General features: G+C 63.3%; 47 protein-coding genes (1 of these 47 running past the window's edge). 23 read left to right on the top strand and 24 right to left on the bottom strand.

Going from position 1 to position 57,671, the window contains the following annotated elements:
* A protein-coding gene (locus ACK5L9_RS06215; RefSeq protein ID WP_416910596.1) for a hypothetical protein crosses the window boundary here: on the bottom strand, positions 1-1,453 show its 5' portion. It extends 1,016 nt beyond the left edge of the window; 1,453 of the gene's 2,469 nt are visible here — the first part of the coding sequence; it begins with the start codon at positions 1,451-1,453; its stop codon lies beyond the left edge, outside the window.
* Positions 1,453-2,289 (bottom strand): 5-dehydro-4-deoxy-D-glucuronate isomerase, encoded by an 837-nt coding sequence (gene kduI, locus ACK5L9_RS06210; RefSeq protein WP_416910595.1) that lies wholly within the window; start codon positions 2,287-2,289, stop codon positions 1,453-1,455. Before kduI ends, ACK5L9_RS06215 begins: the two co-directional genes overlap by 1 nt.
* Positions 2,290-2,399: 110 nt before the next feature.
* Between kduI and ACK5L9_RS06205 the strand changes: the two genes are divergently transcribed.
* Positions 2,400-3,455, top strand: coding sequence for a LacI family DNA-binding transcriptional regulator (locus ACK5L9_RS06205; RefSeq protein WP_416910594.1), 1,056 nt, complete (start codon positions 2,400-2,402; stop codon positions 3,453-3,455).
* Here the strand turns inward: ACK5L9_RS06205 and ACK5L9_RS06200 are convergent.
* The gene (locus ACK5L9_RS06200; protein ID WP_416910593.1) at positions 3,420-4,742 is read right to left on the bottom strand and encodes a TRAP transporter large permease; all 1,323 of its coding nucleotides are present in this window, start codon (positions 4,740-4,742) and stop codon (positions 3,420-3,422) included. The two genes, ACK5L9_RS06205 and ACK5L9_RS06200, sit on opposite strands and share 36 nt — an antisense overlap.
* Positions 4,743-5,246, bottom strand: coding sequence for a TRAP transporter small permease (locus ACK5L9_RS06195; protein ID WP_416910592.1), 504 nt, complete (start codon positions 5,244-5,246; stop codon positions 4,743-4,745).
* Positions 5,247-5,539: 293 nt separating this feature from the next.
* Between ACK5L9_RS06195 and ACK5L9_RS06190 the strand changes: the two genes are divergently transcribed.
* The gene (locus ACK5L9_RS06190) at positions 5,540-6,514 is read left to right on the top strand and encodes a TRAP transporter substrate-binding protein (RefSeq protein ID WP_416910591.1); all 975 of its coding nucleotides are present in this window, start codon (positions 5,540-5,542) and stop codon (positions 6,512-6,514) included.
* A 59-nt stretch (positions 6,515-6,573) separates the two neighbouring features.
* Positions 6,574-7,662 carry a glycoside hydrolase family 88/105 protein gene (locus ACK5L9_RS06185; protein ID WP_416910590.1) on the top strand — a complete coding sequence of 363 codons (1,089 nt, stop codon included), beginning with the start codon at positions 6,574-6,576 and terminating at the stop codon, positions 7,660-7,662.
* A gap of 8 nt (positions 7,663-7,670) precedes the next feature.
* Here ACK5L9_RS06185 and ACK5L9_RS06180 read toward each other — a convergent pair whose 3' ends face one another.
* From ACK5L9_RS06180 to ACK5L9_RS06165, 4 genes are all read right to left on the bottom strand, one after another.
* A complete protein-coding gene (locus ACK5L9_RS06180; RefSeq protein ID WP_416910589.1) occupies positions 7,671-8,057 on the bottom strand; it encodes a ribbon-helix-helix domain-containing protein in 387 nt (128 codons plus the stop codon).
* A gap of 105 nt (positions 8,058-8,162) precedes the next feature.
* Entirely contained in the window at positions 8,163-9,734 is a 1,572-nt protein-coding gene (locus ACK5L9_RS06175; RefSeq protein ID WP_416910588.1) for a GMC family oxidoreductase, read from the bottom strand.
* A gap of 12 nt (positions 9,735-9,746) precedes the next feature.
* Positions 9,747-10,271 carry a Twin-arginine translocation pathway signal gene (locus ACK5L9_RS06170; RefSeq protein WP_416910587.1) on the bottom strand — a complete coding sequence of 175 codons (525 nt, stop codon included), beginning with the start codon at positions 10,269-10,271 and terminating at the stop codon, positions 9,747-9,749.
* A gap of 52 nt (positions 10,272-10,323) precedes the next feature.
* On the bottom strand, positions 10,324-10,719 hold the full coding sequence (locus tag ACK5L9_RS06165; protein WP_416910586.1) for a VOC family protein: 396 nt from the start codon (positions 10,717-10,719) through the stop codon (positions 10,324-10,326).
* A 257-nt stretch (positions 10,720-10,976) separates the two neighbouring features.
* Here ACK5L9_RS06165 and ACK5L9_RS06160 point away from each other — a divergent pair, with 257 nt between their 5' ends.
* Both ACK5L9_RS06160 and ACK5L9_RS06155 read left to right on the top strand, forming a co-directional pair.
* On the top strand, positions 10,977-12,347 hold the full coding sequence (locus ACK5L9_RS06160) for a leucyl aminopeptidase family protein (RefSeq protein WP_416910585.1): 1,371 nt from the start codon (positions 10,977-10,979) through the stop codon (positions 12,345-12,347).
* A complete protein-coding gene (locus ACK5L9_RS06155; protein WP_416910584.1) occupies positions 12,344-13,165 on the top strand; it encodes an NlpC/P60 family protein in 822 nt (273 codons plus the stop codon). Before ACK5L9_RS06160 ends, ACK5L9_RS06155 begins: the two co-directional genes overlap by 4 nt.
* A 166-nt stretch (positions 13,166-13,331) precedes the next feature.
* Here ACK5L9_RS06155 and ACK5L9_RS06150 read toward each other — a convergent pair whose 3' ends face one another.
* The 8 genes from ACK5L9_RS06150 to ACK5L9_RS06115 form a co-directional block, all read right to left on the bottom strand.
* Positions 13,332-14,252, bottom strand: a complete 921-nt coding sequence (locus tag ACK5L9_RS06150) for an alpha/beta hydrolase (protein WP_416910583.1) — start codon at positions 14,250-14,252, stop codon at positions 13,332-13,334.
* A gap of 4 nt (positions 14,253-14,256) precedes the next feature.
* Positions 14,257-15,879, bottom strand: coding sequence for an ABC transporter ATP-binding protein (locus ACK5L9_RS06145; RefSeq protein WP_416910582.1), 1,623 nt, complete (start codon positions 15,877-15,879; stop codon positions 14,257-14,259).
* Between the two features lie 10 nt (positions 15,880-15,889).
* On the bottom strand, positions 15,890-16,711 hold the full coding sequence (locus ACK5L9_RS06140) for an ABC transporter permease (protein ID WP_416910581.1): 822 nt from the start codon (positions 16,709-16,711) through the stop codon (positions 15,890-15,892).
* Positions 16,712-16,714: 3 nt separating this feature from the next.
* Positions 16,715-17,677: an ABC transporter permease gene (locus ACK5L9_RS06135; RefSeq protein WP_416910580.1), complete on the bottom strand. Its 963-nt coding sequence runs from the start codon at positions 17,675-17,677 to the stop codon at positions 16,715-16,717.
* Positions 17,674-19,185 (bottom strand): carnitine 3-dehydrogenase, encoded by a 1,512-nt coding sequence (locus tag ACK5L9_RS06130; protein WP_416910579.1) that lies wholly within the window; start codon positions 19,183-19,185, stop codon positions 17,674-17,676. The genes ACK5L9_RS06135 and ACK5L9_RS06130 overlap by 4 nt, the downstream gene beginning before the upstream one ends.
* 46 nt (positions 19,186-19,231) lie before the next feature.
* Complete coding sequence (locus tag ACK5L9_RS06125) at positions 19,232-20,782, bottom strand: ABC transporter substrate-binding protein (RefSeq protein ID WP_416910578.1); 1,551 nt, start codon at positions 20,780-20,782, stop codon at positions 19,232-19,234.
* A 53-nt stretch (positions 20,783-20,835) separates the two neighbouring features.
* Entirely contained in the window at positions 20,836-21,735 is a 900-nt protein-coding gene (locus tag ACK5L9_RS06120) for a 3-keto-5-aminohexanoate cleavage protein (RefSeq protein WP_416910577.1), read from the bottom strand.
* Positions 21,736-21,943: 208 nt separating this feature from the next.
* Entirely contained in the window at positions 21,944-23,167 is a 1,224-nt protein-coding gene (locus ACK5L9_RS06115; protein WP_416910576.1) for a UbiH/UbiF/VisC/COQ6 family ubiquinone biosynthesis hydroxylase, read from the bottom strand.
* A gap of 363 nt (positions 23,168-23,530) precedes the next feature.
* Here ACK5L9_RS06115 and ACK5L9_RS06110 point away from each other — a divergent pair, with 363 nt between their 5' ends.
* The gene (locus ACK5L9_RS06110) at positions 23,531-24,010 is read left to right on the top strand and encodes a metal-dependent hydrolase (protein ID WP_416910575.1); all 480 of its coding nucleotides are present in this window, start codon (positions 23,531-23,533) and stop codon (positions 24,008-24,010) included.
* A gap of 36 nt (positions 24,011-24,046) precedes the next feature.
* Here the strand turns inward: ACK5L9_RS06110 and ACK5L9_RS06105 are convergent, their stop codons facing one another.
* Positions 24,047-24,895 (bottom strand): SDR family oxidoreductase, encoded by an 849-nt coding sequence (locus ACK5L9_RS06105; RefSeq protein WP_416910574.1) that lies wholly within the window; start codon positions 24,893-24,895, stop codon positions 24,047-24,049.
* 93 nt (positions 24,896-24,988) lie between these two features.
* On the opposite strand from ACK5L9_RS06105, the gene ACK5L9_RS06100 reads away from it, so the two are divergent.
* Both ACK5L9_RS06100 and ACK5L9_RS06095 read left to right on the top strand, forming a co-directional pair.
* Positions 24,989-26,473 carry an AMP nucleosidase gene (locus ACK5L9_RS06100; RefSeq protein ID WP_416910606.1) on the top strand — a complete coding sequence of 495 codons (1,485 nt, stop codon included), beginning with the start codon at positions 24,989-24,991 and terminating at the stop codon, positions 26,471-26,473.
* A gap of 148 nt (positions 26,474-26,621) precedes the next feature.
* The gene (locus ACK5L9_RS06095) at positions 26,622-26,921 is read left to right on the top strand and encodes an HU family DNA-binding protein (RefSeq protein ID WP_416910573.1); all 300 of its coding nucleotides are present in this window, start codon (positions 26,622-26,624) and stop codon (positions 26,919-26,921) included.
* 162 nt (positions 26,922-27,083) lie between these two features.
* Here ACK5L9_RS06095 and ACK5L9_RS06090 read toward each other — a convergent pair whose 3' ends face one another.
* The 3 genes from ACK5L9_RS06090 to ACK5L9_RS06080 form a co-directional block, all read right to left on the bottom strand.
* Positions 27,084-29,717: a PAS domain S-box protein gene (locus tag ACK5L9_RS06090; protein WP_416910572.1), complete on the bottom strand. Its 2,634-nt coding sequence runs from the start codon at positions 29,715-29,717 to the stop codon at positions 27,084-27,086.
* Positions 29,714-30,919 carry an extracellular solute-binding protein gene (locus tag ACK5L9_RS06085; protein WP_416910571.1) on the bottom strand — a complete coding sequence of 402 codons (1,206 nt, stop codon included), beginning with the start codon at positions 30,917-30,919 and terminating at the stop codon, positions 29,714-29,716. Before ACK5L9_RS06085 ends, ACK5L9_RS06090 begins: the two co-directional genes overlap by 4 nt.
* Before the next feature lie 293 nt (positions 30,920-31,212).
* Complete coding sequence (locus tag ACK5L9_RS06080) at positions 31,213-31,851, bottom strand: ribonuclease T2 family protein (RefSeq protein WP_416910570.1); 639 nt, start codon at positions 31,849-31,851, stop codon at positions 31,213-31,215.
* A 185-nt stretch (positions 31,852-32,036) separates the two neighbouring features.
* Here ACK5L9_RS06080 and ACK5L9_RS06075 point away from each other — a divergent pair, with 185 nt between their 5' ends.
* From ACK5L9_RS06075 to ACK5L9_RS06060, 4 genes are all read left to right on the top strand, one after another.
* Entirely contained in the window at positions 32,037-32,783 is a 747-nt protein-coding gene (locus ACK5L9_RS06075; RefSeq protein ID WP_416910569.1) for a DUF1013 domain-containing protein, read from the top strand.
* Between the two features lie 122 nt (positions 32,784-32,905).
* A complete protein-coding gene (locus ACK5L9_RS06070; protein ID WP_416910568.1) occupies positions 32,906-33,085 on the top strand; it encodes a hypothetical protein in 180 nt (59 codons plus the stop codon).
* A gap of 389 nt (positions 33,086-33,474) precedes the next feature.
* A complete protein-coding gene (locus ACK5L9_RS06065) occupies positions 33,475-34,722 on the top strand; it encodes a glycoside hydrolase family 19 protein (RefSeq protein WP_416910567.1) in 1,248 nt (415 codons plus the stop codon).
* A gap of 41 nt (positions 34,723-34,763) precedes the next feature.
* Positions 34,764-35,318: a hypothetical protein gene (locus tag ACK5L9_RS06060; protein WP_416910566.1), complete on the top strand. Its 555-nt coding sequence runs from the start codon at positions 34,764-34,766 to the stop codon at positions 35,316-35,318.
* A gap of 47 nt (positions 35,319-35,365) precedes the next feature.
* Here ACK5L9_RS06060 and ACK5L9_RS06055 read toward each other — a convergent pair whose 3' ends face one another.
* A complete protein-coding gene (locus ACK5L9_RS06055; RefSeq protein ID WP_416910565.1) occupies positions 35,366-36,052 on the bottom strand; it encodes a response regulator transcription factor in 687 nt (228 codons plus the stop codon).
* Between the two features lie 142 nt (positions 36,053-36,194).
* Between ACK5L9_RS06055 and ribA the strand changes: the two genes are divergently transcribed.
* Positions 36,195-37,253 carry a GTP cyclohydrolase II gene (gene ribA / locus ACK5L9_RS06050; protein WP_416910564.1) on the top strand — a complete coding sequence of 353 codons (1,059 nt, stop codon included), beginning with the start codon at positions 36,195-36,197 and terminating at the stop codon, positions 37,251-37,253.
* A complete protein-coding gene (locus ACK5L9_RS06045) occupies positions 37,250-37,753 on the top strand; it encodes a L,D-transpeptidase family protein (RefSeq protein WP_416910563.1) in 504 nt (167 codons plus the stop codon). Before ribA ends, ACK5L9_RS06045 begins: the two co-directional genes overlap by 4 nt.
* On the opposite strand, the gene ACK5L9_RS06040 is transcribed toward ACK5L9_RS06045, so the two are convergent.
* Together ACK5L9_RS06040 and ACK5L9_RS06035 are read right to left on the bottom strand one after the other, a co-directional pair.
* Positions 37,744-38,397 carry a YggS family pyridoxal phosphate-dependent enzyme gene (locus ACK5L9_RS06040; protein WP_416910562.1) on the bottom strand — a complete coding sequence of 218 codons (654 nt, stop codon included), beginning with the start codon at positions 38,395-38,397 and terminating at the stop codon, positions 37,744-37,746. The two genes, ACK5L9_RS06045 and ACK5L9_RS06040, sit on opposite strands and share 10 nt — an antisense overlap.
* A 69-nt stretch (positions 38,398-38,466) precedes the next feature.
* Positions 38,467-39,507, bottom strand: coding sequence for a porin (locus ACK5L9_RS06035; RefSeq protein ID WP_416910561.1), 1,041 nt, complete (start codon positions 39,505-39,507; stop codon positions 38,467-38,469).
* A 269-nt stretch (positions 39,508-39,776) separates the two neighbouring features.
* Here ACK5L9_RS06035 and ACK5L9_RS06030 point away from each other — a divergent pair, with 269 nt between their 5' ends.
* The 7 genes from ACK5L9_RS06030 to pdeM all read left to right on the top strand — a co-directional run bounded on the left by ACK5L9_RS06030 (position 39,777) and on the right by pdeM (position 48,677).
* On the top strand, positions 39,777-40,259 hold the full coding sequence (locus ACK5L9_RS06030) for a DUF3576 domain-containing protein (protein WP_416910560.1): 483 nt from the start codon (positions 39,777-39,779) through the stop codon (positions 40,257-40,259).
* A gap of 74 nt (positions 40,260-40,333) precedes the next feature.
* Positions 40,334-42,868 (top strand): leucine--tRNA ligase, encoded by a 2,535-nt coding sequence (gene leuS / locus ACK5L9_RS06025; RefSeq protein WP_416910559.1) that lies wholly within the window; start codon positions 40,334-40,336, stop codon positions 42,866-42,868.
* Complete coding sequence (gene lptE / locus ACK5L9_RS06020; protein ID WP_416910557.1) at positions 42,855-43,352, top strand: LPS assembly lipoprotein LptE; 498 nt, start codon at positions 42,855-42,857, stop codon at positions 43,350-43,352. The genes leuS and lptE overlap by 14 nt, the downstream gene beginning before the upstream one ends.
* Positions 43,349-44,377, top strand: a complete 1,029-nt coding sequence (holA, locus tag ACK5L9_RS06015; protein WP_416910556.1) for a DNA polymerase III subunit delta — start codon at positions 43,349-43,351, stop codon at positions 44,375-44,377. The genes lptE and holA overlap by 4 nt, the downstream gene beginning before the upstream one ends.
* A complete protein-coding gene (locus tag ACK5L9_RS06010; protein WP_416910555.1) occupies positions 44,374-45,543 on the top strand; it encodes an NAD(P)/FAD-dependent oxidoreductase in 1,170 nt (389 codons plus the stop codon). Before holA ends, ACK5L9_RS06010 begins: the two co-directional genes overlap by 4 nt.
* A 63-nt stretch (positions 45,544-45,606) precedes the next feature.
* Positions 45,607-47,982: a ligase-associated DNA damage response DEXH box helicase gene (locus ACK5L9_RS06005; RefSeq protein WP_416910605.1), complete on the top strand. Its 2,376-nt coding sequence runs from the start codon at positions 45,607-45,609 to the stop codon at positions 47,980-47,982.
* The gene (gene pdeM, locus ACK5L9_RS06000; RefSeq protein WP_416910554.1) at positions 47,979-48,677 is read left to right on the top strand and encodes a ligase-associated DNA damage response endonuclease PdeM; all 699 of its coding nucleotides are present in this window, start codon (positions 47,979-47,981) and stop codon (positions 48,675-48,677) included. The genes ACK5L9_RS06005 and pdeM overlap by 4 nt, the downstream gene beginning before the upstream one ends.
* Here pdeM and ACK5L9_RS05995 read toward each other — a convergent pair.
* Positions 48,674-49,453 carry an outer membrane protein gene (locus ACK5L9_RS05995; RefSeq protein WP_416910553.1) on the bottom strand — a complete coding sequence of 260 codons (780 nt, stop codon included), beginning with the start codon at positions 49,451-49,453 and terminating at the stop codon, positions 48,674-48,676. The two genes, pdeM and ACK5L9_RS05995, sit on opposite strands and share 4 nt — an antisense overlap.
* Positions 49,454-50,070: 617 nt before the next feature.
* On the opposite strand from ACK5L9_RS05995, the gene ACK5L9_RS05990 reads away from it, so the two are divergent.
* Together ACK5L9_RS05990 and ACK5L9_RS05985 are read left to right on the top strand one after the other, a co-directional pair.
* A complete protein-coding gene (locus ACK5L9_RS05990) occupies positions 50,071-50,640 on the top strand; it encodes a VPLPA-CTERM sorting domain-containing protein (RefSeq protein WP_416910552.1) in 570 nt (189 codons plus the stop codon).
* A 75-nt stretch (positions 50,641-50,715) separates the two neighbouring features.
* Positions 50,716-57,671: Ig-like domain-containing protein (locus ACK5L9_RS05985; RefSeq protein ID WP_416910551.1), on the top strand; the 6,956-nt coding region annotated here is incomplete at its 3' end.

Below are 57,671 nucleotides of genomic sequence, written 5' to 3'. Positions count from 1 at the left end.
CCAGTAAGCCCTTGAGGTCAATCGGGAAATATGTGGCCGAGTTGAATTCGGCCATCTCGGCGGCCTCGAAGTGATCGAACCAGCCCATCAGCCGGTCATGGCCGGTCCGCGACTGGTCCCTCCCCGTGCGCCCCGAGCGGCGGAACCGCGCATCCGGCAGAAGATGACCGGCCAGATAGGCCGAACTGTGAAACAGCAGCGCATGGTTTTCCGAGAAATACCACTGCACGTCATTGCCCGGCTCGTCCATCCAGTAGCGGAAATTCAGGATCGCCGCGTCGATCCGCGCGACCAGAGGCGCGGGCAGGCGGTCGGCATGGGCCATTCGGATCCACAGCAGCGGCACCAGCGCGAAATCGGCGCAGTCAAAGCAATCCTCGATCCCCGACAATGCGTGCAGGATGATCGCCTGCGCCCGCGCCAGCCCCGCCTCGTCACCAATTGCGGCGCAGGCCAGCGCTGTCTCGGTGTCTGCTTCCGCGTGCCGGGCGATCCATGTCAGGGTCTCGGCGATGCGGTCGGGCAAGGCCGAGGGTGCCGGACCGATCTTGTCGCGCCAGCTTGCTTCGGCCCCCAGACGTGCCTCGACGGTCAGATCGCCGCCGGTGAAGGCAAAGTCGAAATAGCGGTAATCTGCGGGCAGATCGTCTGAATGCGCGATCCGCAGCCGGTCCTGCCCCTTCGCGATCAGGAACGGCAACTCCACATGGCCGTGAGACATGAAATGCCCCGCGATCCGCACCACGCCAGAGACGTCGCAGGGAAACGGGACCGGCAGGATCAGCGCAATCTCGTGGTTGTCATAGCTTTTGGCGTCAAGATGCAGCGCCGCGACCGTATCGCGAAACCGGTCGGTCAGGCTGGCATCGCCCGGAAAGCTGTGCCCGGCGCGCGCCTCTGGTCCTGACAGCCAGATCAGCGCCAGCCGGATCGCCGCGTCGCGTTCGCACAGATCCTCGAACCAGATCGCGATCTCGTTCGGGCCGGCGCGCAGATCGGCGTCAAACTCGGCCCAGTCCATCGCATTGCGTGTGGCGGGTGAAAGCCAGCCCGCAACCTGCCCGTTCACATGCGCCATGGCCGCCCCGCAAATTCCCAGCCGCAGCCGTGCCCGCCCCGCCGTCTTGGCGTGGATTACCGTGCGCGCCCAACCGTTCACCCGCGTCGGGCGGAACCAGAAGCCGGACAGATCCAGAAACGGTGCGCCGGTCGGCAGGACATTCCGCGCCCCGGCCCAGTCGGGGGGCGGCGGGTGCGGTGGCCGGATGCCCCGCACCCTGGCGATATAGTCGGTACGGCAGGGATAGGTATGGGGGATCCAGTTCCTGTCCTTTGTCAGGAAAAAGGTCGAATCCATCTGGCCCTGCATGGGCGCGTCGGCCACGTCAAAGCGCGCCCCGGTCAGCGCCGTGACCTGCCACCAGTCAAGGGCATCGCCCGTATTCAGGTTCATCAGCGCAGCTCCGCGATGGCGACGGGGGCGACGTCGTTATAGGCCTGATTTTCGCCGGTCATCCCCCAGACAAAGGCATAGGGGCCGGTGCCCGCGCCCATATGGATAGACCACGCGGGCGACAGAACCACATCGCCATCGGCCACGACCAGATGGCGGGTATTCTCGGGGCGGCCCATGAAGTGCATCACCCGGTCGCCCTGATCCAGATCGAAATAGCAATAGGCCTCCATCCTGCGTTCGTGCAGATGCGGCGGCATGGTGTTCCAGACCGAACCGGCAGCCGGATCGGTAATGCCCATCAGCAGCAGGCAAGAGGGCGCGACCTCGGGGTGAATATACATCGCCAATGAACGCCTGTTCGAACGCGCGGCCTCGCCCAGATCCAGTATCCTGGCCTCGGCGCGGGTGATCAGCCGGTGCGGAATATCCGCCCCTGCCGGGACCGAGTTCATATAGAATCGCGCCGGCGCATCGGCCCGGTCGCTACCCAGAACCACCCGCCGCGCGCCGCGCCCGATATACAGCACATCACGGCTGGCCAGCGCGAAACGCTGGCCGTCAAGCTCGATCCAGCCCGCCGCGCCCAGATTGGCGACGCCCATTTCGCGCGCATCAAGGAAAAACGGTGTGCCGACCCCGGCACCGTCGCCAAATTCAAGCGGCTGACCGGCAGGCACCGCGCCGCCGACGATCATCCGGTCGAAATGCGTATAGGCAAAGCGGATCTGACCGCGCTGAAGCAGCCCCTCGACCATGAAATTTGCGCGCAGATCGGCGGTGATCATCCGGTCTATCTGATCGGGTCCGACCCCGTAACGTTGCTGCATCGGCATGATTTCTCCTCTGTCGTGGCAAAGCTGATCATGAAAACCGATCACATCAGGAAATCACTTGTGCAATATGTAATTAAATTTCATAACTGACCGCAAAACCGGAGAAGCGCATGGCACAAAACGGACGCACGCGGATCAGCGATATTGCCTCGCGGCTGGGGGTGTCCACGGCCACGGTGTCGCGCGCGCTCAGCGGCAAGAGCTATGTCCGCGACGGGCTGGCCTCGCAGATCCGCGCCGCTGCGGTCGAAATGAACTATGCCCTGCCGGGGGGCGTCACCGGGCAGCGGGTGCTGCTGGTGTCGTCACAAGAGGCGATGATCGACTTTCAGCGCAGCCAGTTCACCATGCATGTGCTGGCCGGGGTGCAGGAACGCGCCGATGCGCAGGATATCCGCGTCGAAGCCTTCACCTATCGCAACAGCGCCGACCTTCTGGCCCTGCACGAGGCGGCGGCTGCGCCGGATGTGATCGGCGTGCTGCTGGTGACGGTGGATGATGCGGTGCTGCGGGCGGCATGCGATCTGCCTTGCCCGGCGGTGATCGTGAATGGCGACGACCCGCAGATGCAGCTTAGTTCCGTGACGCCTTGCAACCGCTCGGCTGCGGCGCTGGCGACGCGGCATCTGATGGGGTTGGGACATCGGCGCATTGCCTTTCTGAACCGCCCCGGCAGGCGCACCATCCTGCGCCGGTTCGAGGGCTGGAGGGACGCGCTGGCCGATGCCTTTGATCCCGCGCTGGCCATCGAAGTGGATGACTGGACCGCCGAGGCCGCGCAGCGCAGTGTGACCGGGGCGCTGCAAGGCAGGCTGGATTTCACTGCCATTGTCGCGGCGGGCGACATTCTGGCCGCCGGAGCCATTGCAGCGCTGCAATGTTGCGGCAGGCACGTGCCGGGCGACGTCTCGGTTCTGGGGATCGACGGTCTGCCTCAGGGGCAATACCTGTCGCCCGCGCTTAGCACGATCAGCATTCCCATGCATGCCGTGGGTGCGCTGTCGCTGGAACTGCTGTGCGAGACATTGCGCCTGCGCCGGGCCGGGGTGCCGCTGCCCGCGCGGCGGATCGAACTGGCCTGCGAATTGATCCAGCGCGCCAGTTGCGGCACCGCATGCGACCCGGCTCCCTTACATCAGGCCGAACAACCGGGGCAGGCCGGTTGACAGGAAGGGCACGTAAGTGACCAGCATCAGCGCGGCGACCAGCGCCGCCAGAAAGGGCAGCAGCGGTTTTGCCACCTGCTCGATGCGCAGATCGGCCACCGCGCAGCCCACGAACAGCACACTGCCCACCGGCGGCGTCATTGATCCCACCCCCAGATTAAAGATCATCATGATGCCCAGTTGCACCGGATCCATGCCGACCTCGCGCGCGATGGGCAGGAAGATCGGCGTAAAGATCAGCACTGCCGGGGTCAGGTCCATGAAGAACCCGATCACCAGCAGACAGATATTCATGATCAGCAACACCACGAAAGGGTTGTCAAAGCCAAGGATCGCCTCGGCGATCACGTCGGGAATCGCGGCGATGGTCATTACATAGGACATGATTCCCGATGTTGCTATCAGGAACAGGATTGCGCAGGTCATCACCGCCGAAGAACACAGCACCTCGAAATATTCTCGCCAGGTGGCCAGCCGATAGATCAGCGACAGCACAAAGCTGTACAGAACGGCGACAGCCGCGCCTTCGGTCGCGGTAAAGGCACCGATAACGATACCGCCGATCACCACGATCACCATCATCAGCGCGGGCAATGCCGCGATCACGATGCGCAGCGCCTCGGCGCGGTCTGGTCGCCCCTCGCTGTGATAACCGCGTCTGTGCGCGATCAGGCCTGCCACCAGCATCACCGCCAGCCCCATCAGGATGCCGGGAAGATAGCCGCCGACGAACAGCGCCGAAATCGACGTTCCCCCGGCGACCAGCGAAAACAGGATCAGCGGCCCGCTTGGCGGGATCAGAATCCCGGTCGGGGCCGAGGCGATATTGACCGCTGCGGAAAAGGCCGGGTCATAGTTTTCCTTTTTCTGCAACGGCCCCATCGTGCCGCCCACCGCCGCCGCCGCTGCGATGGCGGAACCCGAGATGGAACCGAACAGCATGTTGGCAATGATATTCGTATGCGCCAGCGCCCCTGGCAGCCGCCCCCCCAGCAGCTTGGCCAGATTGATCAGCCGGATCGCAATCCCGCCCTTGTTCATGATGTTTCCGGCAAGGATGAAAAAGGGGATGGCCAGCAGGGTAAAGCTGTCGATCCCGGCAAACATCTTTTGCGCGGCGACGAAATAGATGACATCGGGCGGCATATAGGCCAGCCCCACGATGATCGACGACACGCCGATCGCCACGGAAATCGGCGTTCCCAGCGTCAGCAGCCCAAAAAACACCGCAAACAGCACCAGCGCGGCAAAGGCCGGTTCCATCATCAGATCCAGAAAGGTGGCCATCTACTGCGTCTCCTGCGGGTCGGCGGGGGTTTCCCGGTGGCCGGTGATCTGGCCAAGAACCTCGATCCCGACCAGAAAGACGATCAGCACAGCCGACAGGGGCAGCACCAGATAGATCAGGCCGATAGGCAGTTGCATGATCGGCGAAAGCTGCGCCATGGCCGAGCCGCTGGCCTTGAGGCCGCCCAGAAACATCGTGATCACCGCAAAGGCGATGGTTACAAACCCGTTGAAAACCATCAGGATTTTCCGCCCCCGTGGTCCGGCGCGATGGGGCACCAGCTCAAGCGCAAGGTGCTTGCGCGTGCCAAAGCAATAGGCGGTGCCCAGCAGTGCCATCCAGATCATCGTAAAGCGCAGCGTTTCCTCGGTGAACAGCGCCGGGGTGGCCAGTACATAGCGTGTAAACACCTGCCACAGCATCAGTGCGACCATGACCGCAAGGGTCACGCCCATCAGCACAAGCAGGGTCCGCTCGACCACGGATTTGATGCGGAACAGCACGATGATCCCTCCATGATCACGGGTATGTCGAAGATTGGCCCGTCTCTCCTGCCGGGTCAGATGGCGAAATCATGCATATGTGAAAATTTTGGACAATATGTAAGATTTTTCCATATCTGGCCAAGCCTGATCGGTGACGCTGTGGGCAATCGGCGCCATTGGCCATGCGAGATATGAAAAATATTTACATATAGAGAAAAATATTCACATCCGTCATCTTTTGCCGCGTTACGCCGGGCAGCTCCGGGCTGCCGGGTCGGCGCCCTGTCCCGGCCATATCAGGAGGAGTTTGCATGAACATTCGTCACACCGCCCTTGCGCTGGTTTCGGCGCTGGCACTGATGGCCGGCACCGCCGAAGCGCGGGTCAACCTGAAACTTGCCAACGCCCTGTCAGACGACCACCCCACCAGCATCGCGTTGCAGAAATTTGCTGATGAGGTTGAGGAAAAGACCGGCGGCGAGGTCAAGATCCGGCTGTTCCTGAACGGCGTTCTGGGATCAGAGCGCGAGGTGCTGGAACAGTTGCAGAATGGTGCGGTCGATATTACCCGCGTCAGTGCGGCGAATCTGGAAAACTTCAACCCGATCTATCGGGCCTTCAACCTGCCCTATATCTTCAACGATGAGGATCATTTCTATCAGGTGATGACCGGACCCATCGCCGAAGAGGTCTATCAGGCCACCGCCAGCAGCGGCTTTACCGGACTGACCTTTTTCGACAGCGGCGCGCGGTCCTTTTATACCAAATCCAAGGCGATCAATACGCCCGATGATCTGGTCGGGCAAAAGATCCGGGTGATCAACTCGAACGTGTCGATCCGCATGGTCGAACTGATGGGGGGCACGCCAACGCCGCTGCCCTATGGCGAGATTTACACGGCATTGCAGCAGGGCGTGATCGACGGGGCCGAAAACAACCCCACCGCGCTGACCATCGGCCGCCATGGCGAGGTCGCCAGATTCTATTCGCAGGACGAACACCAGCGCATCCCGGATTTCCTTGTCATCTCGAACGCGGCCAGCGACAAGCTGAGCGACGAACAGAAGGCCGTCGTCAAGGAGGCCGCCGTCAACGCCACGCTGGCCTTTCGCGATCTGTGGAACACCGCCATGGCCGATGCCGTGACCGAGGCCGAGGCCGAAGGCGTGACCTTCAGCAAGCCCGACATCGCACCGTTCCGTGCCAAGGTCGCCCCGCTGGTCGAAGAGTTTCGCGCCGATCCGCAGGTTGGCCCGCTGCTGAACCGGATCATCGAAAGCCAGTAAACCATTCGGCCCCGCCGCCTGCTGCGGGGCCGGATATTTTCAAGTGGAATCCCATCACCATGACTTTCCCCGCCTCCCGCGCCCGGCTGGATGACATAATCGCGAAGCTGGTTCACGGCTTGCGCGCGCTGCGTCACGAAGGCCAGTTCGACGAGCCGAATCTGGACGGTACAGCCGGCGATTACATCAGTTTTGACTCGTGGGAATGGCCGCAGGGGGTCGGGCTGTACGGCCTTGCCCGGTTGTGGCAGCAAACCGGCGACGAGGCGCTGCGGCACCTGCTGGAAAGCTGGTATGCCCGGCATCTGGACAAGGGTCTGCCGCCGCAGAATGTCAACACCACGGCGCCGATGCTGGCGCTGTCGCTGCTGTGGCGCGAAACCCGCGATCCGCGATGGGACGGGGCGCTGTGTGACTGGGCCGATGGCGTCATGACCGCCATGCCGCGAACGGCCTCGGGCGGGTTTCAGCACGACGTGTCCGACAAGATCAACACAGGCGAGCTGTGGGACGATACGCTGTTCATGACCGCGCTGTTCCTGGCCGCCTATGGCGACGCCGCCGGGCGGCCCGAGCTTGTCGAAGAGGCCGCGTATCAGTTCCTGATCCACACTCATTACCTGTGTGAACATGAAACCGGGCTGTGGTTCCATGGCTGGACTTTCGATGGCAACCACAACTTTGCCCGTGCCCGTTGGGCGCGCGGTAATTCATGGATCTCGGCGGGCATTCTGGACCTGCTGGAGATGGCGCCTCTGGCGGCCTCGACGCGGAAATACCTGACCTGGGTTGTCACCACCCAGTTAGAGGCGCTGCTGGATCTTCAGGCCGACAGCGGCGCGTGGCACACGCTGGTGGACGATCCCGGTTCTTACCCCGAAATCTCGGCCACTGCCGCGATCGGTTATGCCCTGTTGAAGGGGCACAGGCTGGGTCATGGCGGTCCGCGCTGGAAAACCGGGGGCCAGCGCGCGCTGAAGGCTGTGCTGGACCATATCGGCGATGACGGGACGGTGGCGCAGGTGTCCTATGGCACGCGCATGGGTCACGATCTGCAATTCTATCGCGACATTCCCATTCAGCCGACCGGCTATGGTCAGTCGATGGCACTGCTGTGCCTGGTCGAGGCCCTGAACCACACCGGTTAGCGGCAGGGTCAGTGCGGATGCTTGGCCTGTGCGGGTGGCGGCATGGTGCGGCGATGCGTGTTTCGCGCCTCGATCCGCAGGATTTGCTCTGTCGTGTAACCCACGCCCGAGCCGTCCGGCATCAGCAGGCCGCGCAATTGCAGGTCGAAATAGCGCAGGCAGCAGACCCGCAGAAATGACGTGAAATTGCCGATGTCATGCCCTTCATCCAGGGATTCGTTGTAAAGCTGATGTAAAAGCTGCGGCACGTTCAGGTCATCGCGGGCGGCGATTTCCTCTAGCACCGCCCAGAACATCGTTTCCAGCCTGACACTTGTAACCATCCCGTCCATCCGGATAGAGCGGGTCTGACTTTTCCAAAGCTGCGGGTCGGCACCGATAAATAACTGACACATGTACTCCTCCTTCTCGCGTGGCGTTCCGGTGGCATGCGGGCGGCACGCCACCACGGACGGGCGCGCAGCAATGCCGCGCGCCCGCCCTGTCAGGCATGATCGTTCTCAGATATTACCCGCATTCATCTGGGATGCCAGAAATTCCGCCTGCCGCAGGGCCAGCGCAACGATGGTCAGGGTCGGGTTTTCGGCCGCCCCGGTCGTGAACTGTGACCCGTCAGAAACGAAAAGATTGGCGATGTCATGGCTTTGGCCGTTCTTGTTGACCACCCCGTCACGCGGATTTTCCGACATGCGATTGGTGCCCAGATTGTGGGTCGAGGGATAGGGCGGCGTCGGCAGGATGCGGGTCGCGCCCACCGCATCATAGATTGCCCGGCCGCGATCATAGGCATAATCGCGCATCGCCCGGTCATTCGGGTGATCGTCGTAATGCACATTCGCCGCAGGCAGGCCGTGCTGATCCAGCAGCTCGGTGTTCAGTGTGATGCGATTGGTTTCCTGCGGCATGTCCTCGCCTACGATCCACATTCCGGCCATGTTTTCATAGCTGTCAATCGCGGTGGTGAATTCGCGCCCCCATGAACCGGGGTCAAGGAAGGCCGCCGCGAAGGGAATCCCGACGGAAACCGTTTCAAGTTCGAACCCTCCGACAAAGCCCCGTGACGGATCGTGCCGCGATTCGTCCTGGATGATCCCGGCCATGGTGGTGCCGCGCCACATCCGCACCGGCTTGTCAAAGATGCCATAGACCGAGCCGGTAGTGTGGCGCATATAGTTGCGCCCGACCTGACCCGAGCTGTTGGCAAGCCCGTCCGGGAACATCGACGAAGCCGAGTTCAGCAGCAGGCGCGGGCTTTCGATCGAGTTGCCCGCCACGCAGACCACCCGCGCGGCCTGCATCTGCAAATTTCCGTCGGCATCGAAATACTCGACGCCCGTGACCTTGCCGGTATCGTCATGCAGGATGCGCGCCGCATGGGATTGGGGGCGCACCTCCAGATTGCCGGTCGCTTCGCCCTGTTCGATATCGGTATAGGCCGAGGACCATTTCGCGCCCCATTTGCAGCCCTGAAAACAGAACCCCGTCTGCTGGCACATCGGCCGGTCCAGACCCTCGGTCGAGTTGATCGCCATCCGCCCGGTATGAACCTCGGTATAACCCAGGGCCTTGGCCCCGGCCTCAAGGATCTTGTAGTTGTTGTTCCCCGGCAGCCCCGGCAGGCCGTTTGTCCGGGTGACGTTCAGCTTTTTCTCGGCCTTGTCGTACCACGGTGCCATTTCGGCGCTGTCGATCGGCCAGTCCAGAAGATTGGCGCCCCGGATATTTCCATAGGTCGTCGCCGTCTTCCATTCGTGATCCTGAAACCGCAGGCTTGCGCCCGCCCAGTGCACGGTCGAGCCGCCGACGGCCTTGACGATCCAGGTCGGCAGGCCCGGAAAATCCCGTGCCACGCGCCAGTCGCCGCTGGTGCTGCGCGCGTCGGTCCAGGCAAGCTGGCCGAAGCTGTCCCATTCGTCATTGATATAATCCTCGGGCAGGTAACGTCCGCCCGCCTCAAGCGCGACCACGCTGATGCCGCGCTGTGCAAGTTCGTTGGCAAGAACGCCACCGCCCGCGCCGGTGCCGACGATGACGACCACGCTGTCGTCGCCCAGATCAAAAGGTGCAGCCATGGTTCCTCTCCTTCAAAGCCAGTTGATGTCGTCGAAACCGCGGGCGAGATAACCGCCGTGGCTGAAGCTTTCGCCCTCATAGCCGAAGGCGGGCCAGATCGCTTTCTGGTTATACAGGCTGGTGACAAGCCCGCCCCGGATCTGCTGAAAGAACGCGCCGTCCTCGATGGCGCGCAGCAGATCGACCCGGTCGCGTTCCCAGCCAACCGCAAGATAGCGCCCGTAACCGCGCCCCTGTGCGACGGCATCCAGCCCGGCGATCCCGGCCTCGATGCCCGGCGCGGCCTCGGCGGTGTCATAGCCCTTGACGGCGATCACATAATATTCGTCGGCAACGCGGTCATGCGGATAGATGTCGCGCGCCATCTGCACCAGCGTGGCAAAGCTTTCCGCGCTGATATGCTGGGTTTCGGCGGCCCAGGCCGCATCGGGGGCGGCGATAAAGCCCGCTCCGATCACAAAACTGGTCCCGACCGCGCTGGCATGTGACAAAAGCTGGCGTCGGGTAAGGCCCCGGTGGCTGACATTCTGTTTCATTGTTATCCTCCCTTGAAATACGGAGGCGGGTTCCCTGGCCCCGCCATTTCGGTCATTTGTACCGGCCGCGTCTCTCCAGCACCTCGATCTGGTATCCATCGGGATCCGCGACAAAGAAAAACCGGCCGACGAATTTTCCGTCAGGCGCAAATTCGACCAGCTTGCGCGGTGCAAGGCCCTCGGCCTCGAAGCGCGCATGCTCGGCGTCAAGATCAGCGACCGACACGGCCAGATGCCCGTATCCGTCGCCCAGATCATAGGGCTTCGTCCGGCCCTTGTTCACCGTCAGTTCGACCTCGAACCCGGTTTCCGGGTTGCTGAGATAGATCAGGGTGAAGTCGCTGAAGTCGAGACGTTCCGCAACGTTCAGCCCGAATGCCTGCCGATAGAATGCAAGCGAGCGCTTTTCGTCCAGAACCCGCAACATCATGTGAATGGCCTTGCCCATGATTTCCTCTGGCTTTCAAAAGGTTACAGGTACTATAGCCAGCAATCGGCGGCAGCGGGTATTAAAGGCTTACTACATCACGGCTTTGTCGGACCGCAGGCTGGCTTATCGTTTTAGAACAATGCCCTGAACTGTCGGCATGACGAAGGGGCATGATCTGTACCGGCGATCCGGATCGGAGGGGCGGCGCAGACATCGCCCTTGCGGGGGCGGGGCCAGCATGTAACCTGTCGCCCATATCACCGAAAGGAACGCCCATGTCCCCGGAATTTGCCCCCGCATCGGATCACGCCCTGCCGCTTTGGCTGATCGAAAAAGGGGGCGAGAGCCCGGTCGAGGCGGGCGATTGGCCCAAGGCTTGCGGTTTTACCGGCAGGACGGGCGAAATCTGCCTGCTGCCGGGCGCGGATGGCAAGGTGGCCGGGGCGCTGTTCGGGCTGGGCGATCCGGGCAAGGCTGCGCGAGAGCGGTTCACTCTGGCCCGCGCGGGTGCCCTGCCCAAGGGAGACTGGTATCTTGCGAACCGGCCTGCGGGTGTGGACCCGGACGAGGCCGCACTTGGCTGGCTGCTGGGGCAGTATCGCTTCACCCGATACAAGGGCGGCCCGGCTGGCGAGGCGCCGCGTCTGGTCTGCCCCGAGGGTGTGGATGCCGCGCGTCTGTTGGCCATCGCGGCTGGCGAGTTTCTGACCCGCGACCTGATCAACACCCCTGCGGGCGATATGGGTCCGGCGCAGCTTGAACAGGCGGCGCGCGATCTCGCCGGGGAAATCGGCGCGCGGATCGAGGTCACGACGGGCACCGCGCTGCTGGAATCGAACCTGCCGATGGTCCATGCGGTCGGGCGTGCCGCCGAACAGGCCCCCCGGCTGATCGACATCCGGCTGGGCGATACCGGGCCGATGCTGACGCTGGTTGGCAAGGGCGTGTGTTTCGACACTGGCGGGCTGGACATCAAGCCTGCCTCGTCCATGGCCTTGATGAAAAAGGACATGGGCGGCGCGGCGACGGTGCTGGGCCTGCTGAAGATGCTGGCCGGTACCGGCGCGACGCCGGGGCTGCGGCTGCGCGTGCTGATCCCGGCGGTGGAAAACAGTATTGCGGGTAACGCCTTTCGCCCCGGCGACGTGCTGACCAGCCGCAAGGGCCTGACCGTCGAGGTGAACAACACCGATGCCGAGGGGCGGCTGGTGCTGGCCGACGCGCTGGCCCTCGGGGCTGAGGAAAGCCCCGATCTGATGGTTTCTTTCGCGACGCTGACGGGGGCGGCGCGGGTGGCGCTGGGGCCGGATATTCCGCCCTTCTATTGCGATGACGACGCCACCGCGCGGGCCTTGCAGGACAGCGCGATGGCCGTCGCGGACCCGCTGTGGCGCATGCCGTTCTGGGCACCCTATGACACGATGATCGAGCCGCAGATTGCCGATCTGGACAATGCCCCCTCGGGCGGGATGGCCGGGTCGATCACCGCCGCCCTGTTCCTGCGCCGCTTTGCCGAAGGGGCGGGGCGCTATGTTCATCTGGACATTTACGGCTGGCAGCCCTCGGCGGCGCCGGGGCGGCCCAAGGGCGGCGTCGGGCAGGGCGCGCGCGCGCTGCTGGCGGCGCTGCCGGACCTGCTGGCGTGACCTTTGACCGGCGGCTGACGCCCGCGACCGACCGCGTGGCGCTGGACAGTCTGCGTGGCGTGCTGGACCGGCCCGCCTGGACGCCGGGCCAGCCCGCGCGGCTGACCGTTCCGCTGGCCGATCTGCTGGACGCGCCGGGAGGGCGCCGTGACCGGCAGGTGATTTTCGGCGCCGACCTGACGGTGATCGAGGAACGTGGCGACCGGGTCTTTGTGCAGGCGGCGCTGGATGGCTATTGCGGCTGGCTGAGGGCCGAGGCGCTGACCCGCGAGCTGCCGCCGATCACCCATCGCGTTACCGCGCCCGCCACGCATCTTTACCCTGCGCCCGATATGAAACAGCCTGAAATCCTTGGGCTTTCCATTGGCGCGCGACTGTCGGTTTCGGGGATCGAGGGCCGCTTTGCACGCCTTGCCACGGGCGGCTTTGTCCCCGTTCAGCATATCGGCGATCAGCCCGTCACCGATCCGGTCACTGTGGCCGAAAACCTGCTGGGCACGCCCTATCTGTGGGGCGGAAACAGCCGTGCGGGCATTGATTGCTCGGGGCTGGCGCAGATTGCGCTGACCGAATGCGGCATCCCCTGCCCCGGCGACAGCGACCTGCAACGGGACGCCTTTCCCCGCGCTGCGGACATCGCGCGCGGGGATCTGCTGTTCTGGCCGGGACATGTGGCGCTGGCGGCCTCGGGCGATCTGATGATCCACGCGACAGCCTGGAAAATGGCGGTGATATGGGAACCCATCGCCGATGCCATGGCCCGGATCGAGGCGGCGGATGGGGGGTCATTCCTTGGCGCGCGGCGACCGGTCAGGTAAGCGGCGTCGAAGATGCCCATTCGCGGAACGCCCCCCCCACGCGGGACGAAGCGGTCATTCCGTCCGATGACCCGGCCCGGTGGCGGGAGCGGATGGAAAGTCGGCAGCGGGTATGGGGCAATCCTCGGGTGTCGCCCATCTGCCCGTCAAGCGCGCCTTTGGCCCGTCATGGTTCACCCCCGGCCAGAAACCGGTTGATCCAGTCGCAGATCGCAGCAAAGCTTTCGCCTGCGCGCTTGCTGCCATGCCGGGCGCGCAGATAGCCGTGGACAAGCTGCGCTTCGTTGCGCCAGTCGGCGCGGATGCCGACAGCTCGCAGTTTTTCCTGATAGGCGGGGCCATCGTCGCGGATCGGGTCCACATCGGCGGTGACGATCAGGGCAGGGGGCAGGCCCTCGAAGCTGCTGGCGCGCAGCGGCGAGGCCTCGGGGTTGTTGCGCCGCAGGTCGGGATTGCCTCCGGTGATCAGGTCGGCATAGCTTTTCAGATCCTGGGTTCGCAGCAGCGGTGCCTCGGCGTTGTCGGTATAGGATGGCGCGGTCATGTCGCCGCCGAGGCCCGGATAGATCAGCACCTGCGCCAACGGCATGGCCCCTCCGATGCGCCGCATTCGTAAACACAGCGCGGCGGAAAGGTTGCCGCCCGCGCTGTCGCCGATGGCGATGCCGCCCCGTCCCGTCGCGGTTTCGGCCTGCCAGACGGCGGCGACATCGTCGATCTGGGCGGGGAACAGATGTTCTGGCGCAAGGCGGTAATCGACCGACACCACCTCGCAGCCGGTCGCAACGGCCAGTTCCGCGCAGACATCGTCATGGCTGTCCAGCCCGCCGACGACAAAGCCGCCGCCATGCGAATACAGCAGAAAGGCCCTTCCCGCCGCGCCTTCGGGGATATAGCGGCGCACCGGAACGCCGGCGACCGTTTCGTCGCGGACCGGCAGCCCGGCGGGGTGCGGGGCGCGGAACACGGCGCACATGGCGTCATACATGCGGCGGTTGTCGTCAGCGGTCGCGCCATTCGCATCGGCGGGATAGGCGGCCTCGGTATCGGCGATAAAGCGCAGCACTTCGGGATCGGTGATCTGCATTGGGTCAGCCTTTCTTGCGGTCCGCGATGGTGGCATCCAGCCAGTCCGGGTCCATTTCGGGGACCGAACTCAGCAGCAGCCTTGTATAGGGGTGGTGCGGGGGGGTGAACATCCGGCCCTTTGGCCCCTGTTCGACCACACGCCCCTTTTGCATGACGACGACATGATCGGCGATGGCCCGGACCGTCGCAAGGTCATGGGTGATGAACATATAGGCCAGCCCGCGTTCGTCCTGAAGGCGCTTCAGCAGACGCAGGATCCCTTCGGCCACCAGTTGATCCAGCGCCGATGTCACCTCGTCGCAGATGATCACGCGAGGTTCCGCCGCCAGCGCACGGGCGATGCCGATCCGCTGTTTCTGCCCGCCCGACAGAGTCGAGGGATAGCGGTTGATGAACTGATCCGGCTCCATCTCGATGGCGGTCAGCAATTCGCGGATCCTGTCCTCTTGCGCCTTGCCGCGCAGCCCCAGATAAAAGCGGATCGGCCGTCCGATGATGTCCCGGACGGTCTGCTTCGGGTTCAGCGCGGTATCTGCCGACTGATAGATCATCTGGATCTGCCGCAACTGGTCCTTGCTGCGCGCCGCAAGCCGGGCGGGCAGGGCCGTGCCGTCCAATTCGACCGATCCGGCAAGCGGCGGCAGCAGCCCGGTGATCACCCGCGCCACCGTGGATTTTCCTGACCCGCTTTCGCCCACCACGGCGACCGTGCGACCGGCATGGATGTCAAAGCTGACATCCTCAAGCACCGGCACCCCGCGCGCATATTCGGCGCTGATGCCCTGCACCCGCATCACCGGAACGTCATCCGCCGCCAAAGCGGGCTTTTCCGGCGAGGTAAAGCTGCGCACCGCCCAAAGCGACCGGGAATAATCCTCTTGCGGATTGGCCAGCATGTCGCGGGTCGGCTGTTCCTCGACCTCTTCGCCCCGCAGCAGGATCTTGATGCGGTCAGCCCTCTGCGCCACCCCGGCAAGATCGTGGGTGATATAAATCGCGGCGGTGCCCAGGTCCCTGACGGCGTTGCGGATTGCGCCCAGAACCTCGATCTGGGTGGTCACGTCCAGCGCCGTGGTGGGTTCGTCAAAGATGATCAGGTCGGGTTTGCAGGCCATGGCCATGGCGGTCATCGCCCGCTGCAACTGTCCGCCAGAAACCTGATGCGGATAGCGAAAGCCGATCTCGTCCGGGTTCGGCAGGCGCAGGCGGGCATACAGTTCGCGCCCTTCGCGTTCGGCATCCTCGCGCGGCGTCAGGCGGTGAATGCTGGTCGGTGCCTCGGTATACTGGTCGATCAGCCGGTGCGCGGGGTTGAAATATGCGGCGGCGGATTGCGCCACATAGGCGATGCGGCGGCCCCGCAACGCCCGGCGGCGGCGTTCGGACAGGGCCAACAGGTCCATGCCGTCAAAGCTGATGCTGCCGCCCGAAATCCGCGTGCCGTCGCGCGAATAGCCCATCGCAGCAAGGCCCAGTGTCGATTTCCCCGCGCCGGATTCGCCGATCAGGCCCAGAACCTCGCCGCGTCGCAGGTCAAGATCTACGCCCCTGATGATCGGCTGCCAGCTTTCGCCTTGCTGGCCCTCGATCCGAAGTCCGCGAATGGTCAGCAGTATATCGCTCATCGGTTCGCCCTCAGTCCTTAAGGCCGGATGCGCGATGCAGCATCCAGTCCACAACGAAATTGATGCTGACTGTCAGCAGCGCAATGCAACCGGCGGGTAGCAGAGGGGTGATGTCGCCAAAGGTGATCAGCGCGGCATTGTCCCGCACCATCGACCCCCAGTCCGCCGTGGGCGGCTGAATCCCCAGCCCCAGAAAGGACAAGGCCGAAACCGCCAGAAAGACAAAGCAGAAGCGCAGGCCGAATTCGGCCACAAGCGGGGCCATGATATTGGGCAGGATTTCCCGCCGGACCAGCCAGCCGGTGCCCTCGCCCCGCAGGCGCGCGGCCTCGACATAGTCCATGACGACCACATTCATCGCAACGGCGCGGGACAGGCGAAAGACGCGCGTCAGCTCCAGCACCGCGATGATCAGGATCAGCATCGGAATAGAAGTGCCAAAGATCGACAGCAGCAGCAGCGCAAAGACCAGAGAGGGGATCGCCATCAGCATGTCCACAAGCCGCGACAGCGCCTGATCGGTCAGCCCGCCCAGAACGGCAGCCAGCAGCCCAAGCGCGGTGCCCAGGCCAAAGGCGATGGCCGTCGTCGCCAGCGCAATCCCGATAGAGTTGCGCGCGCCAAAGATCAGCCGCGACAGCATGTCCCGGCCCAGATTGTCGGTGCCCAGCAGATAGGCACCACCCCAGGGTTCGAACTCGGCCCCGACGATCTCGGTTTCGCCATAAGGGGCCAGCAGGTCGGCGAACAGGCCGGTCAGCAGGAAACCGGCGATCACCATGATCCCGAACAGCGCCGTAAGGGGGACGGACTTAAACGAAATCGGGGGCATGGGTCATTTCCTGTGCATCAGGCGCGGATTGGTCGCGATGGCCAGCAGATCGGCGCAAAGGTTCAGCAGGATGTAGATGCTGGCAAAGATCAGGCAGCAGGCCTGCACGACGGGAATGTCACGCTTGGCGACGGAATCGACCATCAACTGCCCCAGACCGGGATAGACGAACACCACCTCGACAATGACCACCCCCGTCACCAGATAGGCCAGGTTCAGCGCCACCACATTGATGATCGGTGCAAGGGCGTTGGGCAGCGCGTGCCGCAGGATGACCCGCACGGGGGACGCGCCTTTCAGCCGCGCCATTTCGATATAGGGTTGGGCCAGCAGGTTGATGATCGCCGCCCGCGTCATCCGCATCATATGCGCGGTGACGACAAGAACCAGCGTCAGCGCGGGCAGAAAGGTCCGGTACAGCATCGTGGGCAGGCCAGCCCCGCTGCCGAAATCCGCGATCGACGGGAACATGCCCCATGTCACCGAAAGGTACAGCAGCAAAATGTAAGCCACAAAATATTCCGGGAACGAAATGGTCGTCAGCGTCACGATATTCACCGCGCGGTCGAACCAGCTTCCTCGATACAGGGCGGCCAGCAGGCCAAGGGCGACGGACAACGGAACCGCGATGGCGGCGGCATAGGCGGCCAGAAACAGCGTATTGGCAAAACGTCCGGACAGCAGCTCGGCGATGTCGCGCCCGTTCGCCAGAGAGGTACCGAAATCGCCGCGCAGGATCCCGCCCAGCCAGCCGAAATACCGCAGCATCGCCGGCTGATCGAGGCCCAGTTCCCGCCGGAAGGCCGCGACCGTTTCCGGGGTGGCGGATTGGCCCAGAACCTCTTCGGCCAGATCGCCGGGCAGCAATTCGATTGCCAGAAAGATGAACAGGGAAATGGCAAACAGCGTCAGCAGGCCAAGGGCCAGCCGTTGCAGGATCAGCAGGACAAGCGGGTGCCGGGTCATGGTGTCTTGGCCTCGTCGCCCGGCCAGCCGATGTCACGAACCGGTCGTCCGGCATGGGCGGGGACGGGGATGCCGCGCTGACCGGCGGACAGCCGCGCCAGACGCCCGCTGAGGGGCTCGGCCATTGGTGCGGCCCTGACCGCCCCTGTGTCCACATGCATCAGCATATGTTCGCCCGTGGCCAGCACCTTGCCCGCGTCGTCCAGCATCTCGTGATGCAGACGGATCCGCGTGGAATCGTGGCCCAGGACGGTTGTGTGAACCGTCAGGGGCGTGTTTGCCCTTGCTTCGGCCAGATGGCGGATATGGGTTTCGACCGTATAGACCGAGCGTCCCGCCGCGCGATAGGCGGCATCCATGCCGATATGGCCCAGAAAGGCGTCAGTTGCGTCTCCGAACACCTGAAGATAGCGAAATTCCGTCATATGGCCGTTATAATCCAGCCAGTCGCCCAGAACCCGCGCGCGATGCAGGGCCAGCGGCTTAGAGCTGTCCGGCTGCTGCGTGGCGGCGTCGGCCTTGGCGCGTTCGTAGAACCGTTCCTCCATCTGCCGCAGGGTCTGGCCCGCGCCCCAGTCCTGTGCCTTCAGCGCCTGAAAGATGCCGATCAGGTTGTCGTCGCGGATGCGTTCAAGTTCGCGGATGGAATATTGCCCGGATTGCGCATCCGACTGCGCGCCGATCTTGTCTGCCAGCGCATCGGTCATTTCGGGCACATCGGTCAGCCGGGACCACGGCCATTTCAGTGCCGGGCCGAACTGTTCGATGAAATGCCGCATCCCGGCCTCGCCGCCCGCGATGCGATAGGTTTCGAACAGGCCCATCTGCGCCCAACGCAGGCCAAAGGAATATCGGATCACGTCGTCGATTTCCTGCGTCGAGGCGACATCGTCCCTGATCAGCCACAGCGCCTCGCGCCAGACGGCCTCCAGCAGGCGGTCGCCGATATGGGCGTCGATCTCTTTTCGGACACGCAGAGGGAACATGCCGGTTTCGCGCTGGATTTCAGCGGCACGGTCCAACGCCTTGTCGTCATTGGCGGGGCTGCCCACCAGTTCCACCAGCGGGATCAGATAGACCGGGTTGAACGGATGGGCCACGAACAGGCGTTCAGGGCGGGCCATCCCCTGCTGCAATTCCGACGGCCTGAACCCGGATGTGGATGACCCGATCAGTGCATCCGGCGCAGCCGCCGCCTCGATCGCGGCGATGACCCTGCGCTTCAGGTCCAGCCGCTCGGGCACGCTTTCCTGAATATAGCCGGCCCCCGCGACCGCGCCTGCAAGATCGTCGTGAAAGCTTAGCCTGCCTTCGGGGCACAGGGGGGCCTGCAACATCCGGCCATAGGCGCGGCGGGCATTGTCCAGCACCTCGCCGACGATCCGGGGCGCGTCGGGATGGGGATCATGCACCGCCACATCGATGCCGTTCAGCAGAAAGCGGGCGATCCAGCCGCCGCCGATGACTCCGCCGCCGATACAGGCGGCCTTGTTGAATGTCAGGGACATTGCAATCCTCTTGCCAGAAAGAACCGGAGCCCGAAGGCGGCAGCGATCAGGTCATCCACCAACGTTCGATGGCCTTCCAGCCATCCAGAAAGCGGTTCGAGGCCAGTTTGCCATGCTGGATACGGTCCGCTTTCCCATCGACGAAATTCGCGAACATCGGGATGATCGTGCCGCCGTCGTCGCGGCAAAGCTGCTGCATCTCGGCGTACATTTCGGCCCGCCTTGCATCGTCCAGTTCGACCCGCGCCGATTTCAGCAGGGTGTTGAAGCGTTCATTCGACCAATGGCTTTCGTTCCAGCTTGCGCCATCTGCATAAACCATCGAGAACATCCAGTCCTCGGTCGGGCGACCGTTCCAATAGCTCATGCAGAAGGGCTTTTTCAGCCAGACATTCGACCAGTAGCCGTCCGCCGGTTCGTTCTTTACATTCACCCTGATCCCGGCCTTTGCCGCCGATTCCTGAAACAACACCGCCGCGTCCACCGCGCCGGAAAACGCCGCCGAGGATGCCGACAGCGTGACATCCAGCGCGTCCATACCGGCCTGTTTCAGGTGGAATTTCGCCTTGTCCGGGTCATAGACCCGCTGTTCCAGCGCCGCGTCGTGGAACCGGTAGGCCGGGCCGATGGGGTGGTCATTACCCACCGTACCATGGCCGCGCAGCAGTTTTTCGACCATCTCTTCGCGGTCGATGGCATATTTCAGGGCCATCCGCACGTTCACATCGCTGAACGGCGCGGTATCGCAATGCATCGGGAACGGATAATGGGCCGAGCCGGTGACTTCGACGATCTCGATCCCCGGCCGGCGCTTCAGCATATGCACTGTCTTGGTGGGCACGCCGTTGATGATGTCCACCTCGCCTGTCACCAGCGCGTTTTGCCGCGCTGTCGGGTCGTTGACGGTCAGCAGCGTCACCTCGTCGAACCAGGCGCGGTCCTGTTTCCAGTAGTCGTCCCGCCGTTTCAGGCGGATGCGCACGCCGGGTTCGTGTTCTTCCAGCGTATAGCCGCCGGTGCCGATGCCGGACTGCCAGTCCAGCTTGCCCGAGGCGTCGGCGGGCATGATCAGCAGGTGATAATCGGCCGCGACAAAGGGAAAATCGGCATTGCCCGCCCCCAGTTCGAACACCACCACATGATCGCCATCGGCGCGGATTTCGGCCACGTCCTCCAGCAGTTCCGTGGCACCCGATTTCGTGTCCTCGCCCCGGTGGTGATTGAACGAGGCGATGACATCCGCCGCTGTCAGCGGCTTGCCGTTCGAAAAATTGACCTGACGCAGTTTGAAGGTCCAGATTTTCGCGTCCGGGCTTGATGTAATCTCTTCCGCCAGTTCGGGTTTGGCTGCGCCGTTCTCGTCGATTTCCACCAGATTGTTGCAGACCCCGCCCAGCATCGCCGTCACCACCGGCCCGCCGGTATAGGTCGCCGGGTCGATGCTGTCCGAGGTCGCGCCCCCGGAATGGCCGATCCGTACATGACCGCCCCTTTGCGGCGCAGGCTGCGCAAAGGCCGCCGACGCAACCCCAAGGGCCAGCGCGGCGGCGGACGAGGCTTGCAGGAAACCCCGGCGATCAATGCGGATCGATGTCATGAATTTTTCTCCCTTGTTTGGGGGGGCGCCCCCGGCATGTGACAAACGGCGCGTTACCAGCGCTTCTTCAGTTTCAGCTTTTCCCTGACCTGCGCAGGCGTCATCAGCGAGACATTCATAGCGGCAAGCAGACTGGCCGCCCGTTCGACCAGCGCGCCATTCGTCGCCAGAACGCCCCTTTCCAGCCAGATGTTATCCTCAAGCCCCACGCGGACATTCCCGCCCGCCAGCACCGCCTGCGCCACATAGGGCAATTGCATCCGCCCGATGGAAAACATCGAATAGACCCAGCCCGTGGGGATGTTGTTGACCATCGCCATCAGCGAGTTCGGATCGTCGGGCGCGCCAAAGGGGATGCCCATGCAAAGCTGGATCAGCACCGGATCGTCGATCAGCCCCTCGGCAACCAGCGTCCGGGCCAGCCACAGATGGCCAAGGTCGAATACCTCGATCTCGGGCTTGACCCCGGCGGCCTGAATGCGCCGGGCCATCGCGCGCAGCGTGCCGGGCGTGTTGGTCATCACGTAATCCGCTTCGGCAAAATTCATCGTACCGCAATCCAGAGTGCAGATTTCGGGCAGCAATTCCTGAACATGGACCAGACGCTCGGTCGCGCCGACCAGATCGGTTCCGGCCGGATTCAGCGGCAGGGGTGATTCTGCCGAACCCAGCACGATGTCGCCCCCCATTCCTGCCGTCAGGTTCAGGATCACGTCGGTGCCGCTGTCGCGGACGCGGGCCACGACTTCGCGGTACAGGGCCGGATCGCGCGAGGGTGCGCCGGTTTCGGGGTCGCGCACATGCACATGGGCGACCGCCGCCCCCGCCTGTGCCGCCTCGACACATGCCGCCGCGATCTGCGCGGGTGTCACCGGCACCTTGTCGCTTTTCAGATGGCTTTGCCCCGACCCTGTCACGGCACAGGTGATAAATGCATCCCAGTTCAAGATCATGTCCCCGACAAACAAGTGCAAACCGGTTTTCGCCCCCGAAACCGCCGGTTTACGTCGCCGCAACCGTCATATGATTTGCTGATGCAGTCAAGTTTGCTCTGCCCGGCTGATTTTACGCTGATGCCGCACAGATGTGACGATCAACTTGCCTGCATCAGCGCTGGGGGCGATCACGTCCCGGCGCAGCCGGTCCGTTCCGGGGTGCCGGTTACAGCGGCCGCCCTGCCAGCAGCCTTGGCATCGGTGTGACCGCCAGCCCCGCCGCCTGCCGCATAAAGCCCCTGCGCAAAGCCGGGATCGCCGTCACCGCGCCCATGCCAAGGCCGCGCAAGGTGCGCAGCAGCGGATTGTCATTGGCGAAAAGCTGGTTCACCATGTCCATCCCCAGCGCCAGGGCGGTTGCGTCGAACCGTCTCCAGCGTTGATAGCGTTCCAGCACATCTGTTGCCCCGAAATCCTCGCCCCGCCGGGCGGCATCGGCGACGGTCTCGGCCAGTGCGGCAACGTCACGCAGACCAAGGTTCAGCCCCTGCCCGGCGATGGGATGCACCCCATGCGCGGAATCGCCCACCAGCGCGATCCGGGGGGCGATATAGTCATCGGCCAGCGACAGGCTGAGCGGATAGGAAAACCGCCCCCCCGCCAGCGAAAGCGTGCCCAGAAAATCGCCGAAACGCGGGCGCAGCACATCCAGAAAGGCGTCATCCGGCAGCGCACCGATGGCCTGCGCATTCTGCCGGGTTTCAGACCAGACCACGCTGCTGCGATTGCCTGGCAGCGGCAGGATCGCCAGTGGTCCGGTCGCCATGAAATATTGATGCGCGATGCCATGATGTGGCAATTCGTGGTCAATGGCGGCGACCAAAGCCGTCTGCCCGTAATCGCGCCCGCGCCGCGCGATCCCCGCCCGGTCCGCCACGCCCGAGGCGCGCCCATCCGCGCCTACCAGCAGCCTTGCAGTCAGTTCGCGCCCGTCCGACAGCCCCGCAGTCACCGCCACGGCCCCGGCCTCTTGCGCGACGACAGACCGCCCCGGCAGATGCGTCACCTTATCGGCCATGCCAGCCAGCAGCGCGCGATAGAGGAACCTGTCCTCCAGCATGAAACCGACAGGGCCTTCCTCGATTTCGGCGCTGTCGAAATGCAGGTGAAACGGGGCCGCGCCCTCGCCCGGCACCCCCTGCGAGGCGATGACCTGCATGATCGGCTGGCTGTTCCCGGCCAGCCCGTCCCAGAGGCCAAGCGCCTTCAGCAGCCGCTGCGACGCAATGGCCAGCGCATAGGCCCGCCCGTCAAACGCCTCGCCCGCGCGGGCATCGGCGGGGCGCGGGTCCACCACCGCCACCCGCAGACCGGCATCGGCCAGCGCCAGCGCCAGACAGGGACCATTCAGACCGCCACCTGCGATCAGGACATCGAAATCGGTTCTCATGACCCGCGATCATGCACGGCGCGCGGCCAAAGTCCATGCGGCGCGATCACGAGGCCAGTTTGCCGTGCGACCGTACAGCCGCTTTGTTCGTCCTGCGGATATGTTACCCGGACAGGGTCATTGTCGGCGAGGATGCCGTGGCGCAGCATCAATGCGTCGTTAGCTCTGGGGTCAGACAGTGCGGATCACCGAGGTTTCATCAGAATGGATCGTCCCGGCGCAGGAATTTCCCGAAAACATGCCGTGCATTCCGAGGCAGCGCACAGTATCAGGCCGGATAACGAGGCACTGTGACCTCTTGCTTCCTGTTGTCAGGATCGCCCCGAGGTCCGCCGCTGAAACCAGATATCAGAGTGCAGCTCCATGCTTACTGCACATCTACCGTCGGGATATTGTCTGGGGAAACTGTCCGGACTGCACGGACTTGCTTTTTCGGCAGCGATCGCGGGGGCTGTCCTGCCGGATGCCGACATCCTGTTTTTCTATTTCGTCGATCACAAGGCGATCCATCACCACAGGTACTGGGTGCATGTCCCGTTCTTTTGGGCCGTTGTTGCCAGCGTTGCACTGCCCCTCTTGTGGAGATCTCGCCATAGACCCGCAGCCCTTGCGTTCTTTGCCGCGATATTCATGCATCTGATACTGGATAGTATTGGCGGCGGGATCATGTGGCTTGCTCCGTTCAACAACGAGCTTTCAGGATTTGTTACGGTCCCGCCGCGCTATTCGAATTGGGTGCTTTCGTTTCTTCTGCATTGGACAATCGTGTTCGAGTTCCTGATCTGGGCGGGGGCGGCATGCATTTTCGCGAAAGGAAGGCGGCGCGGCCAGATGACATTCTGACCATGCGCGGTTCTGCTGCCTGATCGTGCGGGGCGATCACTCGGCCCGCAGGATTGCGTCCAGCCCGCTGCGATAATCGGGATAGCGCAGGGTGATGCCCAGATCGCGCTTGATCCGGTCGTTTCGCACCCGCTTGCTGTCGGCATAGAAGGACCGGGCCATAGGGGCAAGATCGGCGCTGGCGAATTCCTCGGCCTCGGGGACCGGCAGGCCAAGCATCCGCGCGGCACAGGCGATGACGTCCTGCGGAGGGGCGGGGTCGTCGTCGCAGACATTATAGACCGCGCCTGGCAAGGGGGCCTGAACCGAGGCCAGCAGCACCTGCGCGATATCCTCGACATGGATGCGCGAAAAGACCTGTCCCGGCTTGATGATCCGCCGCGCCGTGCCGCTGCGCAGCTTGGCAAAGGGGCCGCGGTTGGGGCCGTATATCCCCGCCAGCCGGAAGATATGCAACGGCAGGTCATTGGCGCGGGCCAGCGTCTGCCAGTCAGCCTCGGCCCGGATGCGGGCCTGCCCGCGTGCGGTGGTGCCGTCCAGCGCGCTGTCCTCGTCGATCCAGCCGCCAGCGCGATTTCCGTAGACCCCGGTCGTGGACAGGTATCCCAGCCAGCGCGGCCTTGCCTGCGCCAGATCCGCCGCGAAACCGGCCAGAACCGGATCGCCATCCGGCCCCGGCGCGGCAGAGACAAGAATGGCATCCGCCTGCGCGATTTCCTGCCGCAGCGCGGTCAGGTCGCCCGGCCACAGGATCGGCTGCGCGCCCGCCGCCGCGACGCGGGCGGGATCGCTGCGGGTGGTGCCCGTGACCGTCCAGCCACGCGCGATCAGCAGAGGGGTCAGATAACCGGCGCTATAGCCGTGACCGAATACAAGCATCTTCATGACGGCAACGTAACCGTAGCGGGAAAGCTGCGCCAGACGCTTGCCTGCGACGCGCCGGGCTGGCAGGTTCAGGGCAACGAAAAGGACACAAGAATGGACACGGATGCCCGCTTTCTTCCCGTCGAAACCCCGGAACCTGCCGCGCGTGAACAGTTTACCGACGCAGCATCGGCTGTGGCGCGCCTGCGCGAGCTGTACGATCAGGCTGCCGATTTCCTGACGCTGCATTTCAGCCGCTTGCTGACCGGCGAAAAGCCGCGCGCGCGATACCGTGCCTTTTATCCCGAATTGCGGATGACGATCACCACCCACAGCAAGATCGATTCGCGCCTGTCCTTTGGCCATGTCGCGACACCCGGCAGATATGCGGCCACGATCACCCGGCCCGACCTGTTCGAGAATTATCTGCGCGAACAGATCGGCCTGCTGATCCGCAATCACGGGGTTCCGGTGACGGTGGGTCTCAGCGATACGCCCATGCCGGTGCATTTCGCCGTCGCCGCGCAAAGCGAACTGAGTGTCCCGCAAGAGGGGGTGCTGGATTTTTCGCTGCGTGATGTGTTCGACGTGCCCGATCTTAGTACCATGAACGACGACATCGTGAACGGCGTGGCCGAGCAGTCCCCCACAGAGGTACAGCATCTTGCCCCCTTTACCGCGCAGCGGGTCGATTATTCGCTGGCGCGGTTGCAGCATTACACCGCCACCGCCGCTGAACATTTCCAGAATTTCGTGCTGTTCACGAACTATCAGTTCTATGTGGACGAATTCGAGGCTTTCGCCCGCCGTGCGCTGGCTGATCCGGCGATGGGCTATCAGACCTTCGTGGCCCCCGGCGACCGCGAGATTACCGATCCCGATGAGCCGCTGGAGCCTTTGGCCAAGATGCCGCAGATGCCGGCCTATCACCTGACCCGCGCGGGCGGGCAGGGGATCACGCTGGTCAATATCGGCGTCGGTCCGTCGAACGCCAAGACGGCCACCGACCATATCGCCGTGCTGCGCCCGCATGCCTGGCTGATGGTCGGTCATTGCGCGGGTCTGCGCAACAGCCAGAGCCTAGGCGATTTCGTGCTGGCCCATGCCTATCTGCGCGAGGATCACGTTCTGGATGACGACCTGCCCGTCTGGGTGCCGATTCCGGCGCTGGCCGAGGTGCAGGTCGCGCTGCAAGAGGCGGTGGCCGAAATCACCCGGCTGGACGGGTACGAGCTGAAGCGGATCATGCGGACCGGTACCGTTGCAACCATTGACAACCGCAACTGGGAGTTGCGGGACCAGTCCGGCCCGGTGCATCGTCTGTCACTGTCCCGCGCCGTCGCGCTGGACATGGAAAGCGCCACCATCGCCGCCAACGGTTTCCGCTTTCGCGTGCCCTATGGCACCCTGCTTTGCGTCAGCGACAAGCCGCTGCATGGCGAATTGAAGCTGCCGGGCATGGCGACCGATTTCTATCGCACGCAGGTCGCCAGCCATCTGCTGATCGGTATCCGCGCCATGGAAAAGCTGCGCGAAATGCCGTTGGAACGCATCCATTCCCGCAAATTGCGGTCGTTCAGCGAGACCGCGTTCCTCTGAAGTCACGCAAATCCGCCGGATCGGCCTAACATTCCCTTGCCAATGCGGAAAAAGCTTGATCTGACTGACAAAAGCGTGTGTAGCAGGGCCTATGCCGCAACAGGCGACAATTTCGGCCCGGATAAACCGGGCAAGAGGAGACAGAAGAATGGCAACGCCTTCCGCCAAACCGATGACCAAAACCCAACTGGTCGCTACCCTTGCCGAAGAGCTGGGTTCGGACAAGAAATCGGCTTCCGCAGCACTGGATGCGATCGCTGCTGTCGTGACCCGCGAAGTCGCAAATGGTGGCGCAGTGACGCTGCCCGGCATCGGCAAGATTGCCTGCCGCGCCCGCCCCGAGCGTCAGGTTCGCAACCCGCAAACCCAGGAAATGATGACCAAACCGGCCGACAAGCAGGTCAAGGTGACGGTCGCCAAGGCGCTGAAGGACAGCGTCAACAGCTGATCCTGCCTGAGACGATCGGCGAACCGACGCTGCCTGTGTCCTGCGCGGTCGCCGCTATCGGCAAATCGGATCGCGTCGTGACTTTGCGGCGCGGTCTTTTCTTTGTGCCGGGACGCTGCCGGGTTGCTGTAAGGTCAACCGCAGGTAGCCGACCCGATCAGATCAGCTTTCCTTTGGCTTGTCCTGCTGACTGGCGAAATTCGCGTCCAGTTCGGCGGCCAGAATCCTGAACGCATAGGGCTTTCGCAGGAATTTGACGATCTGCGGGCTTTCCATGACTCCGCTTTGGGTGTCGGGGGAATAGCCGCTGGTAATGATGATCCGCGCCTTTGGATCGATTTGCAGGATCTCGCGGATCGCGTCATTGCCGCTTTTGACCGGCATGTTCAGATCCAGAATGATCACGTCGATGCGGTCGCGATGTTGTGCGAACAGATCGACGCATTCCTGCCCGTTTTCCGCGACGATGATCTGATGGTTCCGGGCCGTCAGGAAATGGACTGCGGTCTCGCGCAGCGCGGCCTCGTCATCGGCGAAAAGGATGGTCAGCCCGGTCGCGTGGTGCTGCCGCTGGGGCTGCCGGGATATGGGCCGGGGCGCGGGCCTGCCCAGAAAGGCGGGCAGGAACATGCACAGTTCGGTCCCCGTCCCCAGGGTCGAACGGATACTGATCTCGCCCCCGTGATTCTTGACCGTGCCATAGGTCGCGGGCAGGCCAAGGCCAACGCCCTTTCCGACCTCTTTTGTGGTGAAGAACGGCTCGAACACGCGGTGCAGGGTTTCGGGAGGAATGCCTGTGCCGGTATCGCGGATGCACAGGCAGACAAAGGGTTCGGCAGCATCGCCATCTGATGACAGGGCAGAGATCTTGCCACGTTCCAGATTGCCCAGCCGGATGCTGATCGTGCCCGTATCGGCCACGGCATCGGTGGCGTTCAGCAGCACATTCATCACCGCCGCCTGCAACGCGCTTTCGTCACCCATCACCATGTTTACGCGGCTGTTATCCGAAAATTCAAACACGATTCCCCGCTGAGTGGTGTTCTTCAGCAGATCCACCCCGTCCTGCACCACATCCGCCAGATTGACCGGCGCGTCGGTTCGTGGCCGCGCATGCGCGAACTGGATCAGCTTGGATGTCAGCCCGGCACCGCGCTTGACCAGATCGCCGATCTGGCTCAGCCGACGGGATGCCTCGGGGCGTTCGGGGGCGGATATGTCGGCAGACAGCAGGTCGGCATTGCCCTGAATACCCGCCATGATGTTGTTGAAGTCATGCGCAATCCCGCCCGCCAGCAGGCCGATGGCCTGCAATTTTTCGGATTGGGCAAGATTGTCGCGCATCAGATATTCCTGCGTCACGTCGCGGAATACCATGACAACGCCGACCGTTTCGCCTTCTGGGCTGCGGATCGGTGCGCCTGAATCGGCGATCATGTGTTCTGATCCGTCGCGCGCGATCAGCAGCGTTTCATTGGCAAGACCGGCATTGGCATCGTCGCGCAGCACCGCCTCGACCGGGTTCGAGACCGAGTTGCGTGTCTGGGCGTTCACGATGTTGAAAATCTCGGGCAGGGGGCGGCCCGTCGCCTCGGTCGCGGACCAGCCGGTCAGAGTCTCGGCCTGCGGGTTCATGCTGACGACGCAACCCGCGATATCCGTTGTGATCACCGCATCGCCGATAGAGTTCAGCGTGATGCGCAGATGTTCCTCGCTCAGGCGCAATTCGCGGCGGGCCTGCGACAGCGGCGTGATGTCCACCAGCAGCGCAAAGATCTCGACCGGTTTGCCGACCTTGTCACGCAGGATGTCGTAAGAGACCAGCAGAACCGCATCTTCGCCGGTGAAATCCGTCTCGACCTCGAACTGGGTGCCCGCCTCGATATTCGAGATCGCAAGATGTCGCTGGATGCGGTCCCACCGTTCCTGCCCCAGCACGTCCAGCAGATGCCGTCCCTTCAGCCCCGACTGGTCGCGATAGCCCGTCGCCTTCAGATAGTTGCGGTTGGCCGAGCGGAACCGCCCATCCGGCGAGAAGCTGCACAGATAGGCGGGCATGTTGTCCAGCACCAGTTGCAGATGCGATTGCGTCATTGCCAGCCGACGGACGGCGCGGCGCAGGAACAGCAGCCAGATGATCATGATGCAGCCCGTCAGCAGGATCAGCAGGATACCGCCCTCGACATACATCGCGCGGATCAGGCTGTGGGTCTGCTGCGACAGCACCTCGGCGCGCAGGGTCAGCGGCGCGATATAGCGTTCGCCCTGCACAGCAACCGCGATTTCCGTCGGCCAAAAGGAAAAATCGGTGCGCAGCAGGGCATGGGGCGCGTCCCGAACCTCCATCGCGCGGCGGACAAGCTCGGGATCGACCGAAAGCGCGCGCAACTGGTTGTCATCCACATCGCCCAGCAGGCCGAACAGATGTCGGCTGGTATGCGACGCGGTCAGCGCGGCGTTGAAATCCGAGGCGACCCGGTGCCCCTCGTCGATCAGATGGGCCAGCTTGCCCTGGACCGAGTCATAGGCCACGTTGCTGCGAAGCTGGGTGTCAGTTTCATCCAGAACAAAGTCGATGTCACGCGTAACCTCGCGCCAGATCAGGATCTGCTGCGCGTTGAGAAACCGCATCCGGTTCATGGATTCGATGGCGGAATACATGTTATAGGCGACGGCGACGCCGATCAGGATCACCACAAATGTCGCGACCACCCAGATATCTGCCGGGTTGATCCGCGACAGCAGACCGGGCCTGGGATGAAACGGTCCCTGCTGGTCGTCGGCGCGTCCGTTCATTGGCCCAACCGTGCCGAGTATTCCGAGGCATACAGCCCGTCCAGTGCCGCGATCATCTCGGCCGTGATGCTGGCGGTGGTCTGGCTGGGATCGTGCCATGCCGTCCTGACCACGCTTGCAATCACGTTCAGCGATTGCGACCACTCGGCGGCGGGCAGGAAAATCTTTTCGCCCGTGTCCTTCCAGCTTGCGACCGAGGCCCTGGAACAGGGGTCCAGAATGGCGGGGTCAGTGTCGCGATAGGCGGGAATGCCGCCCTTGCGCCGGACATATTCGGTCTGAATGTCGCGGTCGATAACGGCCTTGATCACCTCTTCCTGTCCGGCGATCACGGCAGGATCATCCGATTCCGTCATGGCGAATGTGTCGAATGACCACATCAGGTAATTGCTGCCGGGTGGGGCGGCGCAGCGGATGGACGAGGTTCGGGCGACGACCGGGGCGGCGAAATCGCCCAGAAATGCGGCAAAGGCCGTTCCGACGGCGACATTTTCGACCACGGTGCCCCAGACCAGATCATGCGAGGCCGGGTCGGCATAAGGCCGCAGTGCCAGCATCAGGGCGACCATGCGGGTCAGTTGCGGTTCGAATTCCCTTGCCGGTGCCGTCCCGGTCAGCAGTTTTCGCAGTTCCTCGCCGGTCAGCATCTCGCTAAGTACCGCAGTCACGAAAAAGCGCATCTGCCAGCGCTCGTCCGACAGCGTGATGGCATTGATTCCGTGTTCCGCCAGAATCGGCGCCATGTCCAGCAGCGCCTGCCACGACTCGGGCGCTTTCAGGCCCAGCCGTGTGAGGATGTCGATATTATAGATCATCCGGTTCTGAAGATGGATGCCCAGAGGCAGAACCGTAATCGCATTGCCCATCTTGACCGCGTCATAGACTTCGGGGATCAGATGGTCAGAAAAGGCCCAGGTGCCGATCCGGTCCGGAATGGGCCGGAACAGCCCGTCCCTGACCAGCCTGGCGGCACCGTTGTCGCCGATCCAGAACACCCCTTCGGGCGGCACCCCAAGGGCCAGCCGTTCGGCAAAGGCCGCGCGGACCCCCAGAAAGTTCTTGGCGACGATGCTTTCGCTCCAATCCACGCCGCTCGCCATGACGGGATCGCTGATGGCGCGCAACGCGTATCGTTCGGCGTCGTTCACCCACAGGTGCAACAGTTCGAAACGCGGTTTCACATCTTCGGCGGTTGCGGCCATGGCCATTGCCAATAGCGCACAAAGCCAATGTCCGCACAAGCGAATGCGCTGAGCCAACCCCGTCGTCCTCGGCCAGGTCGGACCGACTTGTCCAGTCCCGTGCATGCTGCCCATGATCGTGCCACTTTAACTGTAGGCGACCAGTGCCCGTGTCCCGTTTCATGCAGGAAAAGCTGTCGAACAAAAAAATTAACCAACGGCCTGTGCATTTCCCCGACCGGCTCAGTGTAGGGGTTTGTCAATGTTTATGCAAAGTATCGTTTGTAGCCTTTTGTGATACGAGGGTTAATTTTTTATCGCGTGTGCTGCATAAGTAGGGATTGACGGCGGCAATCCTTGCCTGCGTCGGGGGCGCAATCGCGTGGCTCAAGGTCGCGGGTCAGGCAGATCCGGACCTCTTGCAGCGCATCGCCCCGGCAGGTCACGGTGATTCCGTCGCGGGTCAGGGCGGGGTTGGCCTCGATAAAGGCATCCTCGACCACCGATGGCGGCAGGCGGATGTCGCGGCCCAGACCGTCGAACACCGCAGGAATGCGGACCTGTCCGGCGGCCTGACGGATGGCACCGTAATAACCCGCTGCAGACAGGCCGCTGCATCGTCCGTGTTTCTGCCACTGATACCAGGCCAACCCGCCCGAACCCATCACATCCTCCATCGCCTGACTTTCGCGCCGCGCCGGATCGCGTTCGGCGGTGCGGCAATCCTGCGGCCAGCCGTTCTCGTATTGCGGCCACAGGCCATGAACCACGAAATCGGTTTTGCGCCCGGCCTCGCATTGCGCCGCCCCGCGCGCATCCCCGGTTTCGCTGCACCATGACGGCGACCAGCTTAGCGCCAGAACGTAATAATCGAACTGCCCGGCAACATCTTCGGCGCGCGCGGTCAGCGGCAGCAGGGCGATCAGGGCAAGGCGCAGGAAACGCAGGGTCATGGCGCAACATGGCCCGCTTTGCCCCCCACGTCCATGCCGGATTGCGTGAAACCCCTTTTCTCGGCAGGTTGAAAACGCTATATCTGCGGCCAATTCCCCCTGAAAACGAGGAATGGCATCCGCCGAAAGCCGTTTTCCCGGCCCTGACGGGTCGTGTCCGGGGCCACGACGTGAAGGAGACTGACATGAACAAGCCGCTGATGGCCAAGGCCACCGCCGTCTGGCTGGTGGACAACACGACGTTGAGCTTCAAGCAGATCGGCGATTTCTGCGGTCTGCACGAACTTGAGGTTCAGGGAATTGCTGATGGCGACGTGGCCACGGGGGTCAAGGGCTATGACCCCGTCGGCTCGAATCAGCTTGACGCCGCCGAGATCAAGAGGGGCGAGGCCAACCCGTCCTACAAGCTTCGGCTGAAGCATAATCCCGCCGCCGAGGGCGAGGAAAAGCGCAGGGGACCGCGCTATACCCCGCTGTCCAAGCGTCAGGACCGGCCGAACGCGATTCTGTGGCTGGTCAAGTTCCATCCCGAACTGGCCGATGCGCAGATCGCCCGGCTGGTCGGCACGACCAAACCCACAATCAATTCGATCCGCGAGCGCACGCACTGGAACATCGCGAACATGCAGCCGATCGACCCGGTCGCGCTGGGGCTGTGCCGTCAGTCGGAACTGGATGCTGCGGTTCAGAAAGCCGCCAAGCGGCGCGGGGCCGAAGGCGAGGTCATGACCGATGACGAACGCCGCAAACTGGTCAGCACCGAGACTTCGCTGGCGATGAATGTCGATCCGCGCCTGCCCACCGCCATCGCGGGGCTTGAGAATTTCACCCTGGGCAATGATGACGACGACAGAAAGCCCGAGCCGGAACTGGATGCCGACAGCTTCTTCAATCTGCCTGAAAGCGATGATGACGACGAAGACGACGACTGACATCCGTTGATCGCAATTGTGGCGGAAAACCGCTGCAATTGTAGAAACATGTTCGGAATCCGCCACGAGTTGCTACCATGCCTCGGTAGGTTTGGTGGCAGCAGTGTATTCCGGGTGATGTGATGAAAGTTGATATTACGCCAAAATCCGACAACGGTTCCAGGGTTGCCAAGGATTTTGGCTCTGCCGTTTCAGATAGAACAGAGGACGGGTCAGCCAGGCTGCGCAAAGAGCTTGTACGCCAGAAATATTTTGCGACTGCGATTCAGAAGGTTGCCAACGCGCTGGTGCGAAACAGCTAGCACCGGCAGGGCAACAGGCAAAGCGAAGAGGGCCGGCAATTGTCGGCCTTTGTCATTCGGGCTGGCGCGATTCGAAGGCGGGTTCCCGCCGATCCTGAAGAAACGCAGCCCCTTGGTTCCGACGTCACAAAGTTCATGAGCGCCGTTTCGCGCGCGCCGGGGGCGACCGGGCGCATCGCCTAACCCATGATATCTGCGGCAGGAATCCCGGTGGCGACCGGAAGTCGGTGGTTTTCAGCGCCTGCCGTAAGGGCAGGCAAGCAAGCAACCGGCAGCCCTGCGGCGAGAAATCGCAACCTGCCCTTGGGGTAGGTTCTGGATCTCCGGCGCTGTGATACGATGGATCCCACTTGATTTAAGAAATTTTAGCAGTTGCAGGAGGTTTAGCCATGCAGCCTGACAATTTATCACATCTGAAGCGCGGAGAAGTGACGCTTTCCGCTGGCCCCAGAAGGGCGCTTGATCAACTTGCAAGTAGTATGGGCGAAGCGAAACAAGCGATGGGAATTACGCCCCTCGACGCGTTCATGTCCAAAGGTGCCGGTTCCCCCGGCGACGAATCCGGTCTGGGCAAGACCTTGGGCGAAATCCTTGGCGATATGCTGAAGACAATCGTCCAGGAGCTGGAAAAGGCCGTGTCCGAGCTTGGGCGGAAGCTTGAGGAAGCGGGTGCCAAAGGCGGCGGCGAACAAGGCGGCGGCGGTGGTGGCGGCGGCCAGGTTGGCGGCGGCGGTGGCCAAGGTGGCGGTGGTGGTCAGGCCGGCGGTGGCAAGGCCGGCGGTGGTGGTCAGGCCGGCGGTGGCGGCCAAGCTGGCGGTGGCGGTCAGGCTGGCGGTGGTGGCAAGGCCGGCGGTGGTGGCCAAGCTGGCGGCGGCGGAAAGGCTGGCGGTGGCGGTCAGGTCGGCGGCGGCGGAAAGGCCGGTGGCGATCAGGGTGGCGGCAAGATTGATCAAAGCAATCTGCCCATCAAGGGCGAGATGCTGAAATCGGTATTCCCGCAGGCCGACGACGCCAAGCTGAACGCAATTGCCGCTGAACTGAGCGCGCATAAGGGTGTTGGCAAGATCGACTCGCCCGAACGCCTGGCGCATTTCCTGGGCCAGATGAAGCAGGAAACCGGTGCCGGGATGACGCTTCAGGAAGGCTTGAATTACAGCTCTGACGCGCTGAAGAAAACCTTCGGCTATTTCAAGAACAACCCGGCCGAAGCTGATAAGTATGGCCGCAACGGGTCTCATGGTGCCGATCAGGAGGCGATCGCCAACCGCGCCTATGCCAATCGTCTGGGCAATGGCGATGTCGCAAGCGGTGACGGCTGGAAATATCGCGGACGCGGGATGATCCAGTTGACGGGACGCGACAACTATCGCGAATTTACCAAGCAGCACGAACAGATGTTTGGCGAAAAGGTGGATTTCGAGGCCAATCCCGACCTGCTGTCAGATCCCAAATATGCCGCGCGCTCGGCAATGTTCTTCTGGGTGAAGAACGGGCTGCCTGAAATCGCCGATCAGGGCGTGAACAAGCAGGCGGCTGACGGGATCACGGCAAAAATCAACAAGCATACAGACAGCTATGGATCGCGCTGGCAAAACGTTAACGAGATCTATAAATCTGGCGTGTTCAAAGATATATAGCCCTGAATTCAATTTATTTTCATAAGTTTCAGGGAAATTTCATGCGACACCAAAAGACCCTTGTGCTTGCGACCTGCCTGACTGTGCTGTCAGGCGGGGCCGTTCTGGCCGAAAACCTTGCGGATGGGCAGGTGCTGTTCACCTATGGGACCGATCAGCAAACCGTCCGCACCTTGGATCTGCTGATCAGCATGTCACCGCAGGGAGAGGACGGTTATACCCTGACCGTCGAACGGCCTGCGGATGGCGCAAGCGTGCAGGACGATTTTGTGCGCGAGGGGGGCATCCTGCCATGGCTGGCCGCGTTGAACAGCCGCCAGTTCTGCGGGGTGGATCTGCTGTTTGTGACCCTGCGCTATGAAGGGCCGGAAACCGCCGATCTGCCGGGTTATCTGCTGGATACGCATGTCTATGCGCAGCAGGGTCTGGAACATATCGCCGATGTTCCGGTCGCGTTCGAAGATATCGCTCCGGTGGAACTGGGTGCCGATCTGGGCTTTCCCTACGAGTTGACGCAGCCCTATGTGGTCAGTTGTGCGCAGCCGGGGACGGTTCAGTTCGAGCCCAATCAGAATGCGGACAGCCCGCGCGAGTGATCGCGCGGGCCTTTGTTTTCGGTGCAATTCTTACAACCGGGCGGTCCTCAGGCCACCAGACGATAGCCGCCGGATTCCGTCACCAGCAGCCTTGCGTTCGAGGGATCGGGCTCAATCTTCTGGCGCAGGCGATAGATGTGGGTTTCCAGCGTGTGGGTCGTGACGCCCGCGTTATAGCCCCAGACCTCGTGCAGCAGCACATCACGCGGCACCACCCCGTCCTGCGCGCGATACAGGAATTTCAGGATGTTGGTCTCTTTCTCGGTCAGACGAACCTTGCGGTCCTTCTGGTCGATCAGCATCTTCATCGCTGGCTTGAACGTATAGGGCCCAAGCTGGAAGATCGCGTCCTCGGATTGTTCATGCGTGCGCAACTGGGCGCGCAGGCGGGCCAGAAGGACGGGGAACTTGAAGGGCTTGGTCACGTAATCGTTGGCACCTGCATCCAGCCCCAGAATCGTGTCTGCATCCGTGTCATGCCCGGTCAGCATGACGATGGGGCATTTGACGTTCAGCTTGCGCAGCTTTTTGCACAGCTCGCGCCCGTCGGTATCTGGCAGGCCGACATCCAGAATCACCAGATCGTAAATGGCGTTCCGGGTGGCATCGACGGCGGCCGCGCCGGTGCCCGCCTCGACCACGTCGAAATCGTCAGTGGCCACAAGCTGTTCGGCCAGTGCCTCGCGCAGGTCGTCCTCGTCATCGACCAGCAGAATTTTTTTCAGTCCGGCCATGTTGCCTCCTTTGGTACATCGCCTAGATGAGTGGGGATGCGACCGGCTTTCGTCCAGCGACATGTCGGAATTCTCACATGGAGTTGTCAGGAAAAGGCACTATGTTTCAGAATATTTCAGTTTTCCCGACCCCGAGCCTGCCATGAGCCTGATCCCGACCCTTGCCGAAACCGTCTCGCGCGCCCGCGCCGATCTGCGCATGGGCCTGCCGGTGATGATCGGCGGGCATCTGGCGGCGGCGGTGGAAACCCTGTCTCCGGCGCGGCTGGCCGATATCAGGGCGCTGGGCGCGCCGGTTCTGGCGATCACGCAGCGCCGGGCCGAGACGCTGAAGGCGCGGGTCTATGATGGCGGGCTGGCGCGGGTGCAGGTTCCGCCCGAGGCCGATCTGGCATGGCTTCGGGCGCTGGCGGACCCCTCGGGCGATCTGATGACGCCGATGAAGGGGCCGCTGTTCACCTTGCGCGACGGTGATGCGGCGCCATGGCAGGCGGCGCTGGGGCTGACGAAATCGGCGCAGCTTTTGCCCGCTGTCCTGCTGGTTCCCGCCCATGCGCCCGCCGGGCTGACAGTGCTGGCACCGGGGCAGGTTCTGGCGCAGCTTGCGGCCGAGGCGGCGATGGCCCCGGTTGCCGCCGCACGCCTGCCGCTGACATCGGCCGAAAATTCGCGGCTGCATATCTTTCGCCCCGATGACGGCGGCGAGGAACATTATGCCATCGAAATCGGCGACCCTCCCCGCGACCAGCCGGTTCTGACCCGCCTGCATTCGGCCTGCTTTACCGGCGACGTTCTGGGCAGCCTGAAATGCGATTGCGGCCCGCAATTGCATGCTGCGCTGGCGGCGATGGGGCAGGCGGGGGCGGGGGTGTTGCTGTATCTGAATCAAGAGGGGCGGGGCATCGGGCTGGCCAACAAGATGCGCGCCTATGCCTTGCAGAACCAGGGCTTCGACACGGTCGAGGCCAACCACCGGCTGGGATTCGAGGATGACGAGCGTGATTTCCGCATCGGGGCGGCACTGTTGCAGCGGCTGGGTTTTGGCTCGGCGCGGCTTTTGACCAACAACCCGCGCAAGGTGGCGATGCTGGAAAGCCACGGTATCGCGGTGGCCGAGCGTGTGCCGCTGATCACGCCGCGCAACCGTTTCAACACCGGCTATCTGGATACCAAGGCCGAAAAATCCGGGCATTTGCTGTGACACCGGACGATCTGGTCTTGACCCGGCAGGGCATCCGGTTCCGGGGCCGGATGTATCCGTGCAGCATCGGCAAGGCAGGCGTGACCACCCGCAAGCGCGAGGGGGACGGGGCGACGCCCTCGGGCGTTCACCGGATCACCGGCTTGTGGTACCGCCCCGACCGGATCGCCCGCCCCGCCCCATGGGCGCGGCCCGTCGGATGCGGTGATCTGTGGTGCGATGCGCCCGGTCATCCGGCCTATAACCGGCACGTCCGCGCCCCTTTCGAGGCAAGCCATGAACGCCTGCGCCGGGCCGATCCGCTGTATGACCTGATTCTGACGACCGACTGGAACTGGCCCGAGGCGGTGCCCGGCCACGGCTCGGCCATCTTTCTGCACCAATGGCGCCGCCCCCGGTTCGGGACCGAGGGCTGTATCGCCTTTGCCCGGAGGCATCTGATCCGCATCGCGGCACTGGCGCAGCCCGGAACGCGGCTGATCATTTCGGTTCAGCCGTAATCCCGCGCGCCGAAAATGGCTGATCCGACGCGGATATGCGTCGCCCCTTGGGCGATCGCCGCCTCGAAATCCGCGCTCATGCCCATGGACAGTTGGGTCAGCCCGTTCGCATCCGCCAACCTGCGCAGCAATGCGAAATGCGGCACAGGATCCTTGTTCTCGGGCGGGATGCACATCAGCCCTTGCGGGTTCAGTCCCAGTTCGCCGCACGCCGCCAGAAAGCCCGGCAGTTCATCGGCCAGAATGCCGGCCTTTTGCGGTTCGGCCCCGGTATTGACCTGAATGAACAGTTGCGGGCTGCGGCCCTGTTCGGCGATCTGCGCGGCCAGTTTCCGCGCCAGCGACATCCGGTCCAGCGTATGAATCGCGTCGAATAGTTGCAACGCGGTGCGCGCCTTGTTCGATTGCAACGGCCCGATCATATGGACTTGCACGCCCGGATGGGCCGCGCGCCATGCGGGCCATTTGCCCTGCGCCTCTTGCACATAGTTTTCGCCGAATACCCGCTGCCCGGCCTGCAACACGGCCTCGACCCGGTCAACGGGTTGCACCTTGCTGACCGCGATCAACGTCACCGACCCGGCTGGCCGTCCGGCGGCCCGTTCCGCCGCTGCAACGCGGCCTTTTATGTCATTCAGTCCCATGAGGCGACAAAACAAAAAGAAAAGAGCGGGCGCAAGGCCCGCTCTGTCCGATCCGAGGATCAGCTTCGATCAGAAGTCGAAGCGGACACCCATGTCGGCGGTGTAGTTCTTGTCATAGCCGCGCTGAACGCTGGCTGCGACATAAGCGCCGCCCAGGTCGTATTTCGCGCCGACGCCGAAGGCGTTGTCGGTGTCGTTGCCTTCATAGCCGTTATTGGCGATATAGCCAGCCAGGTTCAGACGGTCCATGGTGTAATCGCCGTACAGAACAACAGTGTTGTCCCAATCGGTCTGTTCCCAGACATAATCGGTGCCGGTGTCGCGGTAAGCGCCGGTCTCGCCGTTGTCGAGGTAGTTCAGGCCGATGCGGGCGTTATCGACGACGGCATAGCGCGCGCCGATGTACCACTGATCGTTGCCGTCCATGCCCTTGGCGTTGGTGACGTAGCCAGCGCCGACTTCCAGACGGTCGTTCCACTTGTAGTCAGCCGAAACGCCGATTTCTTTCTTCAGCGACTTCAGGTCGTTCTGGTACTGCTGGTCCGGGTTCACGATCGAGGCGCGAACCGTCAGGTTGTCCATGGTGTACGAACCGAAGATGCCCAGATAGTCGTTCAGCAGCTCGCTGCCGTCGAAATTGCTGGCGCTGGGATAGCCGTCGGTGTTGTACGAATAGTAGCTGCCGCGCGAGTCGCCGAACGAACGGCCGAAGATGCCGATTTCCGAGGCGCTGATCAACCCCGACGAGTCGTAGGCGGTGTTGGCGTTACCAGCTTCCATGCGGAAACCGTTGACCGACATGTAGACATAGCCCGGCGCGACGGTCGTTTGGTTATCGCCCTGATCCCACTGCAGACGCAGGCGACCGCCAAAGTCGATGCCGACATCGGTCGTGGTCGAAGCGTCCAGGTTGATGCGCAGGCGCGACGAGATGAGCAGGTCATTGGCCTCTCCGTCGGTGGAGTAGCCGTACTTGTAGGTCATCGGTGCGTCGGCGCGGTCTTCGACATACAGCAGGCCGCTGCGGCCATAGCCCGACACGGTGACGTCTGCGGCGGCGATACCAGCGGACAGTGCCAGCGCGGTGGTCGCAAAAAGAACCTTTTTCATGGTCATGTTCCCTCTTGATCTCTCTGATGCCCAAACCGGCATGTCCGCCTTGGGTATGGATTGTGTTTCACCGTTTCGTTCCCTTGATGCAACGAAATCTCCGGGACCGGGAAACCATTCATCTTTCTGTGATGCACATGAGCCACACCCCCGTGTCCCGATGCGCGCGGCCGCCATGCGCGCCGAAAAGCGCAGCAGTGCCAAGGCGCTTGTGGCGCAGGGGCGATCCGCGCTAAAGCTGCGTCTGACGCGAAAGACCGGGGGACCGTATGAATATCGCACGCGCCGCACGGCTGACATTTGCATTGGTGACTTGCGCAGGTCTGGCGGCTTGCGGCTGGCTTGGTGGCTCTGGCGGGAATCGCGAGGATGTGACCGACAAGGACATGCGGCCCGAGAACCGTCCCTCGACGATCTGGGACTTGTTCGGCGGCAATACCAATCCCAACGCGACCGTCGCGGTGAACAAGTATCTGTGGAATGCCAGTCTGGATGTGCTGAACTTTCTGCCGATCCAGTCCGCTGACCCGTTTACCGGCGTTATCGTGACCGGTTATGGCACCCCACCCGGTGGCGGCCGGTCCTATCGCGCGACGATCAGGATCAGCGATCCGGCCATGGATGCGCGCAGCCTGAAACTGTCCCTGCAAGGGCCGGGCGGTTCCGCTGTGGCGCCGGGAACGGTGCGTGCGGTCGAGGATGCGATCATGACCCGCGCGCGGCAATTGCGGGTGCGCGACGGGCGGCTGTAGGCCCCCGCCCCACTGGACCTGCCAGCGCTGCCCTTGTACATCCTTCGGGCAACGTATGACGCCCGAGGTTCCAGATGCCCTATGATCCCTCCAGCAGCGCAGCCCGATGGCAACAGGCCTGGGCTGACGCCGGCAGCTTTACCGCCACGCGCGACGAGCGGCCGAAATACTATGTGCTGGAGATGTTTCCCTATCCTTCGGGCCGCATCCATATGGGCCATGTGCGCAACTATGCCATGGGCGATGTGGTGGCGCGGTACAAGCGCGCGCAGGGATTCAGCGTGCTGCATCCGATGGGCTGGGACGCGTTCGGCATGCCCGCCGAAAATGCCGCGATGGAACAGGGAGGCCATCCGCGCGACTGGACCTACGGCAATATCGCGACCATGCGCGACCAACTTAAACCCTTGGGTCTGTCCATCGACTGGAGCCGGGAATTCGCCACCTGCGACGACGACTATGTTGCGCAACAGCAGGCGCTGTTTCTTGATTTCCTGAATGCCGGGCTGATCACCCGCAAATCGGCGCAGGTGAACTGGGATCCGGTCGATATGACCGTGCTGGCGAATGAACAGGTGATCGACGGCAAGGGCTGGCGTTCGGGCGCTGCGGTCGAGCGCCGGGAACTGACCCAATGGTTCTTCCGAATCAGCGACTATTCCGAGGAATTGCTGGCCGCGCTGGACGGTCTGACCGGCTGGCCCGACAAGGTCCGGCTGATGCAACAGAACTGGATCGGCAAGTCGCGCGGCCTGCAATTCCGGTTCGAAAGCGTCGATGCGCCCGAAGGATTCGCGCAGATCGAGGTTTATACCACCCGCCCCGACACGCTGATGGGCGCGTCCTTCCTGGCGCTGTCGCCGGATCATCCGCTGGTCAAGGCGCTGGCGGGCACCCCCGAGATTACCGCCTTTGTCGAGGAATGCCGCCGCATTGGCACCACCGAAGAGGCCATCGAAACCGCACCCAAGCTGGGTTTCGACACCGGGCTGAAGGTTCGCCATCCGCTTGACCCGGCATGGGAATTGCCGGTCTGGATCGCGAATTTCGTGCTGATGGACTATGGCACGGGTGCGATTTTCGGGTCGCCCGCCCATGACGAGCGCGACCATGAATTTGCAACGAAATACGGATTGCCGATCCGCGCCACCTTTGGCGAAAGGGGCATGACGCTGGAACAGGCCGATGCGCTGGTCGCGGCGGCGGCCTATATTCCGCTGAAATCCGAGGTTGTGACCTATGTGCGCGGCTTCTCTGGACTGGCGGATCAGACTGGCGAGGACGCGGTGGTCGCCGCCATCGCGCATGCGGAACAGGCAGGATATGGCGAGGGCGTGACGAAATTCCGCCTGCGCGACTGGGGTATTTCGCGCCAGCGTTACTGGGGTTGCCCGATTCCCGTGGTGCATTGCGACAAATGCGGCACAGTGCCCGAGGCCAAGGAAAACCTGCCCGTTCTGTTGCCTCGGGATGTGACCTTCGACGTGCCGGGAAACCCTCTGGACCGGCATCCGGCATGGCGTCAGACCACCTGCCCGGTTTGCGGCGGCGCTGCGCTGCGGGAAACCGATACGATGGATACTTTCGTCGATTCGTCATGGTATTATGCGCGCTTCACCAATCCGCATGCCGACACCCCGACGAAGCGCGCGGATGCCGATTACTGGATGAATGTGGACCAGTATATCGGCGGCATCGAACACGCGATCCTGCATCTGCTGTATTCGCGGTTCTTCGCCCGCGCGATGGCCAAAACGGGCCACCTGTCCGAAACGGCGGGCGAACCGTTCGATGCGCTGTTCACGCAGGGCATGGTCACGCACGAAATTTATATGACCCGTGATGCAAGGGGCCGCCCGGTCTATCACCTGCCCGAGGATGTCACCAACGGCAAGCTGGCCGACGGCACCCCGGTCGAGGTAATCCCCTCGGCCAAGATGTCGAAATCCAAGAAGAATGTCGTTGATCCGGTGAATATCGTCGCCAGTTTCGGTGCCGATACCGCGCGCTGGTTCATGCTGTCCGACAGCCCGCCCGAACGCGATGTGGAATGGACCAGCGCCGGGGCCGAGGCTGCGTACAAGTTTCTGGCACGCGTCTGGCGTCAGGCCGAGGATGCGCCCGAGGGCGGTGATGACCCTGACCTGACCCGCGCCGCCCATCGCGCCATCGCCGATGTGACCCGTTCCATCGAGGGGTTCGCCTTTAACAAGGCCGTGGCCCGTCTGTACGAGCTGGCCAATGCTGTCGGCAAATCCCCGGCAGGCGGTGATTCGCGCCGTGCGGTGCTGCGGATCATGGCGCAGCTTATGTCGCCGATGGTGCCGCATCTGGCCGAAGATGTCTGGGCGATGGCCGGGGGGCAGGGCATGGCAGTCGATGCGCCATGGCCGCAGGCCGATCCGGCGATGCTGGTCGATGATACAGTGACGCTGCCGATCCAGATCAACGGCAAGCGCCGGGCGGAAATCTGCGTGGCGAAGGATATGCCCCGCGATCAGATCGAATCGCTGGTGCTGGCCGATGAAACGGTGCAGCGTTTCCTTGACGGTGCCACGCCGAAGAAACTGATCGTAGTTCCGGGACGGATCATCAATGTCGTTGCCTGACCGCATCCCCCGCCGCGCCGCCCTGTTGGGGCTGATGGCACTTGGTGCCTGCGGGCTGACACCGGTTTACGGACCGGGCGGCGGCGGGGGCAAGCTGTTCGGCAAGGTTCGCCCGCGCGATCCGAAAACCTATCAGGAATTCGCCTTCAACCGCCGTCTTTCGGAACGGCTGGGGCCGGATGGCGATGCGATCTATGATCTGGACTATCTGCTCAGCATCGGGGTCGTGCCACAGGCGATCACCCCGGACGAGGTGACGACGCGTTATTCCTTGAACGGCACGGCCGATTTCGCGCTGCGGGACCGCAGCGGGCAGGCCATCGCCTCGGGGCGGGTCAGCAATTTCACCTCTTATTCGACAACGGGCACGACGATCTCGACCCTGTCGGCCGAACGCGACGCGCGCGAGCGTCTGGGCTTTATGCTGGCCGATCAGGTGGTCACGCGGCTTTTGGCGGCCTCGGGTTCGCTGCCGGTGCAATGATCCTGAAGGGCGGGGAAATTGCCCGCTATCTGGCGCGGCCCGATCCGTCGCGCCCGGCGTTGCTGATCCACGGGCAGGACGCGATGCGCGTGGCGTTGAAACGGGCCGAGGCAGTGGGCGCACTGGTTGGCGCGAATGCCGATGAGGAAATGCGGCTGACCCGTATGGCCGGCGCGGGGCTGAAGAAAGACCCCGCCTTGATCATGGATGCGATCAAGGAAGTCGGCTTTTTCCCCGGTCCGCGCGTGGTGCTGGTCGAGGATACGCCCGACAGCGCCGCCGATCCGCTGCACGCCGCGCTGGAGGCATGGCAGCCGGGCGATGCGGTGATCGTGGTAACGGCGGGGGGGCTGGGCAAGTCATCCGCCCTGCGCAAGCTGTTCGAACCACACCCGGCGGCGATGACGGCCCCGATCTATAACGACCCTCCGGGAGAAGAGGAAATCGCGCGCTGGCTGGCGGATGCCGGTCTGCGCGAGGTTCCGGCCGACGCAATGCGCGACCTGATGGCGCTGGCCCGCGCGCTGGATCCTGGCGATCTGCGCCAGACCATCGAAAAAATTGGTCTTTACAAATACGACGATCCGGCGCCGCTGACCCCCGCCGAAATTGCGCTGATGGCCCCCGCCACGATCGAGGCCGATCTGGACGAATTGCTGCATGTCGTTGCCGAGGGGCGCGCCGACCGGTTCGGCCCGCTGATGCGCCGGATCGAGGGGCAGGGAATCACACCCGTGACATTGTGCATCGGGGCGCTGCGCCATTTCCGTGCGCTGCATCTGGCCGCCGCCGATCCACAGGGGCCGGGCGCCGGTCTTTCGCGTGTGCGACCGCCGGTCTTTGGCCCACGCCGCGAACGCATGGCGCGGCAGGCGCAAAGCTGGGGCATGGGTCCGCTGGAAGAGGCGGTATCCACCCTGCTGGCCACCGATCTGGCGCTGCGCAGTTCCACCCGCGCGCCGCAGATGGCGCTGGTCGAACGTGCGTTGATCCGGCTGGCCATGACCGCGCGGGGCCGCAGATGAGCGAAGCCGTGGACGCGCTGATCATTGGCGCGGGTCCGGCAGGGCTGATGGCGGCAGAGGTTCTGGCGGGTGCGGGGCGGCAGGTTGTGGTGGCCGAGGCCATGCCCACCCCGGCCCGCAAATTCCTGATGGCGGGCAAATCCGGGCTGAACCTGACGCGCGATGAGCCTCGGCCCCGGTTTCAGAGCCATTACAGCGGCGCGGTCGATGTGACGCGATTCGGCCCGCCCGAGGTCATGGACTGGGCGCGGGGGCTGGGGGTCGCGCTATTCACCGGCTCGTCCGGGCGGGTGTTTCCGGTGGGCATGAAGGCCTCGCCCCTGCTGCGGGCATGGCTGGCCCGGCTGCGCGGTTCGGGGGTTGATCTGCGCACCCGCTGGCGCTGGACGGGGCTGGGGGGCGGGTTTCATTTTGCCACGCCCGACGGCCCGCGTCTGTTGGTGCCGCAGGTCACGGTGTTGGCGCTTGGCGGGGCAAGCTGGCCAAGGCTGGGATCCGATGCCGCATGGGTGCCCGTTCTGCAAGGTGCGGGCGTCGGGATTTCCGGGTTCCGGCCCGCGAATATGGGCTTTCGCGTCGTCTGGTCGCCCGCGATGGCCCCGCATTTCGGGGCGGCGGTCAAGGGTGTCGCGATCCGCGCGGGCGATCTGGTCAGCCGGGGCGAGTGGGTCATCTCGCGGCAAGGGGTCGAGGGCGGCGGCCTTTATCAGGTCGCGGCGGCGCTTCGCGACGGGGCAGAGGCCTGCGTCGATCTTGCGCCCGATCTGGACCTTGCCGCGCTGACTGCCCGCTTTGCCCGCCCGCGCGGCAAGCTGTCGCTTGGCAACTGGCTGCGGCGGGTTCTGGGCGACCCGGTCCGGGTGGCGCTGCTGCTGGAATGGGGGCGGCCCTTGTCCGGCGATCCGGCGGCATGGGCGGCGCGGGCCAAAACTCTGCCGCTGCGCCATGACGGGCCGCAGGGGCTGGAACGGGCGATTTCCTCGGCCGGGGGCATTACCGCCGAATCGCTTGGCCCGGACTTGCAGCTTGCGGCGCTGCCCGGCACCTTTGCCGCAGGCGAGATGCTGGACTGGGAGGCTCCGACGGGCGGCTATCTGCTGACCGGCTGTCTGGCGCAGGGGCGGCAGGCCGGGCAAGGGGCGCTGAACTGGCTGCGCGCCCGTTGATTTTCACGAAATGTTCGTCATCTTGGGGCCATGCCAGCCGTCAGCCCGGAAACCCCGAACACCATGACCCTGCCGCCCGAATTTCACGACTGGTTCGCGCGGCAGGGCTGGCAACCGCATCCGCATCAGATTGCGCTGCTGCGCGCGCGGGGCGACACGCTGCTGATTGCGCCGACCGGGGGCGGCAAGACGCTGGCCGGGTTTCTGCCGGGCCTTGTTGATCTGCGCAGGCCCGCAGGCGGGATGCACACGCTGTATGTATCGCCATTGAAGGCGCTGACGGCTGATATTGCCCGCAATCTGGCGCGTCCGGTGGCCGATTTGGGGCTGAATATCCGCGTCGAGGACCGCACCGGCGACACCCGCCCGGCACAGCGCGCGCGGCAGCGCGTCAATCCGCCTGACATCCTGCTGACCACGCCCGAATCGCTTGCGCTGATGTTGTCCTATGAACAGGCTCCGGCGATCTTTGGCGGGCTGCGCCGGGTGGTGTTGGACGAATTGCACGCGCTGGCCGAAAGCAAGCGCGGAGATCAGTTGATGCTATGCCTTGCGCGGCTGCGCAGCCTTGCCCCTGGACTGATCGTCACCGGCCTGTCGGCCACGGTCGAGGATCCTATGCGGCTGGCCGGGTTCATGGGCGGTGCGACGGTTCTTGAGGCCGATCCCGGTCCCGACCCGGACATCGCCATGCTGCCGACCGCCCGTTCCGCGCCATGGGCCGGTGGCGGCGGGCACTACGCGATCCCCGAGGTGCTGGCCGAGATCAGGGCCGCGACGACGACCATCATCTTTATCAACACCCGCGCCCAGGCCGAGCTGTTCTTTCAGGCGCTGTGGGCCGCGAATGACGACAACCTGCCCATCGGTTTGCACCATGGCAGCCTTGCGCGCGAGGCCCGCCAGCGGGTCGAGGCAGCGATGGCGGCGGGCGAATTGCGCGCGGTGGTGGCGACGGGCAGTCTGGATCTGGGCATTGACTGGGGCGCGGTCGATCTGGTCATTCAGGTTGGCGCGCCGAAAAACGTCAAGCGGCTGGTACAGCGGATCGGGCGGGCAAATCACCGCTATAACGCGCCATCCCGCGCCCGGATCGTGCCCGCGAACCGGTTCGAGGTGATCGAATGCGTCGCCGCCCTGCAAGCCGTGGCCGAGCGCGATCTGGACGGCGATCCGCGCGGGCCGGGGCCCTTGGACGTGCTGTGCCAGCATATCCTGCTGACCGCCTGCGCCGGTCCCTTTGACGCGGACGCCCTGTTCGCCGAGGTCGCCAGCGCCGGTCCCTATCGCGCCCTGACGCGGGCGGATTTCGATGCCTGCATGGATTTCGCGGCGACCGGTGGTTATGCGCTGCGGGCCTATGACCGTTGGCAGCGTTTGATGCAGCGCGACGGCATGTGGCGGCTGCGCGACCCCCGCTCGGCCCGCGATCTGCGGATGAATATCGGCACCATCGTCGATGCGGGGCTGCTGAAGGTCCGCATGCGCGGTCGGGGCGGTGCCCCCCTTGGCGAGGTCGAAGAGGCCTTTGCCGCCACGCTGCATGCTGGCGACACCTTCCTGATCGGTGGCCAGACCGTGCGGTACGAGGGTCTGCGCGACATGGTGGTCGAGGTCACGAAACAGCCCGCGAAACAGCCCCGGATCGCGGTGTTTTCGGGGGTCAAGCTGGCGACATCGACCCAGCTTTCGCATCGCGTGCAGGCGCTGATCGGCGATCCTGCGGCCCATAAGGGTTTGCCGACGGACGCAAGCAACTGGCTGGACTTGCAGGCGCAGGTCAGTGCGTTGCCGCGCCCCGGAGTTCTGGTCAGCGAAAGCTTTCCGCATCAGGGCCGCTGGCATTTCGCGCTGTACGGCTTTGCCGGGCGGAATGCGCTGCAAACGCTTGGGCTGTTGATGACGCGCATGATGGAAGAGGCCGGGCTGGGGCCGCTGGGGTTTCTGTCAACCGATTACGCGCTGCTGATCTGGTCTCTGGACCCGGTGACGGACCCCGCGCCGCTGCTGGACCGGCAGGGCCTGCGCGCGGGGCTGGGCAACTGGCTGGCGGGGAATGCGGTGATGAAACGGACCTTCCGCGATGTCGCGACCATTGCCGGGCTGATCCACCGCAACCTGCCCGGTCAGCGCAAGACCGGGCGGCAGGCCACGTTTTCCAGCGACATCCTGTATGACACGCTGCACAAATACGACCCCGACCATTTGCTGCTGCGCATCACCGCGGATGAGGCGCGACGCGGGCTTGTCGATTTCGACCGGATCGACGAAATGCTGGACCGCTCGCCCCGGCATGACCACCGGATGCCCGGTCGCGTGACGCCCCTTGCCGCGCCGCTGCTGCTGGAGGTTGGCAAGGTTCCCATCTCGGGGCAGGGGCGCGAAAGGCTGGCCGAGGCCGAGGCGGCGGCACTGATGGCAGAGGCGGGACTGGCTTGACGTCTTACGGCCTGGAATTTGCGGGGGAACCGCTAGAGGCGCGGGCATCCGGCGCATTGTTCTGGCCGGCCCGGCGCTGGCTGATCGTGGCGGATCTGCATCTTGGCAAATCCGAACGCATTGCCCGGCGCGGCGGGCCCCTGCTGCCACCCTATGAGGTGCAGGCGACGCTGGAACGGTTGCGGGCCGAGATTGGCCAGACTGACCCGGTTTGCGTGGTCAGTCTGGGTGACGGGTTCGATGATGACGCGGCGGTGACGGCGCTGCCCGAGCCGATCCGCCGGGATCTGCACAGTCTGGCGCAGGGGCGCGACTGGCTGTGGATCAGCGGCAACCACGACCCTGCACCGGTCGGCGCGCATCTGCCCGGCCGGACCTGCACCGAAGTGTCCGACAGGCTGATACTTCGGCATCAGGCGGGTGCGGGGCCAGACATCTCGGGGCATTATCACCCCTGTATCCGGCTGGCGGGGCAGAGGCGGCGATGCTTTGCGATTGGCCGCAACCATCTGATCCTGCCAGCATTCGGCGCCTATACCGGCGGGCTGGACATTGCCGATCCGGCGCTGACCGCGCTGGTGCCGCATGGGCTGGCGGTGGTCTGCGGGACGCGGGCGCTGGCCCTGCCATTGCCGCAGCGAAAGGCTGGCGAGTCAGCGACCCGCCAGCAAAATGGTCGCGGCACAGGGCGTTAGAACGCGTAGTTCAGGCCCAGGCTGATATTCGAATGCTTGGGTGTCGCACGCGTGATCAGGTCGGTGCCGGCATCGCTGAAGGTCACGTCTTCCTTGCCATATTCGCGGAACTGATATTCGGCAAAGACCGACAGATTCGGGCGGAACTTGTGCTCGACCCCGACGCCAAGGATATAATCGGTACGGTTATAACCCTTTTTCTGATTGAAATCACCGACGCCGGCCACCGCCATGTCAAGCGTATAGTCGAAATCCCCGTAAGAGATGCCTGCAAGGCCATAGATTTGTGTTTGCGGCCGGACCAGATAGCCTGCCTTGACCTTGGCCGAGGCGATCCAGTTCACTTCGGATTTCACCTTTACATCGACCATGGTGCCCGAGGCCGTGTCGGTCCCGCTGCGACTGAACGAATCGTCCACGCTGCCGCCCTCGATCGCGACTTCGGGGCCGACCACCCAATTGCCAAAGACCCAGTTGTAACCGGCATGCAGATTGCCGGTGAAGCCCTCGACATCGACATTGCCGATATCGTTATTGCGCTGGACGGTCGCGCCACCCCGGCGGGTTTCCAGCCCGACTTCGTCATCGGCACCAAAGCTGTAGCCGATACCGAAACCGACATAGGGGCCGGCCCAGTCATAGACTGGCGCGGTATCTACCGGGGCGACGATGACAGGCTCGTCTACCGGGGTAACAAAGCCGCCCGACAGGGCGAGGCTTGCCGACATCAACGTGCTGCCGATGACAGAAGACATGAAAACAGATGACTTACGCATAATGAACTCCGACGCGGTCCGAGGGTTAAGTCCGTGGGTTGGTTTTAATAGACCACATATATTAAAAAATAATTGCCAAATATCGCGAATTGACAACGGGTTGTTCGACGAAACTTCCAGCACCGACACATGAATGTCACATGTCCTGCGAAGCATTGGCCGATTCTCGCCCATAGCGTGATTTTTGTCGGCGGATTTCGGGGCCCGTTGCCCAGATGCCATGCAACGCAAGCGCGTAATTTACCTAACGGAGTGCAACGGTGGGGGGGGCAAAAATGCGAAATCCCCGTGCTGCGGGCTGTTCTGGGCATGGGCCGACAAAGGATGATAACCCGGCGCGCAGTCGCGTCATACGGTTGTCCTTGCGTTGGCCGGCCTGTTCTTTGAAGGTGAAAAACGGGCCGAGCGACCGGGACAGGTGGATACGGCAGGGGCATGGACAGCCCGCATCCACCTGCGAAAACAGCTCTTGTAATAATGAAACAGCAAATAATCTCCATATTATTCCTATGGATAGTGAAATCGCCCCCGGAAGCGAACTAATCAGTTGACCAAATGGAAAATTAATTGCATCTTCAGGATGAAGTTAAAGAAATATAATCTTTCAAGAGGTAGACATGCGTCGCGCCTTTCATTTAGATGCACAATACGGATTTTTCACAGCCCTTCTCTTTTTAATCTGCATATTACTTCCAGATGCGACGCGTTCGGCGACTTTTCAGGATGTCATTATTGACCGTTCGGCGGTGGTCCTTGGCGGGACAGGCTTTCTTTCCGAAGGCTCTGTCACGGGATTTGGGCCGACGGTGATCGACCCGGATACGGGACTGGGTTATGTTCCGGGCGTGATCTTCGACGCTTTGGGTCTTGGCACGGCGTCTTTTCTGGATATCGGCTTTCCCCCGACGACATTTCTGGCAGGGGCGATTGTCGATGCCGAAAGCTCGACCGGGTTGATGACGTTTCTGGTCGCGGACAGCGCGTCGAACGCGTTTTTCGCCATCGACCTGCGAAGCGCCATTATCCAGCATGGGATTTTTTCACCGATATTACAAATCGATCCGGCAGCCGTGATTCGTGTCTATGCCGCGAACGCAGTGGTCGTTCCGCTGCCTGCCGGAGCGGTGCTGCTGGCTGGTTCGTTGCTGATGCTGACCGCCTCGCGACGTCGGCGGCGCGATAACTGATCCCAGCCTTCAGAATCCCGATTTTCCGCCGCATATGCATGTGCCGGCACCAATTCTGCATCCGGAGATTACCCTATGCCGAGCGATCGTAACCCGCTTGACGATATCGAATTTGAAAACCTCAGCGATCTGGCGGATGTCGAATATCGTGCCGATGATACCGAGGATCTGGCCCTGGATGGAAAGGGCGGGAATGATGTGATCATGTCCGGTTCGGGGAACGATGTGATCCGGGGCGGTGATGGCGATGACTATGTTTCGGGTGGCGGCGGCAAGGATCTTCTTTCCGGCGGGGCGGGAAATAATATCCTGTCCGGCGGTGCCGGAGGTGATTTGTTCATATTCGACGCTGCCGAAATGGACGGGAACTCTTATAACACCGTCACCGATTTTGATCCGGCAATAGACAAGCTGCTGATCATCGGTTTCGGCTTTGACGATTTTGCGGCCATTCCGTCATTTGTCGCGCCGACCGGCGTGATGCTGCAACTTGCGCCCGGCAAGACAGTACTTTTGCAGCGGGTCTTTTCGCTGGATGATCTGGCGGAGGCGGTCGAACTGGGTTTGCCGGATGAAGAACAATCTCCGGTTGTAACTGCCGGTCTGGCCGAGGATACGGGCATTGTCGGCGACGGCATCACCTCGCATGCCGGGATTGTCGGCAGCATCAGCGCCGAGAATGCTGTGACCGGCCTGTTCCTGTCGGTCGATGGCGCGGCCGAGGTCGATGTCAGCGATTCGCTGGATGATGCGGGCGGGTTCAGTCTGGATCCGACGGATTACGGGGGGCTTGCCGATGGTGCGCATCGCCTGACGCTACGCGCGGTGGACGGAAACGGGACCGCATCATCCCCGGTGGCCGTTGATCTGACACTGGACAGCGCGGCACCCGCGATTTCGGCGCTTGGTCTGGACGCGGCGTCAGATACCGGCCTGCCGGGTGACGGCAAGACCGACCTTCGGGTAATCTCGATCAGCGGGCAGACCGAGGCGGGGGCGGTGGTCGCCCTTGGCGCGCAGCAGGTGACGGCGGATGCCGACGGGGCCTTCACTTTGCCGGGCGTGGCGATTTCGGCGGGCGTGAACAATCTGCAACTGACCAGCACGGATTCTGCCGGAAACAGTGCCTCGGCGACGTTCACGGTCGAGGGAACCGAGCCAGAGGGCGACGATGCGCCCGATGTGGCCGCGCTTGGGCTGGTGAATGACACGGGCGCATCGGACAGCGACGGCGTGACCAGCGATCCCGCAGTATCCGGGTCGGTCAGCGGCGGCACGGTTGCAAAGCTGTGGATCAGCGTGAATGGCGGTCCTGCGGTTGATGCGACGGCGGCGCTGTCGGGCTCGGCCTTCAGCATCGACGAAGCCCTGCTGCGGGCCGCTGCGGGCGGCACGCTGGCAGATGGCGCGCTGGTGGCGCGGGTCATGGCCGAGGATGACGCAGGCCAGCAGGGCGAGGCCGCGCAGCTTGCCTTCACGCTGGATCGCAGCGCGCCGGAATTGTCGGGGGCGGGGCTTGCGGCCTCGTCCGACACGGGGGTTGCGGGGGATCAGATCACCTCGCTGCGCTCGGTCCGGATCACCGGGCAGGGAGAGCCGGGCGCGACAGTCGCGGCGGATGGGGCAAGAACCATCGTCGGGCTGGATGGCAGCTTTGCGCTGAATGGTGTGGCCATCACGGTGGGAAGCAATCTGATCAGCCTGACCACGACGGACCGTGCGGGGAACAGCAGCCAGTCACAGCTTGAAATTACCGGAATCGAGGCTGTCGAGGGTCAGCCCGTGCTGGTCTGGAACGACATCGCGCTTGAAGCCATTGCCGGAAATGCCGAGCTTGCGACCAAGGCGTCGCGGGTGCTGGCCATGCAGTCGGTCGCGGTCTTTGATGTGATCGCCGCGCTTGACGACGCTCCGGCCTTTCTGGTCGATGAATCCGCCGTCAGCGGCAGCAATCTGAATGCGGCGGTGGCGCAGGCATCTCATGCCGTACTCAGCTATGCCTTTCCTGCATTTCAAAGCCAGCTTGACCTGTATCTTGCCGAAGCGCTGGCCGCCGTTCCGGATGGGGCTGGCAAGACGGCGGGAATCGCCCTTGGCAGGACGGTCGCGGACAAGGTGATCGCGATCCGGGATGGCGATGGGTGGAACGATTTCCGTACCCTGCCGGGCAGCGCGACGGCGGGCGAATGGCGCGAAACCGGCCCCTTGTTCGAACCGGCGGTGGACCCGCAATGGGCTGTCATGGACCCCTGGGTGCTGCAAGGCCCCGAACAGTTTCGTGCCCCCGAACCGCCCGCACTTGGCAGCGCCGCCTATGCCGACGCCGTGAACGCGGTCAGGGAAATCGGTGCGGCGGACAGTGCCACGCGTAGCGCCGACCAGACCGAGGCGGCGCTGTTCTGGAAGGACGGGCGCGGAACCGAGACGACGCCCGGACACTGGAACTCGATCGCCACCGATCTGATGCGGGACGAGGGCACCGGTTCGACCGAGGCGGCGCGGGCGCTGGCGATCCTGAACGTGTCGGTCGCGGATGCGATGATCGCGACATGGGACGTGAAATACACCAGCCGGCTGTGGCGCCCCGAGGATGCGATCCGTCTGGCCGATACGGACGGAAACCCGCTGACCACCGCCGATCCCGACTGGCAGCCGCTGGCCATCGCGCCCGCGCATCCGGACTATGTTTCGGGCCACTCGGCGGCTTCGGGCGCTGCGGCCGAGGCGCTGACCGCGCTGTTCGGGACGCATGCCTTCACGACCGAAAGCCTTGGGCTGGCTGGGGTCGAACGGTCCTTTGACAGTTTCTGGCAGGCGGCGCAGGAAAATGCTGCCAGCCGAGAATGGGCCGGCATCCATTTCGCCTTTTCGAACAAGGCCGGGCTGGAGCTTGGGTCAGATGTCGCCGGATGGGCGCTGGCCGCCTTTGACGACCGGACGGATGCCGCCCCGCCTGTCGTGCGTCTGAACGTCACCTATGGCTATGCCGAAGCGCTGTCCTTCGCGGTCTCGGGGTCGGTGCTGGACACGCTGTCGGGTCTGGCGCGGTTGACCGTCGCCATTGATGATGGCGATGCCGCGACCGATCCGGTAGAGCGGCAGGTCGCAGTGAACGCAAACGGCACGTTTTCGGCCCTGCTGGACCCGGACAGCGCAGATGGCACCTATACGCTGTCCTTTGTGGCCGAGGATGCCGCCGGGAACGTATCGGGGGCAGTTACCTCGACCGTGGTGTTCGATACGGCGGATCCGGTTCTCAGTTTCCGGGGGCTGGTCGATGGCGCATTGTATGGCAGCGCGGCACGGCTTGCCGGGACGGTTGACGGCACCGGCTCGCCCATTGTTGCGCTGGCCTATCAGATCGACGGCGGCCGGACCCATGCGCTGACCTACAACCCGACGACCGGCGCTTTTGATTCCGCGCTGAACCTGTCGGCATTGTCGCAGGGCGATCACATGGTGACGGTGATCGCGGCGGATGCGGCGGGCAATTCGATCCGTCAGGACATCGCGCTGGATCTGCCCGACCCGGTACCCTTCATGGTGACGCGTGTATCGCCCGCAAGCGGTGCGAAAGAGGTTGGCGCGACCTTCCGCCCGGAAATCCACTTCTCGCGCCCGGTCGATTCGGCGACTGTGACCGCCGAGACCATGTTTCTGACCGATGCCGCAGGGGAAAAAATTCCTGCCAATATTCAAGTCAGCGAAGACGGGCTGAAGGCATGGCTGTTTCCCTCGGCGGCGATGCCGGGGGCCAGCAGCATCCGGATCAATGTGACCGGCGGTATTCAGGCGCGCGACGGCACCGCGCTGGATGGCGACGGCGATGGCGCGGCGGGTGGCAGCCTGACATCCGGCTTTACCACCGTTTCGACAACGGCGGTCCCGAACACGACGCTCAGCGGTTTTGTCGTGGATCCGGGCAAAGACCTGAAACCGATGACCGTCGATGATTACTCGGTCGGCCTCGACGGGATCGACTATACCGCAGACGATGTGTTCCACAGCCCGATTGCCGGGGTGAAGGTATTCATCCTTGGCCGCGAAAGCGAATTCGTGCTGACCGACGCGAATGGCCGGTTCGAGCTGACCAACGTTCCCTCGGGCAATGTCAAGGTCGCCATTGACGGGCGCGCGGCCACGAACGCGCCGGACGGGATTTTCTGGCCCGAAATGGTGATGGACGCGAAAATCATCGCCGGGCAGGCCAATACGCTGATGGCCTCGCAAGGGTCGGTTCAGCAGCGCGAGGCGGTGCAGGGCCGGGGCGAGGTCTATCTGCCACGCGTGCCCAGTGAAATCCTGACCGATGTTTCGGCCAGCGACGAGACGCAGATCACGATGCCGGTCTCTGCCGCGCAGGATCTGACCGATGAGCAGCGCTCGCAGGTCAGTCTTGTCCTTCAGCCCGGTTCGGTCGTGGATGAACATGGCGATCCGGTCACGAATGCGCAGGTCGGCATTTCCACGGTTCCGCCCGAACTGGTGATGGACATGCTGCCCGACGGCATCATGCAGCACACGTTCGACCTGACCATTCAGGCCCCCGACGCAGCGGTGTTCACCACGCCCGCCGAACTGACCCTGCCGAATGTGTTCGAGGCCGCTCCGGGCACCAAGCTGAACCTTCTGTCCTTTGATCACACCACCGGTCGCCTTGTGATCGAGGGGACGGCCACGGTTTCCGCCGATGGCAAGACGGTGACGACCGATCCCGGCACCGGCATCACAAAACCCGGCTGGCACGGCATGACCCCGCCCGGCGGCTGCGGCGGCGACGGCGGCCCTCCGAAGCAACCCGAAGAGCCAAAGCCCGAGGACACGACCGAGGAACTGGCCCCCGAAATCGTCGCGCTGATCTTTAACGAAGGCGCGGGCTTTTCGTGGGAACGGACATGGACCGCGAAAGAGGAACTTGAAGACACACCGCCCCCGCCCCCCGGCGAAGACGAATGCGCCCCGCCCGCCCCGCCCGGGGACACGGACCAGCATCAGCCCGATCTGAAGGTCAAGATCACGATTGACGGGCCGCTTGGCGACTTTCTTAAGAAATCGGGCGACCTGAAACTCCAGAACACAGAGTTCGTGCTGCGCGCGGGCACAGGTAAGGAAAAGTCCCTTGGGCTTGCGGCTCAGTCTTTCGATGAGATGGAGGCCGGCACTTTTTTCGGGCTGTTTGGCACAACGGGGATCAAGGCGTGCGAGGATAATATCCTTTTCGGGTCAAAGGTCACAATCGAGGAAACGACCACCCGCCCCGATGGCTCAAAGCACACCGTCAAACAGGATGTCTGTTTCACGCGATACGTGGATGCGACGGACGATAACCACGCAGACAAGAAAACGGAATTCAACGACGCTTTGGTTGCTGGTGTCAAACGTGAGGTCGGGCTTGATATTCGCGGCGGAGGCGGTCTGAAAGCAAGCATCGTCAGCGGCACAGAGTTCACGGCATCCACAGCCAAAATCGGGTTCGATCCAAGCGCGGCGGGTGCCAGGACAGCAGAACTGAAATTCACTTATGACGGCGGGATCGAGGTCGCCGAGAAGATCGCGCTGGCAGGAAACGGTAAGGATCCGCAAAAGATATTCATTAACACAGCGTCGCTTGAACAGGCCCTGGCCCAGATCGCCGGCCCCACGCCGCCCGCCGCTGTCAATACTGCGGGGCTGTCGCCCTCTGATTACGCGCTTATCGACAACCTGGACGCGGCCGGAAATGCCGTAAACGAACGCGCTGCAATAGCGGCTGACGTCAAGGCGCGGGTCGAGGCGGATTACGCAACCTATGCGTCCGGGATTCAGTTCGTGAATGTGTCGGGGGCAGACGCCGTCACCGTCAACTACAACTTTGACCCAGAAGACCTCTACTATGGCAGGGCCGATCAGGTCGATATCGGCGGCTTGCAAACCGTTCTTGCAAACGAAGAGACCTATTCGCGCTCGGAATTGTTTTTCAAGCTTGATAAAGAGGTCAATCAAACATCTTCCGGCGTCGTGAACGTTTACGCGGACACGGTTCTGGAGATTTTCACCCCCTCGCGGGCAGAGTTGATCAAGTCGCTGGCGGATACTACAGCCCATGAAGCAGGCCATACACTTGGCCTAGTACATACATGGAAATCTTTCGACGAAAGCTTTCTGTGGATCGACTATAAAACCACCAAATCCGCCGGGCGTGGAACGGATGGCAAGGGCGACATCATGATGGGGCATGCGGGGGATCCCAACCCCCCGTTATCCTTTACCTCGATGACCGACGAGGCCGTCAGAATTCTTTCAAACATGACCTATACGCGTGCCCAGATCGAGTCCGCGTTCGATTACTATTACGGCAATATCGTCAACGAGGGATATTTTGCCGCCCTCGAAGGTGTGGATGACGGCGATCACGGTAGCCCGCTGTTCACAGGGCCAAAGCTGCTGATCTCGCAGCCAAATGGGGTTCCGTTCTTCCGGGGTCTCGATTTTGGCAGCGTCGGTCTGGATGACGGTGCGGTAAGCCAGACGCTGCTTCTGATCAATGCGGGCGACGAGCTTCTGGTCCTTGAGAGCATGGCACTGCAAGGCCGGGGGCTAAGCGTGGTCGGTGGCGACATCGCAGGAACAGAACTTGTTCCGGGTGAGGCGGTCGAGCTTGAGGTTTTCTTTGACCCCGACCATGTCGGCGCGCAGTTTGGCGGGCTGAGCGTGACCTCGAACGATCCGTCGGGCACCGCCACCCTCCAGATCTCTGGAAACGCGCTCAATATGGGGGCGACCATTTCTGTGACGTCCCCTAATTCCAACATCGGCGGCGTGGACCGGGGCGTGACCGAAAGCGTGGACGAGATGTTCACGATCACCAATCAGGGGCTTGAGGATCTGGTGATCGACGGGATTGCGCTTGCGGATACGGCGGCGGCGTTCGGGTTGACCGGGGTGCCGGCCGATCTGGCGGCCAGTCCGCTGACCCTTGCGACGGGCGAAAGCTTCAGCTTTGGCGTTTCCTTCACCGGCGTCGCGCCGGGCCTGTCGCGTGGCGAGATCGT

Origin of the sequence: Paracoccus sp. (in: a-proteobacteria), assembly GCF_047973135.1 — a bacterium.
Taxonomy (GTDB): domain Bacteria; phylum Pseudomonadota; class Alphaproteobacteria; order Rhodobacterales; family Rhodobacteraceae; genus Paracoccus.
The sequence above is the reverse complement of the archived record's forward strand: the minus strand, read 5'-3'. Positions and strand labels throughout refer to the sequence as shown.

What these genes read in the sequence shown, in the direction of transcription:
- kduI (WP_416910595.1), bottom strand. Translation starts at nt 2,289, where the DNA reads ATGCCGATGCAGCAACGTTACGGGGTCGGACCCGATCAGATAGACCGG.
- ACK5L9_RS06205 (WP_416910594.1), top strand. Translation starts at nt 2,400, where the DNA reads ATGGCACAAAACGGACGCACGCGGATCAGCGATATTGCCTCGCGGCTG.
- ACK5L9_RS06200 (WP_416910593.1), bottom strand. Translation starts at nt 4,742, where the DNA reads ATGGCCACCTTTCTGGATCTGATGATGGAACCGGCCTTTGCCGCGCTG.
- ACK5L9_RS06190 (WP_416910591.1), top strand. Translation starts at nt 5,540, where the DNA reads ATGAACATTCGTCACACCGCCCTTGCGCTGGTTTCGGCGCTGGCACTG.
- ACK5L9_RS06185 (WP_416910590.1), top strand. Translation starts at nt 6,574, where the DNA reads ATGACTTTCCCCGCCTCCCGCGCCCGGCTGGATGACATAATCGCGAAG.
- ACK5L9_RS06180 (WP_416910589.1), bottom strand. Translation starts at nt 8,057, where the DNA reads ATGTGTCAGTTATTTATCGGTGCCGACCCGCAGCTTTGGAAAAGTCAG.
- ACK5L9_RS06175 (WP_416910588.1), bottom strand. Translation starts at nt 9,734, where the DNA reads ATGGCTGCACCTTTTGATCTGGGCGACGACAGCGTGGTCGTCATCGTC.
- ACK5L9_RS06170 (WP_416910587.1), bottom strand. Translation starts at nt 10,271, where the DNA reads ATGAAACAGAATGTCAGCCACCGGGGCCTTACCCGACGCCAGCTTTTG.
- ACK5L9_RS06165 (WP_416910586.1), bottom strand. Translation starts at nt 10,719, where the DNA reads ATGGGCAAGGCCATTCACATGATGTTGCGGGTTCTGGACGAAAAGCGC.
- ACK5L9_RS06160 (WP_416910585.1), top strand. Translation starts at nt 10,977, where the DNA reads ATGTCCCCGGAATTTGCCCCCGCATCGGATCACGCCCTGCCGCTTTGG.
- ACK5L9_RS06150 (WP_416910583.1), bottom strand. Translation starts at nt 14,252, where the DNA reads ATGCAGATCACCGATCCCGAAGTGCTGCGCTTTATCGCCGATACCGAG.
- ACK5L9_RS06145 (WP_416910582.1), bottom strand. Translation starts at nt 15,879, where the DNA reads ATGAGCGATATACTGCTGACCATTCGCGGACTTCGGATCGAGGGCCAG.
- ACK5L9_RS06140 (WP_416910581.1), bottom strand. Translation starts at nt 16,711, where the DNA reads ATGCCCCCGATTTCGTTTAAGTCCGTCCCCCTTACGGCGCTGTTCGGG.
- ACK5L9_RS06135 (WP_416910580.1), bottom strand. Translation starts at nt 17,677, where the DNA reads ATGACCCGGCACCCGCTTGTCCTGCTGATCCTGCAACGGCTGGCCCTT.
- ACK5L9_RS06130 (WP_416910579.1), bottom strand. Translation starts at nt 19,185, where the DNA reads ATGTCCCTGACATTCAACAAGGCCGCCTGTATCGGCGGCGGAGTCATC.
- ACK5L9_RS06125 (WP_416910578.1), bottom strand. Translation starts at nt 20,782, where the DNA reads ATGACATCGATCCGCATTGATCGCCGGGGTTTCCTGCAAGCCTCGTCC.
- ACK5L9_RS06120 (WP_416910577.1), bottom strand. Translation starts at nt 21,735, where the DNA reads ATGATCTTGAACTGGGATGCATTTATCACCTGTGCCGTGACAGGGTCG.
- ACK5L9_RS06115 (WP_416910576.1), bottom strand. Translation starts at nt 23,167, where the DNA reads ATGAGAACCGATTTCGATGTCCTGATCGCAGGTGGCGGTCTGAATGGT.
- ACK5L9_RS06110 (WP_416910575.1), top strand. Translation starts at nt 23,531, where the DNA reads ATGCTTACTGCACATCTACCGTCGGGATATTGTCTGGGGAAACTGTCC.
- ACK5L9_RS06105 (WP_416910574.1), bottom strand. Translation starts at nt 24,895, where the DNA reads ATGAAGATGCTTGTATTCGGTCACGGCTATAGCGCCGGTTATCTGACC.
- ACK5L9_RS06100 (WP_416910606.1), top strand. Translation starts at nt 24,989, where the DNA reads ATGGACACGGATGCCCGCTTTCTTCCCGTCGAAACCCCGGAACCTGCC.
- ACK5L9_RS06095 (WP_416910573.1), top strand. Translation starts at nt 26,622, where the DNA reads ATGGCAACGCCTTCCGCCAAACCGATGACCAAAACCCAACTGGTCGCT.
- ACK5L9_RS06090 (WP_416910572.1), bottom strand. Translation starts at nt 29,717, where the DNA reads ATGAACGGACGCGCCGACGACCAGCAGGGACCGTTTCATCCCAGGCCC.
- ACK5L9_RS06085 (WP_416910571.1), bottom strand. Translation starts at nt 30,919, where the DNA reads ATGGCCGCAACCGCCGAAGATGTGAAACCGCGTTTCGAACTGTTGCAC.
- ACK5L9_RS06080 (WP_416910570.1), bottom strand. Translation starts at nt 31,851, where the DNA reads ATGACCCTGCGTTTCCTGCGCCTTGCCCTGATCGCCCTGCTGCCGCTG.
- ACK5L9_RS06075 (WP_416910569.1), top strand. Translation starts at nt 32,037, where the DNA reads ATGAACAAGCCGCTGATGGCCAAGGCCACCGCCGTCTGGCTGGTGGAC.
- ACK5L9_RS06070 (WP_416910568.1), top strand. Translation starts at nt 32,906, where the DNA reads ATGAAAGTTGATATTACGCCAAAATCCGACAACGGTTCCAGGGTTGCC.
- ACK5L9_RS06065 (WP_416910567.1), top strand. Translation starts at nt 33,475, where the DNA reads ATGCAGCCTGACAATTTATCACATCTGAAGCGCGGAGAAGTGACGCTT.
- ACK5L9_RS06060 (WP_416910566.1), top strand. Translation starts at nt 34,764, where the DNA reads ATGCGACACCAAAAGACCCTTGTGCTTGCGACCTGCCTGACTGTGCTG.
- ACK5L9_RS06055 (WP_416910565.1), bottom strand. Translation starts at nt 36,052, where the DNA reads ATGGCCGGACTGAAAAAAATTCTGCTGGTCGATGACGAGGACGACCTG.
- ribA (WP_416910564.1), top strand. Translation starts at nt 36,195, where the DNA reads ATGAGCCTGATCCCGACCCTTGCCGAAACCGTCTCGCGCGCCCGCGCC.
- ACK5L9_RS06040 (WP_416910562.1), bottom strand. Translation starts at nt 38,397, where the DNA reads ATGGGACTGAATGACATAAAAGGCCGCGTTGCAGCGGCGGAACGGGCC.
- ACK5L9_RS06035 (WP_416910561.1), bottom strand. Translation starts at nt 39,507, where the DNA reads ATGAAAAAGGTTCTTTTTGCGACCACCGCGCTGGCACTGTCCGCTGGT.
- ACK5L9_RS06030 (WP_416910560.1), top strand. Translation starts at nt 39,777, where the DNA reads ATGAATATCGCACGCGCCGCACGGCTGACATTTGCATTGGTGACTTGC.
- leuS (WP_416910559.1), top strand. Translation starts at nt 40,334, where the DNA reads ATGCCCTATGATCCCTCCAGCAGCGCAGCCCGATGGCAACAGGCCTGG.
- lptE (WP_416910557.1), top strand. Translation starts at nt 42,855, where the DNA reads ATGTCGTTGCCTGACCGCATCCCCCGCCGCGCCGCCCTGTTGGGGCTG.
- holA (WP_416910556.1), top strand. Translation starts at nt 43,349, where the DNA reads ATGATCCTGAAGGGCGGGGAAATTGCCCGCTATCTGGCGCGGCCCGAT.
- ACK5L9_RS06010 (WP_416910555.1), top strand. Translation starts at nt 44,374, where the DNA reads ATGAGCGAAGCCGTGGACGCGCTGATCATTGGCGCGGGTCCGGCAGGG.
- ACK5L9_RS06005 (WP_416910605.1), top strand. Translation starts at nt 45,607, where the DNA reads ATGACCCTGCCGCCCGAATTTCACGACTGGTTCGCGCGGCAGGGCTGG.
- ACK5L9_RS05995 (WP_416910553.1), bottom strand. Translation starts at nt 49,453, where the DNA reads ATGCGTAAGTCATCTGTTTTCATGTCTTCTGTCATCGGCAGCACGTTG.
- ACK5L9_RS05990 (WP_416910552.1), top strand. Translation starts at nt 50,071, where the DNA reads ATGCGTCGCGCCTTTCATTTAGATGCACAATACGGATTTTTCACAGCC.